The following is a 57,671-nucleotide window of genomic DNA, read 5'->3' on the forward strand; positions in this document are numbered from 1 at the left end:
ACTGACACAAGATCAAGACGCTGCTGACGCCGTCCAAGCCACAAATGAGCCAGCAGCCTCCCCCTTCGCGCAGATCGAAGACAGCGCCGAAGACACCAAGGAAACCGCCCAGGCAGCCCCTGCGCCGCTGGTCGAACCGAAGAAAGCGCCCAATCACAAAGAAGTGATTGTTGGCAAAGGTGACACCCTTTCGACCCTGTTTGCAAAGGTCGGTCTTCCACCCGCTTCAGTGCATGAGGTGCTGGCCAGCGACAAGCAGGCCAAGCAATTCAGCCAACTCAAGCATGGCCAGAAACTTGAATTCGAACTGGGCCCCGATGGCCAGCTGACCAACCTGCACAGCAAAGTCAGTGACCTCGAAAGCATCACCCTGACCAAGAATGACAAGGGTTATGTGTTCAACCGCATTACCGCCAAACCGACCGTGCGCTCTGCCTATGTTCATGGCGTGATCAACAGCTCGTTATCGCAGTCCGCTGCCCGCGCCGGCCTGTCCCACAGCCTGACCATGGACATGGCCAGCGTGTTTGGCTATGACGTCGACTTTGCCCAGGATATTCGCCAGGGTGACGAGTTCGACGTGATCTATGAGCAGAAAGTGGTCAACGGCAAGGCTGTCGGCAATGGTCCGATCCTCTCCGCACGCTTCACCAACCGCGGCAAGACTTACACCGCCGTGCGTTACACCAACAAACAAGGCAACAGCAGCTATTACACAGCTGATGGCAACAGCATGCGCAAGGCGTTCATCCGCACCCCGGTAGACTTCGCCCGCATCAGCTCGAAATTCTCCATGGGCCGCAAACACCCGATCCTGAACAAGATCCGCGCCCACAAAGGCGTTGATTACGCGGCACCACGCGGTACGCCGATCAAGGCAACCGGTGACGGCAAAGTACTTTTGGCCGGTCGTCGTGGCGGTTACGGCAATACAATCATCATCCAGCATGGCAACACCTACCGCACGCTGTATGGCCACATGCAGGGCTTCGCCAAAGGCGTGCAGACTGGCGGCAACGTCAAGCAAGGCCAGGTGATCGGTTACATTGGCACCACCGGCCTGTCCACTGGACCGCACCTGCACTATGAGTTCCAGGTCAATGGCGTGCATGTCGATCCACTGGGCCAGAAGCTACCGATGGCTGATCCGATTGCCAAAACCGAACGCGCACGCTTCCTGGCACAAAGTCAGCCGTTGATGGCGCGGATGGAACAAGAGAAGGCCACCATGCTGGCCTCGAGCAAGCGCTAAGCCATGGCGCTCTATATAGGTGTGATGTCCGGGACCAGCCTCGATGGCCTGGACATTGCGCTGATCGAGCAAGCCCCGGCGATCAAGCTGATCGCCACGCATTATATTCCCATGCCTGAATCCCTGCGCGCCGAGCTGCTTGGCTTGTGCTCCAGCGGTCCGGACGAGATTGCCCGCTCCTCCATCGCCCAGCAGAACTGGGTGAAACTGGCCGCGCAGGGCATCCACACGCTCCTAGACCAGCAGCAACTCAAGCCTCACGACATTCGGGCGATTGGTAGCCACGGCCAGACCATTCGCCACGAACCGGCACGCGGGTTCACCGTACAAATCGGCAACCCGGCCCTGCTGACCGAGCTGACCGGCATCACCGTGGTCAGCGATTTCCGCAGCCGCGACGTAGCCGCCGGCGGCCAGGGCGCGCCACTGGTTCCAGCCTTCCACGAAGCCTTGTTTGAAGCTCAGCCAGGTAACCGGGCAGTATTGAACGTCGGTGGTTTCAGCAACCTCAGCCTGATTGAGCCTGGCAAACCTGTCGCCGGTTTCGACTGTGGCCCGGGGAATGTGCTGCTGGATGCCTGGATTCACCAGCAACGCGGCGACAACTTCGATCGCGACGGCCAATGGGCGGCCAGCGGCAAGGCTGAGCAACCGTTGTTGAATGAGCTGCTCAGTGATCCATTCTTCGTGACCAAAGGCCCCAAGAGTACCGGCCGCGAAGTGTTCAACCTGCCTTGGCTGACGCAGCACCTGTCGCATTTGCCCACCTTCGCTGCCGAAGATGTACAGGCGAGCCTGCTCGAACTGACAGCTCTGACCATCACCGAGTCGCTGCAAAGCGCTCAGTCAGATACCCGGGAACTGTTGGTCTGCGGTGGCGGCGCCCACAACGCCATGCTGATGGCCCGTTTGGCGAGTTTGCTACCGAACACCAAGGTCAGCAGCACAGCGGCTTACGGTGTCGACCCGGACTGGGTTGAAGCCATGGCCTTTGCCTGGATGGCCCATTGCTGCCTTGAAGGCATCGCAGCCAACCGCCCAAGCGTCACGGGCGCCCGCGGTTTGCGCATACTCGGCGCCATCTACCCTGCTTGAATCCCGGACAGCAAAACGCCGCAGAGCCCTGAAGCCCTGCGGCGCTTTGTAATACGGTGACGTGCGATCAGATCGAGAACGAAGAACCGCAGCCACAGGTCGTGCTGGCGTTCGGATTCTTGATCACGAAACGCGAACCTTCCAGACCTTCCTGATAATCCACCTCGGCACCTGCCAAGTACTGGAAGCTCATTGGGTCGACGACCAGACTCACACCTTCGCGCTCGACGATGGTGTCGTCATCGGCCACTTCTTCATCGAAGGTAAAGCCGTACTGAAAACCTGAACAACCACCGCCCGTAACGAATACGCGCAGCTTCAAGCGATCATTCCCCTCTTCATCGACCAGGCTCTTCACCTTGTGCGCGGCACCATGGGTGAATTGCAAAGCCGTGGGGGTGAAGGATTCGACGCTCATGCTAACTATCTCCCGGCGTTACGCCGCCATAATGCGTGATGACGGGCATTATCCGCTTCTCCTAGAAAATTGGTCAACTATTGTTACGGTATATCAATAAACCCGATCGCCAGTCCGAAATGCAAAAAGGCCCGCTTAACGGGCCTTTTTGCTGGGCGGGATAAAACCCTACGGCAACATGCCCGCGTGGGACAGACCCAGACGTTCATCCAGCCCGAACAGGATGTTCAGGTTCTGCACAGCCTGGCCCGACGCGCCCTTGACCAGGTTATCGATCACCGACAACACCACCACCAGGTCACCGTCCTGCGGACGATGCACGGCGATACGGCAAACGTTGGCACCGCGCACGCTACGGGTTTCCGGGTGGCTGCCAGCCGGCATCACATCGACGAACGGTTCGTTGGCGTAGCGCTTTTCAAACAACGCCTGGAGATCCACCGAACGATCCACGACATTTGCGTACAGCGTCGAGTGAATGCCGCGAATCATCGGGATCAGGTGCGGAACGAAGGTCAGACCAACGTCCTTGCCCGATGCGCGACGCAGGCCCTGGCGAATTTCCGGCAGGTGACGGTGACCTTTGACGGCGTAGGCCTTCATGCTTTCCGACGTCTCTGAGTACAGCGAACCTACAGCCGCACCACGACCGGCACCGCTGACACCGGATTTGCAGTCAGCGATCAGACGGGAAGTATCCGCCAGACCTGCTTCGAGCAACGGCAGGAAACCCAGTTGCGTGGCGGTTGGGTAGCAACCCGGCACAGCGATCAGGCGCGCTTGCTTGATCTGCTCGCGATTGACTTCAGGCAAACCGTAAACCGCTTCTTCCAGCAACTCTGGCGCGCCGTGCGGCTGGCCGTACCACTTGGCCCATTCATCGGCGTCTTGCAGACGGAAGTCCGCCGACAGGTCGATGACCTTGGTCCCGGCTGCCAGCAGCTCACCGGCCAAAGCATGGGCAACACCGTGCGGCGTAGCAAAGAACACCACGTCGCAGGCGCCGAGGGTCTTGATGTCCGGAACGCTGAACGCCAGGCCGTCGTAGTGGCCTCGCAGGTTCGGGTACATATCAGCCACGGCCAGACCGGCCTCGGATCGGGAAGTGATCACAACCACTTCAGCTTGCGGATGCTGTGCCAACAAACGCAGCAGTTCGACACCGGTGTAACCCGTGCCGCCGACGATACCGACCTTGACCATAAACCTGCCCTCAACGAACCCACTGGAAAGCCGTCGATAATAGGGCCCGTATCGTCCTGCGACAACCGGCAAGGTGACGTGCGGAGCCTCAAGCCTCTACTATCCGGGCTACCGTGAACCTGGGAATAACTAAAAATGCTTTATCTGTGGCTCAAAGCGCTTCACATCGTCAGCATGGTCTGCTGGTTTGCCGGCCTGTTTTACCTGCCACGACTGTTCGTCTATCACGCGCAAAGCGAAGACACCGTCAGCAAGGAACGCTTCAGCGTCATGGAGCGCAAGCTGTATCGGGGCATCATGGGCCCGGCGATGATCGCCACCCTGGTCTTCGGCATCGCGCTGATAGCCCTGAACCCCAGCATCTTCAGCCAAGGCGCATGGATTCACGCCAAGCTGACGCTGGTGGTGATCCTGATCGGCTATCACCACATGTGTGGCGCACAGGTAAAACGTTTTGCCCGTGGCGAAAACACCCGCAGCCATGTCTTTTATCGCTGGTTCAATGAAGTGCCGGTTCTGATATTGCTGGCTATCGTAATTCTGGTCGTCGTTCGGCCGTTCTAAATCCAATAAGCCACCATTTACCGGGGTACTTCCAATGTCGCTGCCCGCTCTACTCGAACAACGCTTGCGTCTGCCCGTGGTGGCAGCGCCGATGTTCCTGATTTCCAATCCCCAGTTGGTGCTGGCCTGCTGCCGAAATGGCGTAGTGGGCAGCTTCCCCGCGCTGAACCAGCGCGAGAGCAGCGGCTTCAAGGCCTGGCTGGAAGAGATCGAAGCAGGCTTGGCGACACTGGAGAACCCGGCGCCTTACGCGGTGAACCTGATCGTTCACAACAGCAACCCGCGACTGCAAGCTGATCTGGAGATCTGCATCGAGCACAAAGTGCCGATCGTGATCACCAGCCTCGGCGCCGTGAAAGAGCTGGTGGACGCGGTGCACAGCTATGGCGGCCTGGTATTTCACGATGTGACGACTCGTCGCCACGCAGAAAAAGCCGCCGAGGCCGGCGTCGATGGCTTGATCGCCGTGGCCGCAGGCGCGGGTGGCCACGCCGGAACCTGGAGCCCGTTTTCGCTGATCGCCGAGATCCGTCAGTTCTTCGACAAGACCCTGCTGTTGGCGGGTTGCCTGAACCATGGTCACGAAATTCTTGCCGCGCAATTGCTCGGTGCGGATTTAGCCTACTTCGGTACGCGATTTATCGGCACCACTGAAAGCCATGCACCTGACGCCTACAAGCAGATGTTGCTGACTTCCAGAGCGGCGGACATCGTCCATACTCCAGCGGTGTCGGGGGTTCCGGCAAGCTTCATGCGCCAGAGCCTTGAAGCTGCCGGTTTCGACACGGCAGCCCTGCAAGGCAAGGGCGAAGTGAACTTCGGCTCCAAGCTCAAGCCTATAAGTGATGAAGCCAAAGCCTGGAAAACCGTGTGGTCTGCCGGTCAGGGCGTTGGGGAAATCGATGACTTGCCGAGTGTCGATGAATTGGTCGCACGGCTGGACGCGGAATACCGCAAGGCGCTGGAACTGGCGGCACAGCTGCCGAACCGCTGGCCGCGCTGAGCTGAAAATTTAGCCAGCCCCGCCCGGCTGGCTTTACACTCGACACCTGCACTATGTTCTAACTCAAATCCTCGCGACAAGGATGCCTCGCAATGAGCGACAACCGTTTCAAGATCGTTTTCGACGGCGCTCTGCTGCCAGGTGTTGATGTCACCACCGCCAAGCTCAATCTCGCCGAGCTATATAAAAGTGAGGTGGCTGCCGTCGAACGGCTGTTCACCGGCAAGACGGTCACGCTTAAACAAGGCTTGTCGCAAATTGACGCGCAAACCTACCTTCAAGCGTTGACGAAAACCGGCATCGACGCCCGGATCGAAAGCGAATCGTCCATAGAGCTGAATCTGGCCGACGCTCACGAACATGCTCCCGCCAGCAGCCAATCTGTATTCGCCGATCCAGCCTCCCCTTACGCACCGCCCCGAGCCGCTGTCGGCGAAAGCCTGCCGGTGTTTGCCACGCTCAAGCCGTTTAGCGTCGAAGGCCGCATCGGCCGCTTGCGCTATCTCGCCTGGGCGATGGCCCTGACGCTGGTCATGCTGGCCGTAGGTTCGGTAGCGGCCATACTGGCCATCGCGATCATCAGTGCCGATTCGACCGCAGGCTTGATTATTGGTGGTCTGGTCGCGGTCATCCTGTGCATTGTCATCGGGGTCGTCAGCATCCAGTTCAGTGTCCAGCGCCTGCACGACATCGGCTGGTCCGGCTGGCTCTGGCTGTTGAACCTTGTTCCGTTCCTGGGCAGCTTCTTCCCGTTCGTGATCATGGCCGTGCCGGGAACCAAGATCGCCAACCAATACGGCGCGCCACCTCCGCCAAACAGCACGGCAGTCAAGGTGCTGGCTTCGCTCTGGGTAGTGGTTATCGCAATCGTCTTCATCGGCGCACTGGCCGGGGGCATCACGGCCATCCAGCAAGAGTACGAAAGCGCTGCCGAAACCAGCTATGACAGCGGCTCGGTGACCACCGACGAAGTTGAAGCGGAACCGGCCGCCAAGGCCGAGCAAGCACCCAATTCCGCAGACGATGAAGCCGAACAAGCCCCGGCCCCTGTAGACTCTGCGAAAGAATGAACAGCGCTCCCCGCCCGTGACACCTGCGTCGCCGGCGCGGAGCTGTTGCGATGGAGAACTGCATGACCCGTTACGCTCTGATCACTGGCGCATCCAGCGGCATCGGCCTGGCGATGGCCGAAGCGCTGGCCCGCCGCGGCCGCAGCCTGATTCTGGTGGCCCGACAGCGTGATCAGCTGGAAAGCATTGCGATTGAACTGACTCAACGTTTCGGCGTTGAGGTGTTATTCCGCGCCTGTGATCTGGGCGAGCCGTTAAGGCTGTCCGGGTTTCTACTGGAACTGGAAGAAGGCGACCGTCAGATAGACTTGTTGGTCAACTGCGCCGGCATCGGCACGTGCGGCCCCTTCCTGGCCCAGGACTGGATGACCGAGCAAGACTTGATCGAGGTAAACATCCTGGCGCTCACTCGCTTGTGCCACGCCATCGGAAACAGCATGGCCTTGCAGGGCGGCGGGCAGATTTTGAACGTGGCCTCGGTGGCGGCGTTCCATCCAGGCCCCTGGATGAGCACTTATTACGCGAGCAAGGCTTATGTCCTGCACTTTTCCGAAGGCTTGCGCGTCGAGCTGAAGAAATGCGCAGTCAAGGTTTCAGTGCTCTGCCCTGGCCCGACCCGCACCGCATTCTTCCACACCGCGCAACTGGACACCGGGAAACTGGCGCAAAGCAAACTGCTCATGAGTCCCGAGGAAGTCGCGCTGTACACCGTGCGAGCCCTGGAAAAGAATCGCGCCATCATTATTCCCGGTCGAGTTAATCGCTGGTTTGCTTTCCTGCCGCGATTGAGCTCGCGATGGCTGACCCGGACCATCGCCGGCATGGTCAACAAGGCCTATTGCCCGCGCTGAATCCCCTTAAAGGTAAATGGCTGGGCTCAGGTCTACCCCATGGGTACACTCAGGCCAGCCCAAACAACGGAGAAACAGCTGTGGATACTCTGTTCACCAAGATCATCAACCGGGAAATTCCGGCGAAGATCATCTACGAGGACGACCAGGTACTGGCCTTCCACGACATCTCCCCGCAGGCCCCGGTGCATTTTCTGGTCATTCCCAAGAAACCGGTGCGTACCCTCAACGACTTGACCGAGGACGACAAGGCGCTAGCCGGGCATATTCTGTTCACTGCCCAACGCCTGGCGCTGGAACTGGGCTGCGAAGAAGGTTTCCGTGTGGTCATGAACTGCAATGAACAGGGTGGGCAGACCGTCTATCACATTCATATGCATGTACTGGGTCAGCGCCAGATGCACTGGCCGCCGGGTTGATCGATTAACCGCTCAAAAGATCGCAGCCTTCGGCAGCTCCTACGGAGATCGGCGTAGGAGTTGCCGAAGGCTGCGATCTTTTGATCTTGCTGCAATCCTTCAGAAATGACCCAGCGCAAACCTTCTCCGGCCGATTCGGTTAAACTGGCCGCGAGATTCTTCCCGGAGGTCAGCATGACTACCCAACGTCACTACTCGTCAATTGACCGTCTTCTGCTGCAAGCCGATGCCGCGATGCGTACCCTGCTGCCTTTCAGTGGCCAGCCGTACCGTCCGTCGCCAGCTATCGTGCAGCCGGAAGCGCAAATGAGCGATGAAGACACCCGGCACGTCGCCGGTCTGATGCGCATCAACCATACCGGCGAAGTCTGCGCCCAGGCGCTGTATCAGGGCCAGGCACTGACCGCCAAGCTGCCGAAAGTGCGCGCCGCCATGGAACATGCCGCCGAAGAAGAAATCGATCACCTGGTCTGGTGCGAACAACGCATTCATCAGTTGGGTAGTCACACCAGCATTCTGAACCCACTGTTTTATGGCATGTCGTTCGGGATTGGCGCCGTCGCCGGGTTGATCAGCGACAAGGTCAGCCTGGGATTTGTGGCCGCTACAGAGCATCAGGTGTGTAAACACTTGAACGAGCATCTTGAGCAACTGCCGGCCGAGGATGAAAAGTCTCGGGCGATTCTTGAGCAAATGCGTATTGATGAAGAACACCACGCCGAAAGCGCGCTGGAGGCTGGTGGCTTTCGATTCCCGGCGCCGGTGAAGTTCGGGATGAGCTTGCTGGCCAAGGTGATGACCAAGAGTACTTATCGGATCTGATAGCTCGGCTGCCTGATAGGACCTCTTCGCGAGCAAGCCCGCTCCCACATTTGGAATGCGTTCCCCCTGTGGGAGCGGGCTTGCTCGCGAAGGCCATCGCACGGTTTATCGAGCAGACCGCAATAAAAAAGGCGACTACCGCTAAGTAGTCGCCTTTTTTGTACCCGAAAATCTTAGCTCGGCATGTTGCGCGCGTAGAAGATTTCCAGCATTTCGTGTTTCACGCGATCGGTCACCTGGGCACGCTGCTCAGAGGACAGGCTGTTGGTCGCGTCGCCGAACAGGTAGTTATCCAGTTCGAAGTTCTTCAACAGCATTTTGGTGTGAAACAGGTTCTCCTGGTACACGTTCACGTCAGTCATCTGGTAACTGTCGCGGGTGTCTTCAGAGAGGTAATTCTGGATCGAGTTGATTTCGTGGTCGATGAAGTGCTTTTTGCCCTCAACGTCACGAGTGAACCCGCGCACGCGATAATCCACGGTCACGATGTCCGAATCGAACTGGTGAATCAGGAAGTTGAGTGCTTTAAGCGGTGAAATGACGCCACAAGTCGACACGTCAATGTCCACACGGAAGGTTGCAATACCGTCCACCGGATGGATTTCCGGGTAGGTGTGCACCGTGATGTGGCTCTTGTCGAGGTGGGCCAGGATAATCTCGGGCAACGGGCCCGGGGACTCTTCGATCTGGCTGTCGGTCGGGGTTACCGGCTCTTCAGAGATCAGAATCGTGACGCTGGCGCCCTGTGGATCATAGTCCTGACTGGCGATGTTCAGGATGTTGGCACCAATGATATCGACAACTTCTGTGAGGATCTGCGTCAGGCGCTTCGCGTTGTACTCTTCATTGATGTACTCGACGTAAGCTTGCTGGTCTTGCGGGGTTTCCGCGTAGCAGATGTCATAGATGTTGAAGCTCAAGGTCTTTGTCAGGTTATTGAACCCGTGGAGCTTGAGTTTGCTTTTCACCGTTAAAAACTCTCTATGTATTGCGGCCCAGGCCGCGTGATCAAGCATGCCCGTCAAATGCGAACAACGCACCTGCGTAGGACGGTTAACACCTCTTCGCGATGGCGATTTTGGTTGTCTGTTCGGGTGTGCGGCCTGTCGAGTGACGGGCCACGACCCTGAAAAAAGTGGCGCATTATGCAGACGTCAGCTATGGATCGCCAGAGTCTGCACCGCTTTTATGATAGTTGAATGTCGAATCAACCGAGTTCGATGATTTCGTAATCGTGGGTAATGACCACGCCAGCCGCGCCGAGCATGATAGAAGCCGAGCAATACTTCTCGGCAGACAGTTCGATGGCGCGTTTGACCTGGGCTTCTTTCAAGCCTCGGCCCTTGACCACAAAGTGCATATGGATCTTGGTAAAGACCTTCGGATCTTCAGTCGCGCGCTCGGCTTCAAGGAACGCTTCGCAGCTCTCGACGGCCTGGCGAGACTTCTTGAGGATGCTGACCACATCGAAATTGCTGCAGCCGCCGACACCCAGCAGAAGCATTTCCATTGGGCGTACACCCAGGTTACGGCCACCGGCTTCCGGGGGACCGTCCATGACCACGACATGACCGCTGCCGGATTCACCGAGGAACATGGCTTCGCCAGCCCATTGGATGCGTGCCTTCATCGCCAAGACTCCACTGTCTAAAAAAGGGTCGCCAGCTTAGCACAGGGGCCCGGAATGACAGCGTTTCGCCATCCTGGGACGCATGTACCAACAACGTAGGTAAATTCTCAAATCTTAAGGGAATGTGTCTGTTAAGCTGGCGCCAATTCACTGGCGCATAGCCAGCTATTAAGCGAATGAAAAAATCGCGGCTTTACCAGCTCCTACAAAAAAACCAAGACACCGTGCAGTCTTTTCGGGATACAACCATGGTTGCTATTACCCCCACACCCAAAATCAAGAACCTCGACAAGCTGCTGATGCATTGCCAACGCCGTCGCTATGCGGCCAAGAGCAATATCATCTGTGCCGGCGATCGTTCTGAAACACTGTTCTTCATCATCAAGGGCTCGGTCACAATCCTGATCGAGGACGACGACGGCCGCGAGATGATCATCTCCTATCTGAACGCCGGGGACTTCTTCGGCGAGCTCGGATTGTTCGAACAGGCCGGCCAGGAACAGGAACGCAGTGCCTGGGTACGGGCCAAGGTCGAATGTGAAGTCGCGGAAATCAGCTACGCGAAATTCCGCGAGTTGTCCCAACAAGATCCAGACATTCTTTACGTGCTCAGCGGACAAATCGCACAGCGCCTGCGCAATACCACGCGCAAAGTCGGCGACCTGGCCTTCTTTGATGTGACTGGTCGTGTCGCCCGCTGCCTGCTGGAACTGTGCAAGCAGCCGGATGCCATGACCCACCCGGACGGGATGCAGATCAAAGTAACCCGTCAGGAAATCGGGCGGATTGTCGGGTGTTCCCGAGAGATGGTCGGCCGCGTGCTCAAGGATCTTGAGGAACGCAACCTGGTGGATGTAAAAGGCAAGACCATGGTGGTCTTTGGCACGCGTTAAGCCTCGAACATCCCGGCCAGCATTTGGCGGTAGAGCGCGTCGAGGCGTTCCAGCGCATCCGGCGCGGTAAACTTTTCATGCAAGGCAATGTGGCTTTCGGCGCGAACCCGCTGCTCCAGGCCGCACGCCTCATTGAAGCGGTTGACCGCCGCGACCATCGAATCCCGTTCGTTATCCAGCAGCAACGCCCCGTGCACCAACCCTACCGGACGCTGGCCACCCTTGCTCTGGCGCCAGCGCTGGGCGGTGCCAACCATCTTGCGACCGTCGAGGTTGACATTGAAACGGCCATCGCAGAATGCGCCTTCGACTTCGCCCAGTGACGAAACTCCGCCCAACTCATCAAGCAACTGACAAATCGGATCGCAGAGTCGACGGTAGGCGGTTTCGATTCGGTTTTGGTCGCCTTCGCTGCGGGGTGCTGCGTAGACCAGTGCGATGTTGATCGTTGAGGCCGATTGCGGGACCGGTTCACCGCCCGTTTCGCGCAGCAGGACGGGCCAGCCGGCGGCGGCGGAGACTTCGCAGGCGGATTCGAATTGTGGCAGACGATTCAAGCGGCGCGGCATGACCAGTGCACGGTCATTGGGTTGCCAGAACAGCAGGCCGAATTCCGTGTCGCCAGTGCAGACTTGGGCAAGCAGGCCTTGCTCGGCGATGAGGCCGGCTTCGGTCGTTAGGGAGGTAATCAGGGTCATAAGGATTTCCGCAAGACCTTAAGTCTGTGGCGAGGCGTATAGCGCCTTCGCGAGCAAGCCCGCTCCCACATTTGAAATGCATTCCGATGTGGGAGCGGGCTTGCTCGCGAAGGGCGCGCCCCGGTTTGCCTGACTGTAATCAGTCGAGTGTAGAACCGCTCACCGCAGTACCACGCTCCGGGAAGAACAAACGCTGCAGCTCGGTGCCCGGGCTTTCGGCGCGCATAAACGCTTCGCCAACCAGGAACGCGTACACGTCGCTGATTTCCATCAGTTCGACATCAGCCCGGTTGAAAATACCGCTCTCGGTGATCACCAAACGGTCCCGCGGAATGCGCGGCAACAGGTCGAGGGTGTTTTCCAGGCTGACTTCAAAGGTGTGCAGGTTACGGTTGTTCACGCCTACCAGCGGCGTGTCGAGGGTTTTCAAAGCCCGCTCCAGCTCGTCGCCGTCGTGAACTTCGACCAGTACATCAAGGCCGACACTTTTGGCCACGGCCGCCAACTCGGCCATTTTCACGTCGTCCAGAGCGGAGACGATCAACAGCACGCAGTCCGCGCCCAAGGCACGGGCTTCAACGATCTGGTACGGATCGATCATGAAGTCCTTGCGGATCACCGGCAGTTTGCACGCGGCGCGGGCCTGCTGCAGATACGCATCGGCCCCCTGGAAGAAATCGATATCGGTGAGCACCGAGAGACACGTAGCGCCGCCCTTCTCGTAGCTCTTGGCGATGTCGGCGGGAACGAAGTTTTCGCGAATCACGCCTTTGCTCGGCGAGGCTTTCTTTATTTCAGCAATTACCGCCGGCTGCTTGAGCTTGGCCTGGGCGATCAGTGCCTTGGCAAACCCACGGGGTGCATCGGCTGCCTTGGCCAGGCTTTCCAGCTCGGCCAGGCCGACACGGGCGCTGCGCTCGGCAACTTCCTGGACTTTGCGGGCCAGAATGTTCTCCAGAACCGTCGGTACACTCATCCCTCATTCTCCACTCGAAATACCGCGGTAAACGCACCCAACTCCTCGAGTTTCTCCCGAGCGAGACCGGTGTGCAGCGCGTCGTGCGCCAGGGCAACGCCCTCTTTCAAACTTGTTGCGTGGTCAGCGGCATACAGCGCGGCACCGGCATTGAGCACAATCATCTCGGCGGCTTTTTGGCCGTTCTCGGTCTTGCGCTTGCCCAGGGCGTCGCGGATCAGTTCCAGCGAAGCCGCCGGGCTGTCGACCGACAGACCGTGCAGGCTCTGGCTCTTCATGCCCAAATCTTCCGGCTCGACCCAATACTCGGTGATCTGGTCGTTCTTCAGCTCCGCCACAAAGGTCGGCGCCGCGAGGCTGAATTCGTCCAGGCCATCTTTGGAGTGCACGACCAACACGTGCTTGCTGCCCAGACGTTGCAAAACTTCAGCCAATGGCCGGCACAACGCCTGGTTGAACACGCCCACCACCTGATGTTTCACGCCGGCCGGATTCGTAAGCGGGCCGAGCATGTTGAACAGAGTACGCAGGCCAAGATCCTTGCGCGGGGCGGCGGCATACTTCATGGCACTGTGGTGGGTCTGGGCAAACATGAAGCCGATGCCGACGTTATCGATGCAGCGCGCGACCTGGACCGGCGTCAGGTTCAGGTAGATCCCGGCCGCCTCCAGCAGATCGGCGCTGCCGCTCTTGCCCGAGACCGCACGATTACCGTGCTTGGCAACGGTGCAACCGGCCGCCGCGACCACAAAGGAAGACGCGGTCGAGACGTTGAAGATATTCGCACCGTCACCGCCAGTGCCGACCACATCGACCACGCCGTCGAGGGTCTTGAGTTCGACCTTGTCTGCCAGCTCGCGCATGACCGACACCGCGCCGACGATCTCATCGATGCTTTCGCTCTTCATGCGCATGGCCATCATGAACGCGCCGATCTGCGCGTCCGTGCATTGCCCGGTCATGATTTCGCGCATCACATCGCGCATTTCATCGGTGCTGAGGTCGAGGTGATCGACGATACGGCTCAGGGCTGTCTTGATATTCATGAAAAGTCCTTAGCGCGTGCCGCCGGTTTGTTTAAGAAAGTTGGCGAACAGCTCGTGGCCCTGCTCGGTGAGGATCGACTCAGGGTGGAATTGCACCCCCTCAATGTTCAGCGTCTTGTGGCGCAGGCCCATGATCTCGTCGACCGAGCCGTCTTCAAGCTGGGTCCAGGCGGTCAATTCGAGGCAATCGGGCAGAGTTTCGCGCTTAACAATCAACGAGTGGTAGCGCGTAACCGTCAGGGGATGATTCAGCCCTTCGAATACGCCCTTGTCCTCGTGGAATACCGGGCTAGTCTTACCGTGCATCACTTGACGGGCGCGCACCACATCACCGCCAAAGGCCTGGCCGATGGATTGGTGGCCGAGGCAAACACCGAGGATTGGCAGCTTGCCGGCGAAGTGTTTGATCGCTTCGATGGAGATGCCGGCCTCGGTCGGGGTGCAAGGACCGGGGGACACAACGATGCGCTCAGGGTTGAGGGCTTCGATTTGGGCAATGGTTAGTTCATCGTTGCGCACGACTTTGACCTGGGAGCCGAGCTCACCAAGGTACTGCACAACGTTGTAGGTAAAAGAGTCGTAGTTATCGATCATCAGCAACATGACGTGGGGAACCTCTTGAATTCACTGACTTTTAAGACAGCCTTCGAATGATTACCCGCAGTGTGCTGCGCTTTGTCAGGTGCTGGAGTGGCGCCAGCAAAGCGGCATTTCATACAGGTAAAGAAGGCGAAGCGGTACAGGTCCGGCAGGGCCGGCAAAAGAATTCAGGCGCGCCAACGCCAGCGGGCGTGTGCCTTGATGACTTGATCCAGGAGTTTGCTGATGATCAACACGGGAAAGGTCTCATTCATACGTCTTGGCACAGTAACTTAGCTGGGCAGAGCGTGCAATATGGCGCACGCCAAGGCTTGTAAAACAATCGAAGGGGTCGCGACGGATGGCAAAAGGCCGGGAGTTTTTGGTACTGTCGTTTCGTTCTCTACAATAATAAATAAAACGGACTTGCTCATGATCAAACAGACGTTGTTTGTACCGCTCGCCAGTTGCCTGCTCGCCTTGGCCTGCGCCCAGGCGAACGCGGCCCCGGCGCCTTACTCGAACTTTATCGTCTTCGGCGACAGCCTCAACGATGCCGGGACGTTTACCGACACCGGCGGCCCTGCCGGAGCCACCGAGCGTTTCACCAACCGCACCGGCCCCCTCTACCGTGATGGCACGGGCGAAGTCCGCTCGCTCAACGCCACGCAGATACTGGGCGGCAAACTGGGGTTCACACCGGACCAGACGGCGTCCTCGTCCTCGGCAGTACGCGCCAACGAAGGCCTGCCCGATGGCAATAACTGGGCGGTGGGCGGCTACCGCACCGACCAGATTCTCGATTCGATCACGAGTACCTCTGCCACCGGCGAACGTACCCGCGCGGGCTATCTGCCGTCGAATAACTTCCGCGCCGACCCGAATGCACTGTATTACCTCTCGGGCGGTGGTAATGACTTCCTTCAGGGGCGCGTGACCAGTCTTCCCCAGGCCAGCGCCGCCGCCGATCGCCTGGTCAGCAGCGTGCAAACCCTGCAACAGGCCGGCGCCCGCTACATCATGGTCTGGTTGCTGCCGGACATCGGCTTTACCCCGGCGTTCAACGGCTCGCCACTGCAAGCGTTCACTTCCCAGCTCAGCAGCCAGTTCAACACTGAGCTGGTGAGCCAACTGCAAACGGTCAATGCCAACATCATCCCGCTGAACATTCCGGTCCTGCTCAAAGAGACGTTTGCCAATCCGGCGCAATTCGGCCTGGCCACCGACCAGAACCTGAGCGCCACCTGCTTCAGCGGCGACGGCTGCACTGCGAATGCCCGATATGGCATCAACAGTGCGACCCCAGACCCGACCAAGCTGATCTACAACGACTCGGTTCACCCAACCGAAACCGGGCAGCGTCTGATTGCCGATTACGCCTACTCCCTGCTGTCGGCGCCATGGGAGCTGAGCCTGCTGCCGGAAATGGCCCAAGGCACCCTGCGCGCGCATCAGGATGAATTGCACAACCAATGGCTGGCCGACTGGGAGAACTGGCAAGGCGTTGGCCAATGGCGGGCGATTGTCTCTGCCGGCGGACAACATCAAGACTTCGACAGCCAGCGCAGCGGCGGCGCCAGTGCTGACGGCAATGGTTACAACCTCAACGTCGGTGGCAGCTACCGGCTCAACGAAGCGTGGCGAGTTGGCCTGGCGGCCGGTTTCTATAACCAGAAACTCGAAGCAGGCAGTAACGACTCGGACTACAAGCTGAACACTTATATGGGGACGGCGTTCGCCCAGTATCAGCAGAACCGCTGGTGGGGTGACGTAGCCATGACGGCCGGGCATCTGGACTACGACAGCCTCAAACGAAAATTCCAGTTGGGGGTCAACGAACGCGGGGAGAAAGGCGATACCGACGGTTATGTACTCGGTATCAGTGGCCGCCTGGGTTACGACATCGCGCCAGAAGCGAGCAGCCCGTGGCATTTGTCGCCGTTCGTGAGCGCCGACTTCTCCAAGGTAGAGGTCAACGGTTACTCGGAAAATGGCGCCGATTCCACCGCGCTGACGTTCGATGACCAGTCGCGCAACTCCCGGCGTCTTGGTCTGGGCATCCAAGGCAAGTACCAAGTAACCCCGCAGACACAGGTGTTTGGCGAACTGGCCCACGAGCGCGAATACAACGACGATGCTCAGGACGTGACCATGAACCTCAACAGCCTGCCGAACAACCAATACACCTTGGCCGGCTACACCCCGCAGACCAACCTGAACCGCCTGAACCTGGGCGTGAGCCACAACCTCACCAAGGAGCTGGCATTGCGCGCCAGCTACAACATTCGCAAGGATGATGACTTTACCCAGCAGGGCGTCAACCTAGGGGTCAGCCTGGACTTCTAAGGGCAAGCAAGATCAAAAGATCGCAGCCTTCGGCAGCTCCTACAGGTGTATGCCGAGCTAATGTAGGAGCTGGCGCAGCCTGCGATCTTTTGGCGATTTGAAATTACAGGTCATAAAAAACGCGGCGCCCTCACAGGCGCCGCGTTTTTTTATGCGGCTGAAGTCCCTGTGGGAACTCAGCTTTGCGGAGTTTGCTCAGCCAACGCCACGGCGCGGAACATCGCGCGGCGCTTGTTCAGTGTTTCTTCCCATTCCAGCGCCGGCACCGAGTCGGCAACGATGCCGCCACCGGCCTGCACGTGCAGCTCGCCGTCCTTGATCACTGCGGTGCGAATAGCAATCGCGGTATCCATGTTGCCGTTCCAGGCGAAGTAACCGACCGCTCCGCCGTAGACGCCACGCTTGACCGGTTCCAGTTCGTCGATGATTTCCATCGCACGGATCTTGGGTGCGCCAGACAAGGTGCCCGCCGGCAAAATCGCTCGCAGTGCGTCCATCGCCGTCAGCCCGGCCTTCAATTGGCCGGTGACGTTGGACACGATGTGCATCACGTTGGAATAACGCTCGATGACCATCTTCTCGGTGAGTTTTACCGATCCGATTTCCGAGACCCGACCGGTGTCGTTACGGCCCAGGTCGATCAGCATCAGGTGCTCGGCGATTTCCTTGTCGTCGGACAGCAGGTCTTTTTCCAGCGCCAGATCCGCCTCTTCGTTGGCCCCGCGTGGGCGGGTACCCGCGATTGGGCGCACGGTAATCAGGTTGTCTTCAACCCGCACCAGCACTTCCGGCGAACTGCCGACGACATGGAAGTCGCCGAAGTTGAAGAAGTACATATAAGGCGTCGGGTTGAAACAACGCAGCGCTCGGTACAAATCGATCGGTGCAGCCTTGAAGTCGATCGACATGCGCTGGGACGGCACGACCTGCATGCAGTCGCCGGCCAGGATGTATTCCTTGATGGTATCGACGGCTTTTTCGTAATCGTCCTGGGTGAAACTCGAACGGAACACCGGATCAGCGGATTGCTGCTTGCTGAAATCCAGGCCACGACGCGGGGTGATCGGCTGGCGGAGTTTTTCCAGCAGCTCCTCCAGACGCGCATGACCTTGTTCGAAGGCATCTTCTTGCGACGGATCAGCAAGGACAATCGCGTGCATCTTGCCGGCGAGGTTGTCGAACACCACCACCGCGTCGGAGACCATCAGCAGAATGTCCGGCACGCCCAGCGGATCAGGGTTCGGGCACTTGCCCAGACGCTTCTCCACATAGCGCACGCAGTCATAACCGAAGTAACCCACCAACCCGCCATTGAAGCGCGGCAGGCCAGGGATGGTCGGCACGTTGTAGCGAGCTTTGAATGCTTCGACGAAGGCCAATGGATCTTCGGCTTCGTGGCTTTCGATCTCGACGCCGTCGTGGGTCACGCTGATGTGATGATCGTGAACCCGCAACACGGTGCGGCACGGCAGGCCGATGATCGAGTAGCGACCCCACTTCTCCCCGCCCTGCACCGACTCCAGCAAGTAGGAGTTCGGCTCGTCGGCCAGTTTCAGGTAAATCGACAGCGGCGTGTCGAAGTCGGCCAGGGTTTCACAGGCCATCGGGATACGGTTGTAGCCGGCAGCGGCCAAACGCAGGAATTCTTCGCGGATCATGGGGTAGCCTCGTGGCTTGAGGGTCTAACAGTCAGGTATGCAAACGTGCCGGTACGCCGGCCAGGAACAAGTCAGGCGCGCCAACGCCAGCGGGCCAGGGCCTTGATGACTTTCATCCAGAGTTTGCGAGTGACCACCACGATGGCGTTTCCAGAAGGGGGTTGAACAGCGTCGGGCAACGTTATCTCAGCCGCCAGATCCAGGCAACCGGGAATTAGCTTGCGCAGATCGTCGATCACCAGCGCCGGCGACTCTTCGGCAATCGGCCGGCCATGATTGTAGCCATAACTCAGCGCCACACACTTGACCCCGGCCGCTTTCGCCGCCAGCACATCGCTACGCGAATCGCCGACAAACAACGATTGCGACGCCGGGATGTTGGCCATTTTCATCACGAAAAACAGCGCGGCCGGGTCGGGTTTCTTCTGCGCCAGGGTATCGCCGCCGATGATCCACTTGAAGTAGCGGCCGATCTTCATCTGATCCAGCAGCGGCGCGACAAAGCGCTCCGGCTTGTTGGTGATCAGCGCCATCTCGACGCCCTGCTTGTGCAGCCACTTCAGGGTGTCGCGCACGCCGGGATAGACCACGGTCAGTTCATGGCTCTCGCTGTAAGCCTCCATGAAAATCGCCAGCGCGCCTTCAGCCTCACCGTCATCGACCGTCGAATGGTCGATGCCACCGGCCAGCGCGCGGCGTACCAGCACCGGCGCACCGTTGCCGACCCACTCGCGCACCGACTCGAGGCCGGCGGGTTGGCGACCCATTTTGAGCAGCATGTTATCCACGGCAACCGCGAGGTCGGGGACCGAATCGATCAGCGTGCCATCCAGATCGAACATCACCAGCCGCGGCAGACGCCCCGGGAACAACTGCTCAAAGCCACTCATGAACGAGCCAGCGCCAGTTCGGCGCGCATTTTCTCGATCACTTCCTGGTAGTTCGGTGCATTGAAGATCGCCGAGCCCGCCACGAAGGTGTCGGCGCCAGCAGCAGCGATTTCGCGAATATTGTTCACGTTCACCCCGCCGTCGATTTCCAGGCGAATGTCACGGCCGGACGCATCGATCAGCGCACGGGCCTGACGCAGTTTGTCGAGGGTGCCGGGAATGAACTTCTGCCCGCCGAAGCCCGGGTTGACGCTCATCAGCAGGATCATGTCGACCTTGTCCATCACGTATTCGAGCACACTCAGCGGGGTCGCCGGGTTGAACACCAGGCCGGCCTTGCAACCGCCCTCACGGATCAGTTGCAACGAACGGTCAACGTGTTGCGTGGCTTCCGGGTGGAAGGTGATGTAGGTCGCGCCGGCCTCGATGAAGTCGCCAACGATGCGATCCACCGGGCTGACCATCAAGTGTGCGTCGATCGGCGCGGTCACGCCGTATTTGCGCAGTGCCGCGCAGACCATCGGGCCGATGGTCAGGTTAGGCACGTAGTGGTTGTCCATGACATCGAAGTGCACGAAGTCGGCGCCAGCGGCCAGGACGTTGTCCACTTCTTCGCCCAGGCGGGCGAAGTCGGCGGAGAGAATCGACGGAGCAATTACGAAGGGCTGCATGACGCACCTTATCTGAGCAGAATCACGATGGCGCGCATTGTATACCTCATGCTTTGACGCGCGCACTGTGACCGCGATGATTGGGCCTGCCTTCAGTCAGACATTAACGGCAGGCTCCAGGGGGCGTTCCCCATTGGTTTCCACGCCGCGTTGTCGCCTTAAAGCGGGCCAGGCTGCGTTGCAGGCCGCTGGAAATGGTTGCCCCTTTCCAAGGCCTGCAACGCAGCCTGGCCCGCTTTAAGGCACACCCCGAAGGGCCGGGCCTGCTGTTGTGCAGGGCCGCGTTGATCGAAGCTCATTTGGAATGACCAAACCACGCGTCTCCCGCCTTGCCCTGCACAACAGCAGACCCGGCGCGGCGCGGAAACTAATGGAAAACGCCCCCTAATACGCCGCCCGGTAGATCTTTTCGATGTCGACGGCGCTCAACTTGCGCGGATTGTTGCGCATCAGACGCTCGATTCCCGCCGCTTCCACGGCCATCGCCGGGATCGCATCCTCGGGCACGCCGAAGCTGCGCAGGCCCCGTGGGATCTCTACCGCCGCACACAATGCAGTCATCGCATCCACCGCTTTGTCCGCCGCATCGGTGGCGCTCAGGTGAGCAGTCTTGACCCCCATGGCTTCGGCAATATCCTGCATACGCTCGACGCAAGCCATTTTGTTCCAGGTCATGACATACGGCAGCAGCAAGGCATTACTGACGCCGTGGGCGATGTTGTAGCGCCCGCCCAGCGGATACGCCAACGCATGCACCGCACCGACCCCGGCATTGCCGAACGCCATGCCGGCCATCAGGCTGGCGGTGGCCATGTCTTCGCGGGCTTGCAGGTTGGCCGGGTTGGCGTAGGCCTTGGGCAGCGCCTGGGTAATCAGCTTTATGGCGCCAATCGCCAGGGCATCGGTGATCGCCGAGGCATTTAGCGACAGATAGGATTCGATGGCGTGCACCAGCGCATCGACGCCGCTGGCGGCGGTGACACTGCGCGGACAGGTCAGGGTCATTTGCGGGCTGACCAGCGCCACATCCGGCAATAGATAATCGCTGACGATGCCTTTCTTCAACTGCGCGACCTTGTCGGAAAGGATCGCCACGTTGGTGACTTCCGAACCGGTGCCGGCGGTGGTCGGGATGGCGATCAGCGGCGGGCCTTTGCGCGGTACCTGATCGACGCCGAACAGGTCTTCCAGCGCGCCGTGGTAACCGGCGTAGGCCGCCACGCTTTTGGCAATGTCGATGGCACTGCCGCCGCCCAGGCCGATCAGCCCGTCATGCCCACCTTCGCGGTAGACGCGCATGCAGTCTTCGACGATGCCGATTTCCGGGTCGGGCAGTACGCGGTCGAAAATCTCGTACGTGCGATCGCCCAGCTGCGCCAACGCCAGCTCTACCGTGCCGGATTTAACCAGGGCGGCGTCAGTGACGATCAGCGGGTTGTCGATGTCCAGGCGTGTCAATTCCGCCGCCAGTTGCTCGATGGCACCGGCGCCAGTGATCAGTTTGTGGGCAATTTTGAAAGAGGAAAGACTCATGTGCGCAGCCTCTTATCGTTGGGGGAGCTGGGCACAATAGTAGCTGGGGATTGGAGTTTGTCTGTTATTCAGGCAATGAATGACCAAGCATCGCGACTACCTCACAAAACCACTGCCGGAGCTGGGTAACCGCTGTGTAGGAGCTGTGTAGGAGCTGTCGAGTGAAACGAGGCTGCGATCTTTTGATGCTAAAGATCAAGTTCAAAAGATCGCAGCCTTCGGCAGCGCCTACGGGGGACTGCGTTATACCTGCGCGGTACGCAATTTCTCGCTACGCCCACGCAACCATTCCAGCGTCAGCAGCAGGATCACCGAGAAGGCGATCAGCAGCGTCGCAGCGGCAGCAATCGTCGGGCTGAGGTTTTCGCGAATGCCGCTGAACATCTGCCGTGGCAAGGTTGCTTGCTCGGGGCCGGCGAGGAACAGCGTCACCACCACTTCATCGAACGAGGTGGCGAAGGCGAACAACGCCCCGGAGATCACCCCCGGTGCAATCAACGGCAAGGTCACTCGACGGAATGCGGTCAGCGGCGAAGCACCGAGGCTCGCAGCGGCCCGCACCAGGTTGTGGTTGAAGCCCTGCAAGGTGGCCGACACCGTGATGATCACAAACGGCACGCCCAGCACCGCGTGTACCACGATCAGCGAGAAGAAGCTGTTACCCAGACCCAGCGGGGCAAAGAACAGATAGCTGGCCACACCAATGATCACCACCGGCACCACCATCGGCGAAATCACCAGCGCCATCACCAGCGCCTTGCCCGGAAGTCACCGCGGGTCAGGCCAATCGCCGCCAACGTACCGAAGACCATCGCCAGCACCGTGGCCGCCGGGGCGACGATGATGCTGTTCTTCAGCGAACGCATCCATTCCGCCGAGGCGAAGAAGTCCTGATACCAGTGCAGCGAGAAGCCCTGCAACGGGTACACCAGGAAACTGCCCGAGTTGAACGACAGCGGAATAATCACCAGCACCGGCAGGATCAGGAACAACAGGATCAGCCCGCAGAGCATGCGCAAGCTGTAGAACCACACCCGTTCAATGGGCGACATATAAGGACTCAGCATTTGGTTCTCCCCTTAGCTCAGGCGCAGGCGACTGGCGCCCACCAGCCAGTTGTAAATCAGATACAGCACCACGGTCGCCAACAGCAGCAGCCCACCGAGCGCGGTCGCCATGCCCCAGTTGATGCTGGTGTTGGTGTAGAAGGCGACGAAGTAACTGACCATCTGATCGTTCGGGCTGCCCAGCAAGGCCGGGGTGATGTAATAGCCGATGGCGAGGATGAACACCAACAGGCAACCGGCGCCGACACCGGCATAAGTCTGCGGGAAGTACACCCGCCAGAAACTGGCGAACGGGTGGCAACCGAGGGAAATCGCGGCTCGCATGTAGGTCGGCGAGATGCCTTTCATCACGCTGTAGATCGGCAGAATCATGAACGGCAGCAGGATGTGCACCATCGAGATGTAAACCCCGGTGCGGTTGAACACCAACTCCAGCGGCTTATCGATGATGCCCATGGCCATCAGGCCGCTATTGATCAGCCCGCCCGATTGCAGCAATACGATCCACGCAGCAACGCGCACCAGAATCGAGGTCCAGAACGGCAGCAGCACCAGAATCATCAGCAGGTTGCTTTGGCGCGACGGCAGGTTCGCCAACAGATACGCCAGCGGATAGGCCAGGAACAGGCAGATCACGGTAATGACCAGGCCCATCCAGAACGTGCGAGCGAAGATGTCGAGATAGATCGCCTGATCGGGGGTGGCCGGTGCCACTTCGCCGAGGTCGTCGATGCGGTGATCGACCGCCGCCAGCAAGTAGTACGGCGTGATGCTGCTGGTGTTGCGACGCACAGCCTGCCAATAGGCCGGATCACCCCAGCGTTCGTCGAGCGCTTCCAGTGCTTCTTTATAAGAGGCCGGTTCGCTGGCGAACGGCAAGGCGCGAGCGGTTTTGGTCAACAGGCTGCGGTAGCCAGCCAACTCCATGTTCAAGCGCTTGGACAGGTCGCCCAAAGTCTGATTCTTGCGAGCTTCAGCGAGGTCTTCGCTCGCAGCCTTGTAAACCGGTTCAGCGGGCAGGCCACGGCCATCCCAACTGGCGATAGCCGTCACCGTGCGCGGCATGCCGCCGACCACTTCCGGGTTACCGACGCTTTTGTAGAGCAGCGCCACGATCGGCACCAGGAACACCAGCAACAGAAACAGCACCAGCGGCGCAATCAAGGCCTGGGCCTTCCAGCGATTGATCCGCTCGGCGTGCTTGAGCCGCTGCTTCAAGGTGGGGTCAGTGCCCGCGTTCAGGGGAACGGCGATAGCCATGGCGTACTCCGGAAATCTTTGGATGGGCGGCATCACATAAGGTGATGCCGCATTGCATCGGTGTTTTTGAAACATGCGCCGTCCCTTGTAGGAGCTGGCGCAGCCTGCGATCTTTTCGCGGCTTCAGGACCGCTGAAGATCAAAAGATCGCAGCCTTCGGCAGCGCCTACTTGGCAGCCCAGGAATTGAAGCGCTGTTCCAGTTGCTCGCCGTTATCAGCCCAGAAGCTGACGTCGATCTGCACCTGGTTGGCGATGTTTTCCGGGGTGGTCGGCATGTCTTTCAACACGTCCTTGGCCAGCAACGGTACGGCCTGGATGTTGGCCGGGCCGTAGGCGATGTTTGACGAGTAGATCTTCTGCTGCTGCGGCATGACCGAGTAAGCGATGAATTTCTTCGCCGCTTCGGCACGGGTTTTATCCAGGCCTTTTGGAATGGCCCATGCGTCGAAGTCGTAGATGCCGCCGTTCCACACGACTTTCAGGTTGCTTTCTTTCTGTACCGCAGCGATCCGGCCGTTGTAAGCCGAGCTCATGACCACGTCACCGGACGCAAGGTATTGCGGCGGCTGTGCGCCGGCTTCCCACCACTGAATGCTTGGCTTGAGTTCATCGAGCTTCTTGAACGCGCGGTCCTGGCCATCTTTGCCGGCCAGCACTTTGTAGACGTCTTTCGGCGCTACGCCGTCGGCCATCAAAGCGAATTCCAGGGTGTACTTGGCGCCTTTACGCAGGCCGCGCTTGCCAGGAAATTTCTTGGTGTCCCAGAAATCCGCCCAACTGGTCGGCGCCGAGCTCAGCTTGTCGGCGTTGTAGGCCAACACCGTCGACCACACGAAGAAACCCACGCCGCACGGCTGGATAGCGCCTTTGACATAGTCTTCGGCCTTGCCGAACAACTTCGGATCAAGCTGCTCGAACATGTCTTCGTCGCAACCACGGGACAGTTCTGGCGACTCAACTTCTACCAGGTCCCAGGAAACGCTTTTGGTGTCGACCATGGCTTTGACCTTGGCCATTTCGCCGTTGTATTCGCCCGCGACGATCTTGCCGTTGCCGGCCGCTTCCCACGGTGCATAGAAGGCTTTGACCTGCGCGGCCTTGTTCGCCCCGCCAAAGGACACCACGGTCAGGTCCGGACCCGCGGCCATCGCGTGTGCCGCACCCATCATGCCCACGACCAGGGCGGTGAATTTCAGGGATCTCAACATTTATTGTTCTCTCCACGTGCAGGGTTGGTGTTGGTATTGCGGGGGGCGATCAGTTCGCCTCTAAAAGCGGGTCGAGCGCGCGAACGTGCTCGACCTGCCAGCCAAGCGGTACCACGTCGCCGACGGCGAGCGCAGGATCGAGCTCGGCAATCGGTTGTTTCACAAAGAAGTCGGTCTTGCCGCAAACTTCCAGGCGAACCCGGACGTGGTCGCCCAGATAGATGAATTCCGCCACCCGCCCTGAGAAGCGGTTGACGCAGGACTCGCTCGAACCATTGAGGCTCACGCGCTCCGGGCGAATTGACAGCGTGACGGGTTCGCCGGTCTTGCCGACGTTGACCGCCAGGGCTTCAACCTTTTCACCACGGCCGAGTTCGACAATGCAGCGGTCGCCGGTCTGGCTGTGCAAGCGGCCGTTGAGGCGGTTGTTCTCACCGATGAAATTGGCGACGAAGGTGTTTTTCGGTTCTTCGTAGAGTGTGCGCGGCGGGGCAATTTGCTGGATTTCACCCTGGTGGAACACCGCCACACGGTCGGACATGGTCAGGGCTTCACCCTGGTCGTGGGTCACGTAGACCACGGTCACGCCGAGGCGCTGGTGCAGGTGTTTTATTTCCATCTGCATGTGTTCGCGCAGCTGTTTGTCCAGCGCTCCGAGCGGTTCGTCCATCAGCACCAGTTGCGGCTCGAACACCAAGGCGCGGGCCAAGGCCACACGCTGTTGCTGACCACCGGACAGTTGCGCCGGGTAACGCTGGGCGAAGGCGTCGAGCTGGACCATGCTCAGGACTTTTTGACTTTGTCGCTGACGTCGCTCTTGTTCAAGCCGCGCACGGTCAGCGGGAATGCGAGGTTCTCGGACACCGTCATGTGGGGGAACAAGGCGTAGTTCTGGAACACCATGCCGATGTCGCGTTTGTGCGGCGGCACGTTGTTGATGGAGCGCCCGGCCAGCAGGATTTCACCGGCAGTCGGGGTTTCGAAACCGGCGAGCATCATCAGACTGGTGGTTTTTCCGGAGCCAGAGGGCCCGAGCAGCGTGAGGAATTCGCCTTTGCGAATGTCCAGGTTGAGGTCTTTGACGATCAGGTTCTCGCCGTCGTAGCTCTTCTGCACTCCACGAAAGCTGACCAGAATGTCATTGGCCCCTGCACTTGAATCGACCTGGCTCATACCCACACCTTTGTTGTTGATGACTGCTTGTGGGCTAAGCCTAGTGGACGCTGGGGACCACGCAAATCGGGGCGCAGGAGAGAATCGCCTCAGCCGGATGGAAGTTTGGGGGTAGGGATTGCCCTACACGGATGGCGGGATTCGATAGGGTAGCGGCGAGTTGCAAGCTGCAGGCCGCAAGAACAGGCAAAATCAGGTTTTCAGGATGTCGCAAATGGACATGCCAACGCGCGCCCCGTAGGAGCCGCCGAAGGCTGCGATCTTTTGGCGCCCTCAGGATCGCTGAAGACCAAGATCAAAAGATCGCAGCCTTCGGCAGCTCCTACGGGGGATTGCGTTCTTGTTTAGAGAAGTTTGTGTTCCATGGCGTACTTCACCAGTTCCGCCAGTGAGCTGATGTTGAGCTTCTGCATCAGCCGCGCCTTGTGGGTGCTGATGGTTTTGCTGCTCAGGGCCAGTTGCTGGGCGATGTCGTTGACGTTCGCGCCCTGGGCCAGACGCTCGAACACCGAAAACTCGCGTTCCGACAATAAGGAGTGCAACGGCCGTGAATCGGTCAGGCCCACTTCGAAAACCATCCGGTCTGCCAGGTCCGGGTCGATGTAGCGCCCGCCCGCCGCCACTTTGCGGATTGCCGTCAGCAGCAGTGCCGGATCGCTGTCCTTGGTTGCATAGCCGGCAGCGCCGACCTTCAACGCACGGGCAGCCATTTGCGCTTCATCGTGCATCGACAGCACCAGGATTGCCGGCGGATTGTTCAGCGCGCGAATCCGTGGAATCGCCTCCAGGCCATTGACCCCGGGCATGGAGATGTCCAGCAACACCACTTCGCAGGGCACATGGCGCAAGGTTTCGAGCAGTTGCTCGCCATTACTCGCCTCCCCCACCACCAGCAAGTCCTTGGCCAGGCCGATCAATTGCTTGATGCCTTCACGGACGATGGCGTGGTCTTCGGCTACCAGTACACGGATCACAAGCTTCTCCTCGTTTATTGCCTTCACGCCAAAAATCGCAGCCTTCGGCAGCTCCTACAGGGTATGCGTTCGGCGTAGGAGCTGCCGAAGGCTGCGATCTTTAACGGTCCAGCGGCACACGCACACTCAGGGTCGTGCCCTCCCCCGGTTCACTCTCAAGCGACAACTGCCCGCCCATGATCAACACCCGCTCGCGCATACCCACCACGCCAAAGGATGTTGGCCGACCTGTATCGGGAACAAACCCTACGCCATCATCGCTGACAGTCAGGCACAACTGGTCGCCTTCCAACGCCAATGTCAGTTCGACAGTATGCGCCTGGGCATGGCGCATGACATTGGTCAGTGCTTCCTGAAGAATCCGGAACAAGCCAATCGCCTTGGCATCGCTGAGTACCGGCAGATTTTCCGGCACCTGTACCAGGCACGGGATCTGCGTGCGCGCCTCGAAACGCCGGGCTTGCCATTCAATGGCCGAAGCGATGCCGGCGTCTAGAATCGGTGGCCGCAGCGCCGTGGCCACATCGCGGACCAATTGAAACAACTGAGCGATCAGCCGCTTCATGCTGTTCAAGCGTTCGTTCAGCCCCGGATCGAGCTGGGCGTAAGCCAGTTCGCACATGGAGGTTTCCAGTTTCAACACGGTCAACATCTGGCCCAGTTCGTCGTGAACTTCCCGAGCGATGCGGGCCTTTTCCTCTTCCCGCACGCTTTCCAGGTGCGCCGACAACTCGCGCAATTGCCCCGGGAGCTAGCCAGTTCCAGCTCGATGCGCTTGCTTTCGCTGATGTCCCAGACGATCCCGTCCCAGACATACGCCCCGCCCTCCAGCCGCCGGGTGATCGCTTTTATCTCAGCCCAGCGCTGTTCACCTGAGCGGGTAAGAATCCGCCCCTGCCACGACCAGTCACTGTCGGTGTCCAGCGCATGATCCTGAGTCCGGTGATAACTGGCCTTGTCGTCCGGGTGCACCAGGCTGCGCAGGCCTTTATCCCGATGGGCCAGGGTCGCCGGCGAGTAACCGACCAGGCTCTCGCTGCCTTCACTGATGTAGGCAAAATCGATTTGACCGGTCACCGGCGCCCGTTCCAGACGAAAGACCAATCCGGGAACGTTGGCGGCGATCCCTTGCAACCGCGCCTCGCTTTCCTGCAACGCGGCGAGCGCCCGACGGCGCTCGGTGACGTCATTGAGGTAGACCACCAGGTACTCGCCATCGCGAAAACGCAAGAAACTCAGCGAAACGTCCGCCGGCAAAATACTGCCGTCGGCCCTTACACAACTGGTTTCGAAACTTTGTGGGGCTTCCTCGCTGGCCCGCGCGCTTTTCCACAGGTTTAGCCAGCGGTCCATGTGCAGGCCGGGCTCAAACTCAATCAGCGGCCGGTCGATGATCCCGCCCGCCGGATAGCCAAGCATCGATTCGGCGGCGCGATTGGCGTAACGCACGTGGCTGTCCCAGTTGACCCACAGAATGCCGACCGTACTTTGATCAATCGAAAACTGGGTCAGCCGAAGGGCTTCTTCACTGGCTTCGCGCAAGGCGATGTCTTCCCGCGCCGCCAGCAGCCGTTGCTCGAGGTTGTGTTGCTGACGTCGCTGCCAAAACACGATGGCCATGCAGCTCAGCAGCAACACCGTCAGCAGCAGGCAAAGGTTTTGCCAGAACCCAGGGACTCGGATAAGCGCGGGTACTTGGGTTGCAGCCATTGGTTGTGAAGTTGTTCCAGGTCCTTGGCCGGAATCGCCCGCAGCGCGCTTTCGACGATACCGGCCAGCTCCGGCCAGTCCCGGCGCGTGGCCACCCGCAGCAGTTGCGGCAAGCCAATGTCGCCCACCACCACCAATCCGGAAAATTCGGGCTCGGCCGACAAGCGCCCCAGTTGCGCCTCATCAATCACCGCGTAAACGGCCTGCTGACTCAACAGCAACTGCAACGCCTGGCGCTCGATCGGTACGCCTTGCAGGTTCAGATGCGGATAATTGCCGCGCAGATAATCGGCCGTGGCGCTGGGCATGCGCACCGCGACGCGGGTCTGGCTGTCGAGTTTTTCCAGCTCCACCACACCGGTGCTCTTCTGGTCGCTGACGACCAGTTGCGGCACGCGCATGTAGGGGTCGGAAAACTGCCAGAGCCTTAATCCACCGGGGGTTTGGGTCAGCCCGGGGCGATATCGACTTCACCGTCGCGCACCGCTGCTTCCAGTTGCTCGACGTCAGGGAAGTTGCGCCAGCTAAGCTCGACCTTGAGCGACGTGGCCAGCCATTTCATCAATTCGACGTTAACCCCGGACAAACGCTGCAAGCGCCGATCGTACTGCGCATACGGCGCCTGCAGCACCAGCCCGACCCTCAATTCGTTGTGCTGCGCCAACCATTGCTGCTGGGCCGATGACAACTGGGCAACGTGCGCCGGGGGCGCGGGCGCCGCCCAACTCATCAAGGGAAACCACAAACAGCCGATAACCCACAGGCAGCGAAAACGCATCATTGAAGTCCCACACACTGACAAATACTGATCAACCCATTAGGCTGCCGGATTAACTTCTGGCCTGGAATATCCGATGCCCCCTGTCTACCGCCTGGCACTGCCAGCATTGTGCCTGTCGCTGATCCTGCCTTGCGCCTTTTCCGTCGAGGCCGCCGACCCTGCACCGGCCGCGGCGGGGAAACCCGCCGAAGCAAAACCGGTCGAGCGTCAGCCGCTGCTTGAGCGTAGTCAGGAAGAAGCGACGGCACTTGAGCGACAACTCCCCGCCCAGGAACAGCAACAACTTCAGGCCGGGGCCAACACCTTTCTCGCCTTGTGGAAACCGGCCAACACCGCCGAGCCCAAGGGTGCGGTGATTATCATCCCTGGCGCCGGTGAAACCGTTGACTGGCCGCAAGTCATCAGCCCTTTGCGTAACAAATTGCCGGACGCCGAGTGGAGCAGCCTGAGTATCACCTTGCCCGACCTGCAAAGCGATGCCATTGCGCCACGTATCGTCTCGGCAGCGCTCGCGCCCAAAACGGCTGAAGCCGCCAGCAAAGACGCAACCACCGCCCCGCCTATCGAGCAGGCCGCCGGTGGTGAAGCGGATGTCGCCGACAAAGCCATCGCTGAAACCACCGAGGAACAGGCCAAGGCAGACGCCGAGCGAATCTTCGCCCGCATTGACGCCGCGATTGCCTTTGCCGAACAGCAAAGCGCTCGCCGCGTCGTGGTGTTGGGGCATGGCACCGGGGCTTATTGGGCTGCTCGTTACCTGAGCGAGAAGCAAACGGCGCAAGTGGAAAGGTTGGTGATGATCGCCGCTCAGACGCCGCTGACGGGTAAACCCGCGCTGGCCGAGCTGACCCCGACCTTGAAGCTGCCGACCGCCGACCTCTTCTATATGGACAAGCCGCTGGATCGCAATGCGGCGCTGGAACGGTTGCAGGCGAGTAAACGCTTGAAGACTTCGGCGTTCAGCCAGGTCTCGCTCAAGGCGTTGCCGGGCAATGCCAAGGCAGAGCAAGAGCAGTTGTTTCGCCGGGTTCGAGGCTGGTTGAATCCGCAGCCGGTGGCGGACTGAGTAAAAGCAAAAGATCGCAGCCTTCGGCAGCTCCTACAGGTGTACGCATAGCCCTGTGCAGGAGCTGCCGAAGGCTGCGATCTTTTGACCTTACAGTCGGCTAGCGAAAATCCCGCCGCGCCTTGATCAACGTATAAGCGTTATGCAATTCGCGGGTCTTGTCCGTTGCCTCGCGCACCTGCAACGCCGTCGCCCCGGATCCGGCAATCTTGTCCGGATGATGACGACTGAGCAGACGCCGATAAGCCCGCTTGATCTGCGCCGGCTCACTGGTCGCCGAAACCCCCAGTAGCCGCAAAGCCTCCTGATAAGTCACAGCGCTGCTGAGCTGGCGTTTCTGCGGCTCATAGTCCTGGGCCAAGGCCAGTACTTGCTGCGGCGTCCAGCCCAGCCATTTGCCCCACTGCGCAAGCAACTCTCGCTCACGGGTACCCGCACGACCATCGGCCCAAACCATCCGCCAACAGGCGCGCAAAACGCCTTCAGCGGCATGGGGCTGGGCACTCAAGCGGCGCAAATAACCCCGCAACCGGTCATGCCCCGATTTACCGCGATTGAACGCAGCAATCGCACGGCGTTGCGCCGATTCAGTCATGTCCAGTGAGCGCATCTCCTGACGCGCCTGCTGGATGTGACCATCGACCACGCGCCCGTCAATCTTGGCCAACCGGCCGAGCAACACAAACAACAGTTCATCGTTGCGCAACACCGGCCGACCGCCGAGTTTTTCCCGCAAATGCCCCCAGCTCTGCAAGTGCATGCGCCGGTCCAGCGCCTGTCCCAACAAGGCACCGAGCATGGCCCCCGGAATGCTGGCTATGGCAAAGCCCGCTCCGGCTCCGATCAGAGTCCCTGGCCACAACATGTCAGCGGCTCGCTTCTATCAAGGTTTCGACTTCGGCCAGGCGTTCGTACGTACCGACATCTACCCAATGCCCGTTCAAACGCTCACCCGAGACTTTTCCGGCGGCCATGGCCTTGCGAAACAGCGGCGCCAGCTTGAATGCGCCGCAGGTGCAGCCCTCGAAGAGGTCCGGGTGCAGCACCGCGATGCCGCTGTAGGTCAGCGTCTTGGTATCCGGCTGGCCATCGCGAACCTGGCCGTCGACCAGCAGGAAGTCCCCGGCCGGGTGATGGGCCGGGTTATCCGCCAGCACCAGGTGGGCCAGCCCGACAATGGGTTGGCGCAGCGCGTTGAAGTCATAATCGGTCCAGATATCACCGTTCACCACGACAAACGCTTCATCACCCAGCAACGGCAAGGCGCGGAAAATCCCGCCGCCGGTCTCCAGCGGCTCACCTTCCGGCGAGTACTGAATGCTGAGGCCATAGCGCGAACCATCACCCAGGTAGTCTTCGATCTGCTGACCGAGCCAGGCGTGGTTGATCACGATCTCGGTAAACCCGGCAGCCGCCAGGGCGCGCAGGTGATACTCGATCAACGGCACGCCGCCGGCACGCACCAGCGGTTTTGGCGTGGTCAGGGTCAGCGGGCGCATGCGTTCGCCTTTACCCGCAGCCAGAATCATTGCCTTCATGCAGTGGCTCCGGAACGCAAACTGGCCAGCAACACATCCAACTCCACCAACTCAGGGCGGCGAGCAATCACGGCGTCTATATAAGCAAAGAAGCGTGGCACGTCGGCGAGGTAGCGCGGCTTGCCGTCGCGGTGGCAGATGCGGGCGAAGATGCCGATCACTTTCAGGTGACGTTGCACGCCCATCAGGTCGCTGGCACGCCGGAACTCTTCAAAGTCAGGCTGGACCGGGATGCCCAGCGCGCCGGCCTGTTGCCAGTAATCTTGCTGCCAGGCGAGCACGCGCTCTTCGGGCCAACTGAGGAACGCGTCCTTGAACAGGCAGGTTATGTCGTAGGTGACCGGGCCGTAAACCGCGTCCTGAAAGTCCAGCACGCCGGGATTCGGCACGCTGAGCATCAGGTTGCGCGGCATGAAGTCGCGGTGCACCAACACTTTTGGCTGGGCCAGGGCACTGTCAATCAGCAGATCGCTGACTTGCTGCCAGAGCATTTGCTGCGCGGCGTCAAACTCGATGCCCAGCTCTTGTTTCACGTACCACTCGGGGAACAGTTCCAACTCGCGACGCAGCAACGCCACGTCATAACTTGGCAGCGGCGCCACCATCGGCAACTGCTGATAAGCCAGCAACGCCTGCAGGGCATCCTTGAACAAATCGTCGGCGTTTTCGCTGTCGATCACGTCCAGATAAGTCTTGTTGCCCAGGTCATTGAGCAAAAGAAAACCGCGGTCGAGGTCCTCGGCATAAATTTTCGGCACATTTATTCCGGATTTCGCCAGCAGAAAAGCAATATCCACGAAGGGTTTGCAGTTTTCCTGGGGGGCGGAGCGTCCATCACGACGAAACTTCTGCCCTCGCCTTCCCAGCGGAAATAGCGCCGGAAACTCGCGTCGCTACTGGCCGCAGTCAACGTGGCCGGGGGCACGGCGCCCCAACCTTGCGCTGCGAAGAGGGTCGCCAGTTGTTCATCAAGCCAAACTTTCAGGTGTTGCAAGCGTACATCTTGGTCAGGCATTACAAGGGTCTCCGACGGCGCTAGCCGTCAAGCGGGTCATGCTTTATTATCCAGCATCTTTTTCAGACCATCGAGAGGCGTGCGGCCCACACCGCGGGCAGATGGCACGCAGGAAGCCCGGACTAATAAGATGGCATTGAAATCCCCCGCGTTTCGTAAAAAATTTCCGTTGTTGGTTACCGGCAGTTTGCTGGCCCTGCAACCCCTAGCCACTTCCTACGTGGTCGCCGCGGAACAGTATGACTGCTCAGTCTCTGCTTCGGGTGCCTGGAACTGTGCGCCAAAGTCGCCGGCAGCAGCATTGCCGCCGCGACCCGTCCATGACGGCAGCGCAGTCACCGCCACTGGCGAAGCCCCGGCTGATGCCCGTTCCGGCAGCGTCGACCAAGACACCGGCACCAAGCCGGTGCTGGTGACCGAAGCCAAAGGCCGTGGCCTGAAGTCCCGTAGCGCAGACTACAGTCACCTCGACTGGGTTCCGCGTGAGAACCTCACTGCTGCGCAGTTGGCCGAAACCGGTCCTTACTGCTCTGGTTCCTATATCGAACCCATTCGTCCTGGCATGAATGACAAGACGAATAAAAGTGACGCACCGACCTTTATCGGCGCCAAGGCTTCGCGCTATAACACCGAAAGTCAGGTCGGCACGCTGGCCGGTGACGTGGTGTTGCGTCAGGGCAGCATGCAGGCCGAAGCCGACGAAGCCAGCCTGTACCAGGCCGAGAGCCGTGGCGAACTGAGCGGCAACGTGCGCGTTCGTGACAACGGCGCACTGATCGTGGGCGACCACGCCGAAGTTCAACTCGACACCGGTGAAGCCAAGGTCGATAACGCTGAATACGTGATGCACAAATCCCGTATCCGCGGTAACGCGCTGTACGCCAAACGTGCCGAAAACGCGATCATCCGCCTCAAGGATGGTACGTACACCACGTGCGAACCGAACAGCAACGCCTGGCAGCTCAAGGGCAATAACATCACCTTGAACCCGGCGACCGGTTTCGGTACCGCGACCAACGTGACGCTGCGGGTCAAGGACATTCCTGTCCTGTACACGCCATACATCTACTTCCCGATCGACAACCGTCGCCAATCCGGTTTCCTGCCGCCGACCATCGGCACCGGCACCGACACTGGCTTCATGCTGGTCACGCCGTACTACTTCAACCTGGCACCGAACTACGATGCCACGTTGTACCCGCGCTACATGAGCAAGCGCGGCATGTTGGTGGAAGGCGAGTTCCGTTACCTGACCAAGTCCAGCGAAGGTCAGTTCGGCGCCGCGTACCTCAACGACGACGATACCGAGCGCAGCAAGCAGTCCGATTACGAAAAAACCCGCTACATGTACAACTGGCAGCACAAGGGTGGCCTCGACTCACGCGTGTTCACGCAAGTCGACTACACCAAGATCAGCGATCCGTATTACTTCCAGGATCTGCAGACTGACCAGATTGGCGTGAAAAGCGCGGATTACGTGAATCAGCAGGGTTCCGTTACCTACCGTGGCGATAGCTACACTGCACGCTTGAATGCTCAGGCTTATCAGCTGGCGACCGTTTCGAACATCACGCCGTACGATCGTTTGCCGCAGATCACCTTCGACGGTGCGCTGCCTTATCACCCGGAAGGTCTGAACTTCTCGTATAACACTGAACTCGTGCGGTTCGACCGTGATCTGCAAAACGGCAACTTCTCCGATGAAAACGGGAACATTACCCCCCGCCTGGATAACAACGTTCAAGGGCTGGCTCGCGCCACCGGCGATCGTCTAAACCTGGCACCCGCCGTTAGCCTGCCGCTGAACTGGACTTATGGTTTCCTGAAGCCAACGCTCAAATACCAGTACACGCAGTACGACCTGGATCTGGACGGCACTGGCAAGTCCCAGATCGCGGCCCAGACCGCGGATCAGAACAAGCTCAACGGCACTTACGATCGCAACCAGAACCGCGGGGTGCCAATTGCAAGCATCGACAGCGGCCTGTACTTCGATCGTAATACCCAGTGGTTCGGCAAGAACTATCGCCAGACCCTCGAACCGCGTCTTTACTATCTCTATGTACCAGAGGTAAATCAGGAAGACATCCCGGTATTCGACACCAGCGAATACACGTTCAACTACGCGTCGCTGTTCCGTGACAACCGCTTCTCCGGCTCCGACCGCGTCGGTGACGAGAACAAATTGTCCCTGGGCGTGACCAACCGCTGGATTGAAGACAACGGTTTCGAACGCCAACGTGTCAGCGTCGGTCAAGCCGTCTACTTCAAGGACCGCGAAGTACAGCTGCCGGGTATCGACCCGAAAACCCGTCAGGACGCGCACTCCAACGTTTCGCCTTATGCGCTGGAATACGAATATCGCTGGAACCGCGATTGGCGCACCACGGCCGATTACAACTGGGACCCGGACAGCCGCAGCCCGCGCTCGGGCAGCGCGATGTTCCACTACCAGCCTGAAGACAACCCGAACAAGATCATCAACGCCGGTTATCGCTATCGCAATGACCAGGTCCGTTACGACCAGACCACCGGTAAATGGACAGTGGGCGGCGGTGACTACGGTACCCCGGGCACGCCTGGCTACGTGAAGGACTACTACAAGATCAAACAGCACGACTTCTCGGTGATGTGGCCGATCGTGCCGCATTGGAACGCCATCAGCCGCTGGCAGTACGACTACAACCGCAACCGTACCCTGGAAGCCTTCGGTGGTTTCGAGTACGACAACTGCTGCTGGAAACTGCGCCTGATCAACCGTTACTGGGTTTCCTATGACGAGTTCAGTCAGGAAGCTCCGCAAAACGAAAAAGGCGACCATGGCGTCTTCCTCCAAATTGTTCTGAAGGGACTCGGCGGCCTGACTGGCGCCAAAGTAGAGAGTTTCCTCGACAAAGGCATTCAAGGTTATCGTGAACGTGAAGACCAAGCTTTCTGATTGTCTGCGCCCGCTGATGCTGGGCGCGCTGTTCCTGGGTACCGCGGCTAACGCCGCGGTGCAGTCCATCGACAAAGTGGTGGCCATCGTCGACAACGACGTGGTCATGCAGAGCCAACTGGACCAACGGGTCCACGAAGTTCAGCAAACCATTGCCAAACGCGGCGCTGCGGTACCGCCGGCCAGCGTGCTGGACCAGCAGGTACTGGAGCGCCTGATCGTCGAAAACCTGCAATTGCAGATCGGCGACCGTTCCGGCATCCGCATTACCGATGAAGAGCTGAACCAGGCCGTCGGCACCATCGCCCAGCGCAATAACATGTCGCTCGAGCAATTCCGCGCCGCTCTGGCTCACGACGGTCTGTCTTATGACGACGCGCGTGACCAGATTCGTCGCGAGATGATTATCAGCCGTGTGCGTCAGCGTCGTGTGGCCGAACGCATCCAGGTGTCCGAGCAGGAAGTGAAGAACTTCCTCGCCTCCGACCTGGGCAAAATGCAGCTGTCCGAAGAGTTCCACCTGGCCAACATCCTGATTCCTACGCCGGAAAGCGCCAACTCCGACGCCATTCAGAATGCTGCCAAACAAGCGGACGCGGTTTACCAGCAACTCAAGCAAGGCGCTGACTTCGGTCAGTTGGCAATCGCCAAATCCGCCAGCGAAACCGCACTCGAAGGCGGCGACATGGGCTGGCGTAAAGCCGCTCAATTGCCACCCCCGTTCGATCGCATGCTGAGCACCATGGCCATCGGCGACGTGACCCAGCCAATGCGTACTCCCGGCGGCTTCATTATGTTGAAGATTCTCGAGAAACGTGGCGGCGAGACTCAGATGCGCGACGAAGTGCATGTGCGTCACATCCTGGTCAAACCGAGCCCGATTCGCGACGAAGAAAAAACCAAGGCGCTGGTTCAGTCGCTCTACACCCGTATCGAAGCGGGCGAAGACTTTGCCGAACTGGCGAAAAGCTACTCGGAAGATCCGGGTTCCGCCCTCAACGGCGGCGACATGAACTGGATCGACCCGAATGCCGTGGTCCCTGAATTCCGCGAAGTGATGGCCAAGTCCCCGCAAGGTCAGCTGTCCAAGCCGTTCAAGACTCAATATGGCTGGCACATTCTGGAAGTCCTTGGCCGTCGCGCCACAGACAGCACCGCCCAGGCCCGCGAGCAACAAGCGATGACCGTACTGCGTAACCGCAAATACGACGAAGAGCTGCAAACCTGGCTGCGTCAGATCCGTGACGAAGCGTACGTAGAGATCAAACTCCCTGGTGCAGACCAGGCAGCACAGTGAAACCCAAGCGTTTCGCGCTGACCCCCGGCGAGCCGGCCGGCATAGGTCCTGACCTGTGCCTGCTGCTCGCCTCGCAAGCCCAGCCACACCCCCTGATTGCCATTACCAACCGCGACCTGCTCATCGAGCGGGCCGCGCAACTGGGCGTGGTCGTCGACCTGCTGCCGGTCACACCGGATAACTGGCCGGACGTTCCTGCTCCGGCCAACAGCTTGTATGTCTGGGATACACCGCTCAACACCAAGGTCACCGCCGGGCAACTGGACAAAGCCAATGCCGCTTTCGTTCTGCAAACCCTGACGCGCGCGGGCCAAGGCTGCCTGGACGGGCATTTCGCCGGGATGATCACCGCGCCAGTGCACAAGGGCGTGATCAATGACTCCGGGATCGCCTTTTCCGGGCATACGGAATTTCTCGCCGACCTGACCCATACCGCACAAGTGGTGATGATGCTCGCTACACGCGGATTGCGCGTGGCGCTGGTCACCACTCACCTGCCGCTTCGCGAGATTGCCGATGCAATCACCCCGGAGCGCCTGGAGCGGGTTACGCGGATTCTGTACACCGACCTGCAAAAAATTCGGCATCGCCCAGCCACGCATCCTGGTGTGCGGGCTCAACCCCCACGCCGGTGAAGGCGGACACCTGGGCCATGAAGAAATCGACATCATCGAACCCACATTAGAGCGCCTGCGCGGCGAGGGTATGGACCTTCGCGGTCCCCTGCCCGCCGACACTCTGTTTACCCCCAAATATCTGGAGCACTGCGACGCAGTGCTGGCGATGTACCACGACCAGGGCCTGCCGGTGCTGAAGTACAAAGGCTTCGGCGCGGCAGTCAACGTGACCCTCGGCTTGCCGATCATTCGCACATCGGTGGACCACGGCACTGCCCTGGACCTGGCCGGCAGCGGAAAAATCGACACCGGCAGCCTGCAAGTCGCCCTGGAAACCGCCTATCAGATGGCCGAGACCCGTTTATGACCGAGCACTACCAACACAAGGCGCGCAAACGCTTTGGCCAGAACTTCCTGCACGATGCCGGCGTTATCGATCGCATCCTGCGCGCCATCCGCGCCAAGCCTGAAGACCGCCTGCTGGAAATCGGCCCGGGCCAGGGTGCACTGACACAAGGCCTGCTCAACAGCGGCGCACAGTTGGACGTGGTGGAGCTGGACAAGGACCTGATCCCGATCCTCAACCAGCAATTCGCCGGCATGAGCAATTTCAACCTGCACCAGGGCGACGCGCTGAAGTTCGACTTCAACAGCCTGAACGCGGCGCCGAATAGCCTGCGTGTAGTCGGCAACCTGCCGTACAACATCTCCACGCCGCTGATTTTCCACCTGCTGAACAACGCCGGCATCATTCGCGACATGCACTTCATGCTGCAAAAGGAAGTGGTCGAGCGTCTGGCAGCAGGCCCTGGCGGTGGTGATTGGGGTCGCCTGTCGATCATGGTTCAGTATCACTGCCGGGTTGAACATCTGTTCAACGTTGGTCCGGGAGCGTTCAATCCGCCGCCGAAAGTCGATTCGGCCATCGTACGCCTGGTGCCTCACGCGGTACTGCCGCACCCGGCGAAGGATCACAAGCTGCTGGAGCGCGTCGTGCGCGAAGCCTTCAACCAGCGCCGCAAGACCTTGCGCAACACCCTCAAGTTGCTGCTGAGCAACGACGAGATCGAAGCGGCCGGTGTCGATGGCAGCCTGCGTCCCGAGCAACTCGACCTGGCCGCCTTCGTGCGCCTGGCCGACAAACTCAGCGAACAAGTCCTGCAGGCGCCCGTCGCCGACTGACAGGCGATGAGAGTTATCGGGTAGGACGCCAGACGCGATGTCTGGTTTACTACCCGATACTTGGCCTAGACTGAATCCCATCAGCTACGCCCCGCGTCCCGCTTCGTTTTTAAGGCCTCTTGCATGTCCGATCCTCGTTATCAGGTCAACGTCAGCGTCGTCACTCGCTATCTGGCAGAACAATCGCAACCCGAGCACGAACGCTTTGCCTTCGCCTACACCATCACCGTGCAGAACAATGGCGAGCTCGCCGCCAAGCTGCTCTCGCGGCACTGGGTCATTACCGATGGCGACGGGCATGTCGAAGAGGTGCGCGGTGCAGGCGTTGTCGGCCAGCAGCCGTTGATCGGTCCGGGCAACAGCCACACTTACAGCAGCGGCACCGTCATGACCTCCAAGGTCGGCACCATGCAAGGCACCTACCAGATGCTCGCCGACGACGGCAAGCACTTCGATGCCGTGATCGCGCCGTTCCGCCTCGCGGTGCCCGGAGCCCTGCACTGATGGCAACGTACGCCGTCGGCGACCTGCAAGGCTGCCTCGAACCGCTGCAATGCCTGCTCAAGCAAGTCGCCTTCGACCCTGCCAGGGACCGTCTGTGGTTGGTGGGTGACCTGGTCAACCGCGGCCCGCAGTCGCTGGAAACCTTGCGCTTCCTCTTTAGCATTCGCGAATCGCTGGTATGCGTACTCGGCAACCATGATCTGCACTTGCTGGCCGCCGGGCATAACATCGAACGCCTGAAGAAAAATGACACCCTGCGCGAGATCCTCGAAGCGCCTGACCGTGCCGAGTTGCTTGAGTGGCTGCGCCAGCAAAAACTCATGCACTACGACGAACAGCGCCACATCGCCTTGGTCCATGCCGGCATACCGCCGCAATGGTCATTGCGCAAAGCCTTGAAGTGCGCTGGCGAAGTCGAGGCCGCCCTGCGTGACGACAACCTCTTCGCCCCTTATCTGGATGGCATGTACGGAAACGAGCCGACCAAATGGAACAGTGACCTCACCGGCGTTGATCGTCTGCGAGTGATCACCAACTATTTCACCCGCATGCGCTTCTGCACCAGCGAAGGCAAGCTCGACCTCAAGGGCAAGGAAGGCGCCGACACCGCGCCGCCGGGTTACGCCCCGTGGTTCAAGTACAAGGAGCGCAAGACCAAAGGCCTGAAGATCATCTTTGGTCATTGGGCAGCCCTTGAAGGCAAGTGTGACGAGCCGGGCATCTTTGCCCTCGACACCGGCTGCGTCTGGGGTGGTGCCCTGACCTTGATGAACGTCGATACCCTGGAGCGCCTGAGCTGCAAATGCGACGAGCAGGGTCACACCAAACCACCAGTCGCCTCCCCTATTCCCGAACAAACGTCAGCCAGCGCCCAGCGCTAGACTGCGCTTTCAGCCGAGCCACAGGAGCCCGCCATGAGCGAATTCAAACGTATCCCCCAGAACAGGCCCAAGCCCTGCGCGAACAAGGCGCAGTGGTGGTCGATGTCCGCGATCCGGCAACGTTTGCCGCGCTGCATATCAGTGGTTCGAAGCATCTGGACAACGTTTCCATCTCGGATTTCATCCGCGCCGCCGACCTTGATGCACCGACCGTGGTGGTCTGCTATCACGGCAACTCCAGTCAGAGCGCAGCGGCGTACCTGATCAGCCAGGGCTTCTCCGACGTCTACAGCATGGATGGCGGTTTCGAGTTGTGGCGCACGACTTATCCCGCGGAAACCGCACAAGGTACCGCCGAATAATTTTTTTGTAACGCGCAAGCCCCGGCCCCCGCGGGCTCGCGCAGTGGCAGACGAACGGTCTGCCACAACTAATTACGTATCTCGCCTTTACCTCCCGAATTCCCAACTATCCTTAAGCGCAGGCCATCCAAAACAGGGGAGAGCCGGTACACCGGCGCGCGGGTCATCGGGAGTAGCTTTCGGGGCAGTCAGCTGCGAAAGAGTTCTGGGGGGTAAACAGCAACTGCCTGTTCGGTTGCTGCCAGCATCGACTGAATGATCCGGCGTCGGCTCCACGTATCGAGCGAGGTGACGTCATGAGTATCTTTAGCCACTTCCAACAACGCTTCGAGTCCACACGCCAGGAAGAACTCTCGCTGCAAGAGTATCTTGAGCTGTGCAAAAAGGAACGCAGCGCCTACGCTTCCGCCGCCGAGCGTCTGCTGCTGGCCATCGGTGAACCGGAGCTGCTCGACACCTCGGCCAACTCGAGACTGTCGCGAATCTTTTCCAACAAGGTGATTCGCCGCTATCCGGCCTTTGAAGACTTCCACGGGATGGAAGAATGCATTGACCAGATCGTGTCGTATTTCCGCCATGCCGCTCAGGGTCTCGAGGAGAAAAAACAAATCCTCTACCTGCTCGGCCCCGTCGGTGGCGGTAAATCGTCCCTGGCCGAAAAGCTCAAACAGCTGATCGAGAAAGTGCCCTTCTACGCCATCAAGGGCTCACCGGTATTCGAGTCGCCCCTGGGTCTGTTCAACGCCACTGAAGATGGCGCGATCCTCGAGGAAGACTTCGGCATCCCGCGCCGCTACCTCAACACCATCATGTCGCCATGGGCCACCAAGCGCCTGGCCGAATTTGGCGGCGACATCAGCCAGTTCCGCGTGGTGAAACTCTACCCCTCGATCCTCAACCAGATCGCCGTGGCCAAAACCGAGCCGGGTGATGAGAACAACCAGGACATCTCGGCACTCGTGGGTAAGGTCGATATCCGCAAACTGGAAGAATTCCCACAGAACGACGCCGACGCTTACAGCTACTCGGGCGCACTGTGCCGGGCCAACCAAGGCCTGATGGAATTCGTCGAAATGTTCAAGGCACCGATCAAGGTGCTGCACCCATTGCTGACGGCGACCCAGGAAGGCAACTACAACAGCACCGAGGGCCTGGGCGCGATTCCGTTCACCGGGATCCTGCTGGCTCACTCCAACGAATCGGAGTGGCACACCTTCCGCAACAACAAGAACAACGAAGCGTTCATCGACCGGATCTACATCGTCAAAGTCCCGTACTGCCTACGGGTCAGCGACGAAGTGAAGATCTACGACAAGCTACTGTTCAACAGTTCGCTGGCCAAGGCCCATTGCGCACCCGACACCCTGAAAATGCTCGCCCAGTTCACCGTGCTCTCGCGCCTCAAGGAGCCGGAAAACTCGAACATCTACTCCAAGATGCGCGTGTATGACGGCGAGAACCTCAAGGACACCGATCCGAAGGCCAAGTCGATCCAGGAATACCGCGACAACGCTGGCGTCGATGAAGGCATGAACGGCCTGTCGACCCGGTTCGCGTTCAAGATCCTGTCGAAGGTCTTCAACTTCGATCCGCACGAAATCGCCGCCAACCCGGTGCATTTGCTCTACGTGCTGGAACAGCAGATCGAACAGGAACAATTCCAGGCCGAAACCCGCGAGCGTTATCTGCGCTTCCTGAAAGAGTACCTGGCACCACGCTACATCGAGTTCATCGGCAAGGAGATCCAGACCGCCTACCTCGAGTCTTACAGCGAGTACGGGCAGAACATCTTCGATCGCTACGTGCTGTACGCCGACTTCTGGATCCAGGACCAGGAATACCGCGACCCGGAAACCGGCGAAATCCTCAATCGTGTAGCGCTCAACGAAGAACTGGAAAAAATCGAAAAACCGGCCGGTATCAGCAATCCGAAGGATTTCCGCAACGAAATCGTCAACTTCGTACTGCGTGCCCGGGCCAACAACAACGGCAAGAACCCGACCTGGCTCAGCTACGAAAAACTGCGGGTGGTCATCGAGAAGAAAATGTTCTCCAACACCGAGGACCTGCTGCCGGTCATCAGCTTCAATGCCAAGGCCAGCAAAGAGGACCAGCAAAAGCACAACGACTTCGTCACAAGGATGGTCGAGCGCGGCTACACCGACAAACAGGTACGACTGCTGTCCGAGTGGTACCTGCGGGTCAGAAAATCACAGTAACCCGCTGCCGGTAAGACCGGTTGTCGTCAGCCAGAGGCCTGTGTGCGCATTTTCTGTTACACAGACCTCTGGAAGGTGTTCGAAAGTCGGTAGCGAGGTTCAGGCAGCATCCAAAAGCGCTTGGGGGAGCGTGATCATCCCTTGGCACCGGTCCGATGCTGCATAACCGCTCGCCCCTTTCAGGACAGCTTCTAAGGAGCAGTCATGAGCTATGTGATCGACCGACGTCTCAATGGCAAGAACAAGAGCACGGTGAACCGCCAGCGGTTCCTGCGGCGCTACCGTGATCACATCAAAAAGGCCGTCGAAGAGGCGGTCAGCCGGCGTTCCATTACCGATATGGAACATGGCGAACAGATCAGCATTCCCGGTCGCGACATCGACGAACCGGTGCTTCACCATGGTCGAGGCGGCAAGCAGACCGTCGTACACCCCGGCAACAAGGAATTCACCAGCGGCGAGCACATTGCCCGACCACCCGGAGGTGGCGGTGGCAGAGGCCCCGGCAAGGCCGGTAATTCGGGTGAAGGGATGGATGAGTTCGTCTTCCAGATCACCCAGGAGGAATTCCTCGAATTCATGTTCGAGGACCTCGAGCTGCCGAACCTGGTCAAGCGCAACCTGACCGGGACCGACACCTTCAAGACGGTTCGTGCAGGCATCAGTAACGAGGGCAACCCGTCGCGGATCAACATTATCCGCACCCTGCGCTCGGCCCATGCCCGGCGTATCGCCCTGTCCGGCAGCAGCCGGGCAAAACTGCGCGAAGCCAAAGAGGAGTTGCTGCGACTCAAACGGGAAGAACCGGACAACTTTGGCGACATCCAGGAAATCGAAGCCGAAATCGAGAAACTCAGCGCGCGCATTCACCGGGTGCCGTTCCTCGATACTTTCGACCTCAAGTACAACTTGCTCATCAAGCAGCCGAACCCCAGCTCCAAAGCGGTAATGTTCTGCCTGATGGACGTCTCCGGCTCGATGACCCAAGCGACCAAGGACATCGCCAAGCGCTTCTTCATCCTGCTGTACCTGTTTCTCAAGCGTAACTACGACAAGATCGACGTTGTGTTCATCCGCCACCACACCAGTGCGCGGGAAGTGGATGAAGAAGAGTTTTTCTATTCCCGGGAAACCGGCGGCACGATCGTCTCCAGTGCCTTGAAACTGATGCAGGAGATCATGGCTGAGCGTTATCCGAGCAACGAGTGGAACATCTATGCCGCCCAGGCTTCCGACGGCGACAACTGGAATGATGACTCACCCATCTGCCGCGACATCCTGATCAACCAGATCATGCCGTTTGTGCAGTACTACACTTATGTTGAGATAACCCCTCGCGAACACCAGGCCCTGTGGTTCGAGTACGAACGCATCGCCGAAGCCTTCTCTGACACTTTTGCCCAACAGCAACTGGTCTCGGCCGGGGATATCTATCCGGTCTTCCGTGAACTCTTCCAGCGCAGGTTAGTGACATGACCGCCAAAGAGCAGAAGCGCCAACCCATTTCCACCGGCTCCGAATGGACGTTCGAGCTGATCCAGGCCTACGACAAAGAAATCAGTCGCCTGGCAGCTCGTTATGCCCTGGATACTTATCCCAACCAGATCGAAGTGATCACCGCCGAGCAAATGATGGACGCCTACGCCTCCGTTGGCATGCCGCTGGGTTATCACCATTGGTCCTACGGCAAACACTTCCTCAGTACCGAGAAATCCTACAGCCGCGGCCAGATGGGGCTGGCCTACGAGATCGTGATCAACTCCGACCCATGCATTGCCTATCTGATGGAAGAAAACACCATCTGCATGCAGGCGCTGGTGGTGGCTCACGCCTGCTATGGCCATAACAGTTTCTTCAAGGGTAATTACCTGTTCCGCACCTGGACTGACGCCAGCTCGATCATCGATTACCTGGTGTTCGCCAAGCAGTACATCATGCAATGCGAGGAGCGCCACGGCATCGACGCGGTGGAAGATCTGCTCGATTCCTGCCACGCCTTGATGAACTACGGGGTCGACCGCTACAAACGTCCGTATCCGATTTCCGCCGAAGAAGAACGGCGTCGGCAGAAGGATCGTGAAGAGCACCTGCAGAAACAGATCAACGACTTGTGGCGCACCATTCCAAAAGGTGCCGACAAGTACAGTGACAAGGACAACGCACGCTTCCCCGCCGAACCTCAGGAAAACATCCTGTACTTCATCGAAAAACACGCGCCGCTGCTGGAACCCTGGCAGCGTGAAATCGTGCGGATCGTGCGCAAGATCGCCCAGTATTTTTATCCACAGCGCCAGACCCAGGTGATGAACGAAGGCTGGGCAACGTTCTGGCACTACACCTTGATGAACGACCTTTACGACGAAGGCCTGGTCACCGACGGCTTCATGATGGAGTTCCTGACGTCCCATACCAGCGTGGTAATGCAGCCAGGTTTTGATAGCCCCTACTACAGCGGCATCAACCCCTATGCCCTGGGCTTTGCCATGTACCGGGACATCCGGCGCATGTGTGAACACCCGACCGAAGAAGACTACCGCTGGTTCCCGGACGTCGCCGGCACCGACTGGCTGCCGAGCATCAAGTTCGCCATGAGCAGCTTCAAGGATGAGAGTTTCATCCTGCAGTACCTGTCACCCCAGGTGATCCGCGACCTGAAGCTGTTCAGCATTCTCGATGACGACCAGAAGGACGATCTGCTGGTCCCGGCCATTCACGATGAACCCGGCTACCGGACCATTCGCGAAACCCTGGCGGCCCAATACAACCTGGGCAATCGCGAGCCCAACATCCAGATCTACAGCATCGACCGACGCGGCGACCGCTCCCTGACCCTGCGCCACCAGCAACATGACCGCAAACCGCTGGGCGAGTCCACCGACGAAGTGCTCAAGCACCTGCATCGACTCTGGGGCTTCGATATCCACCTGGAAACCCTGCAAGGCGACCAAGTGATGAAAGTCCATCATGTTCCACCCCGAAGCGAGCACAGCGAGGGGGATTACGGTCGGCTTGACCTGGCTGTCATTCATCTTTGATACGGTTTGTGCCTCCGCGAGTTCGACGCAACGGTTATTCTGTCGAGCTAACGGAGGTTTTTTATGCAGATTTATAAAGTCGGCGGTGCAGTTCGCGATCGCCTGCTGGGCAAGCCTGTCACCGATATCGACTGGGTCGTGGTAGGTGCCACTACCGAAGAAATGCTCGCCAAGGGCTTTCGCCCGGTAGGCGCGGACTTCCCGGTGTTTCTTCACCCAAAAACCGGTGAGGAATACGCTCTCGCCCGGACCGAACGCAAAAGCGGGCGCGGTTACGGCGGCTTCACCTTTCACGCCAGCCCCGAAGTCACCCTCGAAGAAGACTTGATTCGTCGCGACCTGACGATCAACGCCATGGCCGAAGACGACCAGCAAAACCTGACCGATCCTTACCATGGCCAACGGGACCTTGAGGCTCGCCTACTTCGCCACGTTTCCCCCGCGTTTGCCGAAGATCCACTCCGAGTACTGCGCGTTGCCCGCTTTGCGGCGCGCTATGCCGGACTCGGTTTCAGCGTCGCAGCCGAGACCCTGGAACTGATGCGCCAACTCAGCGATTCAGGTGAACTTGAAGCATTGACCGCAGAACGCAGCTGGAAAGAAATCTCCCGCGCCTTGATGGAAGATCAGCCACAGGTGTTTATCGAGGTGCTGCGCGCGTGCGATGCGCTAAAAGTGCTGATGCCGGAAGTCGACGCTTTGTTTGGCGTACCGCAACCGGAAGCCCATCACCCGGAGATCGATACAGGCGTGCACACCTTGAGCGTGCTGGAGCAATCGGCGCTGCACAAACAGCCGCTGACAGTGCGCTGGGCCTGCCTGCTGCATGACCTGGGCAAAGGGCTGACGCCCGAGGCAGATTGGCCGCGCCATATTGCCCACGAGCACACGGGCCTGAAGCTGATCAAAGCGGTCAACGAACGCTTCAAGGCACCGAAAGACTGCCAGGAATTGGCGTTACTGGTGGGTCAGTATCACACCCACGGGCATCGAGCCCTGGAGCTCAAGCCGTCGACCTTGCTCGAGTTGCTGCAGAGTTTCGACGTATACCGTCGGCCGCAGCGGTTTGAGGAGTTTATTGCAGCGTGCGAGATGGATGCCCGCGGGCGTAAAGGCCTGGAGCAGAGAACTTATCCACAGGCGGATTATTTGCGCGGGGCGGCGAATGCGGCTCGGGGCGTGGCAGTGCAGCCGTTGCTGGAGAAGGGATTCAAGGGGCCGGAGTTGGGTGAGGCGATAAAGCTTGAGCGGCTTAAGGCGCTGAAAGCCTACAAAGAACAAGCGTAAGCAAGATCAAAAGATCGCAGCCTTCGGCAGCTCCTACGGATGTACATCAATCCCCTGCCGGAGCTGCCGAAGGCTGCGTCTTTTGCTTCATAGCAAATTCGAAGGGGTCAACGGCTCACCGCGCCACTCAAACGCCACCGGCGCCAACACCTGATCAATCTGCGCTTCGCCCCACAAGGTCGCAAAGCTTTTGCCTACACCCGGATGCACCCGGCCTGGCGCTATCAGCGACAATGGCCACAGCACGAAGGCATTTTTCAGAATTTCTGCCCGAGGCAGGATCAAGCCATCGAAGTTACCCACCAGATCGCCGAACAACAACACGTCGATATCCAGCGGCAGCCCCTTGCGATCCGGCGCATAGCGACCGTTGTCCGCCTCGATGAATTTCAGTCGGCGATCCAGCTCCATCAACGGCAGGTCGGTGTACGCCGACACCACGAAGTTGAAGAACGGCCCACTCTTGATCCCCACCGGCTGGCTTTCGAAGACCGCCGAACAGCGGATATCCACCAGAAAACCCGCGAGGGCTTCCAGGCCAGCCTGCAAATGGGTTTCGCGCTCGATATTGCTACCGAGCCCGAGGTACACCTGAGTCAGCGACATCCGCGCTCGATCTCCACGCCCACACCACCAGTGGCCGCCGGCACAGCGCCCGGCTTGGTCAGCTTGAGACGCATCCAGGTGATTTTGAATTCGCTCATCAGCACTTCAACCAGACGCTCGGCGAAGGTTTCGACCAATTGGAACTGCGCTTGCTCGGCAAACGCCTGGATTCGCGACGAAACGCTCGCGTAGTCGAGCGCCAGGGTCAGGTCGTCACCGGCCGCCGCCGGGCGGTTGTCCCAGGCGAAGCTCAGATCAAGTCGCAGACATTGTCGGATGCCGCGCTCCCAGTCGTAGGCACCAATGACAGTGTCGACTTCCAGGCCCTCGATAAACACTCTGTCCAAGCACTTTTCTCCGCTGCACGACAAGGGCGCAATGCGCCGTTAGAATCAAGGCGTCCTCGCCCGGAATAGTTAGCATGTTTTGGTTATTGGCGACCTTCGCCTACCTGCTCGGCTCTCTGTCCTTCGCCATTTTGCTCAGCCGCCTGACCGGCAACCCCGATCCGCGAATGGGTGGCTCGGGCAATGCCGGTGCCACCAACATGTTGCGCCTGGTCGGCAAGAAACTCGCCGTCCTGACGTTACTCGGCGACCTGTGCAAAGGCTTGCTGCCTGTGCTGATCGCCGGTGTTGCCGGCCTTTCGCTGCAAGATCAAGCCTGGATCGGTGTTTGTGCCGTCATCGGCCACCTGTTCCCGCTGTACTTCCGCTTTCGCGGCGGCAAGGGTGTCGCCACCGCGGCCGGCATGTTGCTGGGCCTCTACCCGCCTGCAGCCTTGCTGGCGCTCTGTGCCTGGCTGCTGACGTTCTACCTGACCCGCACCAGCTCACTGGCGGCGCTGATCGCCACACCGCTGACCCTGCCATTGCTCGCCTGGCAAGAGCCGGCGGCCCTGCTGCCCATGAGCGCACTCACAGGCCTGATCGTCTGGCGCCATCGCGGCAATCTACGCGACCTGTTTGCCGGGCGCGAACGGCATTTTTAAATACCGGACGTGAACCCCGCTCATCACAACGCCGACAATTGCTCCATCGGCCAGCGCGCCTGCACGCTGATCGCCAGGCTTTCGTGCTGACCGGCCTGCAAACGCTGGCAGCCGGCAAACGCAATCATCGCGCCGTTATCGGTGCAAAACTCGGGGCGGGCGTAAAACACGTCGCCCTTCATGTCGCCGAGCATTTTCTCCAGTGAAGTACGCAGCGCCTTGTTCGCACTGACGCCCCCAGCGATCACCAGGCGCTTCATGCCCGCCGCTTTCAGGGCCCGCTTGCACTTGATGGTCAAAGTCTCCACCACGGCCTGCTGGAACGCCAGCGAGATGTCGCAACGGGCTTGCTCGCTGTCGTCCCCGGCGCTGACGCATTGCTGCCAGGTGTTCAGGGCAGAGGTTTTCAAGCCACTGAAGCTGAATGCCAGACCCGGGCGATCACACATCGGACGCGGGAAAGTGAAACGTCCTGCAACCCCCTGCTCCGCCAGACGGGCGATTTCCGGGCCACCCGGATAATTCAGGCCCATCATCTTCGCGGTCTTGTCGAACGCTTCACCGGCGGCATCGTCGAGGGTCTCGCCCAACAACGTGTATTGGCCTATTCCGTCGACCTGAACCAGTTGCGTATGACCACCCGACACCAACAAAGCGACGAACGGGAATTCGGGCGGTTGAGGCTCCAGCATCGGCGCCAGCAAATGACCTTCCATGTGGTGCACGCCCAGGGCCGGAATCCCCCAGGCAAAGGCCAGCGCCTGGGCACAGGAAGCCCCCACCAACAGCGCGCCGACCAGGCCAGGGCCCGCGGTATAAGCGATCGCATCGATCTCGGTCGGCACACAGCCAGCTTCAGCCAACACCTGACGGATCAAGGGCAGCATGCGTTTGACGTGATCACGCGAGGCCAGCTCCGGCACCACCCCGCCATAGGCGCGATGCAGGTCGATCTGGCTAAACAGCGCGTCGGCCAGCAGGCCGCGCTCACTGTCATATAATGCGACACCAGTTTCGTCGCAGGAGGTTTCTAATCCCAGTACTAGCATGGGTTTGCGCCTTGTTTAGGCTGAATTCGAAGGCGCGCATAATAGTCGCCATGGGATGCCCCGACTAGCGGTTTTCGATCAGAGGCTTTGCATTCCGGTCGATGAGGAGTTAACATCCGCAACCCTTAAAAACCGACGTCTTCAAGTGCTCTTTTGCCGCGAGGATGTTGACCCCGGTAATGAATGAAGGTAGCTCTGGATGCCAGCCGTCAAAGTAAAAGAGAACGAACCCTTCGACGTAGCTCTGCGTCGTTTCAAGCGCTCCTGCGAAAAAGCCGGTGTACTGGCTGAAGTTCGTAGCCGCGAATTCTACGAGAAGCCAACTTCTGAGCGTAAGCGTAAAGCAGCAGCCGCTGTTAAGCGTCACGCCAAGAAAGTACAGCGCGAACAGCGCCGCGCCGTTCGTCTGTACTAATACACAGACGTTCGTAGCAAGCTTCTGCCAAGCCCGGCCCTCAGCCGGGCTAATGGCATTTGCGGGAATCGCTTGATGTTTCACCGTCAAAGCCGCCGACGCGACCGAGACAAACCTGCTTCACAGCGTCAGACCTGGCTCTTTTGCCAGCGGTGCACGTCTTTTCTGACGAGCCTTTCAAGGCTACTGACGAGCACACCCACTGATTCCTCTTACGACGATCAGCCCAAGGCACCTGCTTGCGTGCCCGTTTATGAGCTATCCAAGGCCTTCGACTGGCCGCAGCGGATTCAGCGCAACACTTTCATATAGTCGAATACTGATCGGTACTAACGTCAGTGGATTTTCGGCAGATACACTTCCCGACAGCGATTACGCAGACGACACTGGTCGAGCCGCATATCTTGCGCGCCTCAAGCAATGACCCGCGTTCGCCAGCCCTTCGTTTTGGGTCCATTTCAGCGCAGATGACGAGACCGCCATGGCCGGGCTAATTCCCCAGAGCTTCATTGACGACCTTCTGAACCGCACCGACATCGTCGATGTGGTCAGCTCGCGCCTGCAAATGAAAAAGGCCGGCAAGAACTACACCGCCTGCTGCCCGTTCCACAAAGAGAAAACCCCTCCTTCAGCGTCAGCCCCGACAAGCAGTTCTATTACTGCTTTGGCTGCGGCGCTGGCGGTAACGCCCTCGGCTTCATGATGGACCACGACAACCTGGACTTCATCCAGGCTGTCGAAGAACTGGCCAAAGCCGCCGGCATGGAAATACCCCGCGAAGAAAGCGGCCGACCGCACAAGCCGCGGCAGCCGACTGATTCGCCGCTGTACCCGCTGCTCACCGCCGCCGCCGACTTTTACCGGCAAGCGCTGAAAAGCCACCCATCGCGCAAAGCCGCCGTGGATTATTTGAAAGGTCGCGGCCTGACCGGCGAAATCGCCCGGACTTCGGCCTCGGCTTCGCCCCGCCCGGCTGGGACAATCTGTTCAAGCACTTGAGCAGCGACACCCTGCAACAGAAAGCCATGGTCGATGCCGGCCTGCTGATCGAGAACGCCGAGAGCGGCAAACGCTATGACCGCTTCCGCGATCGCGTGATGTTCCCGATCCGCGACAGTCGCGGGCGCATCATCGCTTTCGGCGGCCGAGTACTGGGTGACGACAAACCGAAATACCTGAACTCACCGGAAACCCCGGTATTCCATAAAGGCCAGGAGCTTTACGGCCTCTATGAAGCGCGCAAGAACAACCGCAACCTCGACGAAATCATCGTCGTTGAAGGCTACATGGACGTCATCGCCCTCGCCCAGCAAGGTTTGCGCAACGCCGTCGCGACCCTGGGCACCGCCACCAGCGAAGAGCACCTGAAGCGACTGTTTCGCGTCGTACCCAACGTACTGTTCTGTTTCGACGGTGACCAGGCCGGCCGCAAAGCCGCCTGGCGAGCACTGGAAGCAGCGCTGCCATGCCTGCAGGACGGGCGACGGGCACGCTTCCTGTTTCTGCCCGAAGGTGAAGACCCCGATACGCTGGTCCGCTCCGAGGGCACCGACGCCTTCCGCGCGCGAATCAATCAACACGCTCAACCGCTGGCCGATTATTTCTTTCAGCAGTTGACTGAGGAATCGGACCCGCGCTCGCTCGAAGGCAAGGCCCACATGGCCACCCTCGCTGCGCCGCTGATCGAAAAAGTCCCGGGCGCCAACCTGCGCATCCTGATGCGCCAGCGACTGACCGAAATCACCGGCCTGACTGGCGAAGCCATGAGTCAGCTGGTGCACCGCGCCCCTCAGGAAGCGCCACCAGCCTACGATCCGGGCATCGATTACGATGCCATGCCGGATTACAGCGACTACCATCAGCCGCAGGCACAAGAGCTGCACGTGCCGCAGCAGGAATGGACACCGAAAAAACCCGGTGCTGGCGGCAAGAAGTGGGACAAGAAACCCTGGGACAAGAACGGCAAGCGTGGCGGCGATCGCGATCAACAAAGTGCCCCGCGCACCCCGATTGCCGTCGAAGCCCCAACACTGATTGCATTACGCACGCTGATTCATCATCCGCAACTGGCTGGCAAGGTAGAAACCGCTAACCACTTCGCCAATGAAAGCAACACGTATGCACAACTGCTGGTGGCCCTCATCGAGGCCTTGCAGAAAAATCCTAAGCTAAACTCTATCCAGCTAATGGCCCGCTGGCATGGCACCGATCAAGGGCGCCTGCTCAAAGCATTAGCGGAAAAGGAGTGGCTAATTGACGGCGATAACCTTGAACGACAGTTTTTAGACACCATTACTAGGTTATCAGCGGGTCAACACACAGATACTTTGGAAGCACTGATCAAAAAAGCAAGGCAACCGGGATTGACCCCAGAGGAAGCAAATCAGATCGCAAATCAGATGCGCGACCTATTAAAACGCAATGTGGCTGTATCAAACCCGACCTCAACTGGCGCGTGAGGTCATAGCTCAGGTATAATCCTCGGCTTGTTTTTTGCCCGCCAAGACCTTCAGTGGATAGGGTGTTATGTCCGGAAAAGCGCAACAGCAGTCTCGTATCAAAGAGTTGATCACACTTGGTCGTGAGCAGGGTTACCTGACTTACGCGGAGGTCAACGACCACCTGCCGGAGGATATTTCAGATCCGGAACAGGTGGAAGACATCATCCGCATGATCAATGACATGGGGATCAACGTATTCGAGGTTGCGCCAGATAAGGATTCCCTTATGCTGGCCGACGCCGATACTGACGAAGCCGCGGCCGAAGAGGCAGCAGCAGCGTTGGCAGCGGTCGAGACCGACATTGGTCGCACCACCGACCCAGTGCGCATGTACATGCGCGAAATGGGTACGGTAGAGCTCCTCACACGTGAAGGCGAAATTGAAATCGCCAAGCGTATTGAAGAGGGCATCCGCGAAGTGATGGGCGCAATTGCGCACTTCCCTGGCACGGTTGACCACATTCTGTCCGAATACACTCGCGTCACCACCGAAGGTGGCCGCCTGTCCGACGTCCTGAGCGGTTATATCGACCCGGACGACGGCATTGCGCCGCCTGCTGCAGAAGTGCCGCCGCCTGTCGATCCGAAAGCCGTGAAAGCGGATGACGATACCGACGACGACGAAGCTGAAGCCAGCACCGACGACGAAGAAGAAACCGAAAGCGGTCCGGATCCGGTCATCGCAGCACAGCGTTTTGGCGCTGTCTCCGATCAGATGGAAATCACCCGCAAGGCGCTGAAGAAGCACGGTCGTGGCAACAAAGCGACGATTGCCGAACTGGTGCTGCTGGCTGAGCTGTTCATGCCGATCAAACTGGTGCCGAAGCAATTCGAAGGCCTGGTCGAGCGTGTTCGCAGTGCCCTGGATCGTCTGCGTCAGCAAGAGCGCGCGATCATGCAGCTCTGCGTTCGTGATGCGCGCATGCCGCGTGCCGATTTCCTGCGCCAGTTCCCGGGTAATGAAGTCGACGAAAGCTGGTCCGACGGCCTCGCCAAGGGCAAAGGCAAATACGCCGAAGCCATTGGTCGCCTGCAACCGGACATCCTTCGTTGCCAGCAAAAGCTGATCGCGCTGCAAACCGAAACCGGTTTGACGATTGCCGAGATCAAGGACATCAACCGTCGCATGTCGATCGGTGAGGCCAAGGCCCGCCGCGCGAAGAAAGAGATGGTTGAAGCGAACTTGCGTCTGGTGATCTCCATCGCCAAGAAGTACACCAACCGTGGCCTGCAATTCCTCGATCTGATCCAGGAAGGCAACATCGGTTTGATGAAAGCGGTAGACAAGTTCGAATACCGCCGCGGCTACAAATTCTCGACTTATGCCACCTGGTGGATCCGTCAGGCGATCACTCGCTCGATCGCCGACCAGGCCCGCACCATCCGTATTCCGGTGCACATGATCGAGACGATCAACAAGCTCAACCGTATTTCCCGGCAGATGTTGCAGGAAATGGGTCGCGAACCGACCCCGGAAGAGCTGGGCGAACGCATGGAAATGCCTGAGGACAAGATCCGTAAGGTATTGAAGATCGCTAAAGAGCCGATCTCCATGGAAACCCCGATCGGTGATGACGAAGACTCTCACCTGGGTGACTTCATCGAAGACTCGACCATGCAGTCGCCAATCGATGTGGCTACCGTTGAGAGCCTTAAAGAAGCGACTCGCGAAGTTCTCTCCGGCCTCACTGCCCGTGAAGCCAAGGTTCTGCGCATGCGCTTCGGTATCGACATGAATACCGACCACACCCTCGAGGAGGTTGGTAAGCAGTTCGACGTGACCCGTGAACGGATTCGTCAGATCGAAGCCAAGGCGCTGCGCAAGCTGCGCCACCCGACGAGAAGCGAGCATTTGCGCTCCTTCCTCGACGAGTGATCACAGAACCCCGGCCCAGGCCGGGGGTTTTGCTTTATACAGATTAAATCCCCGCACTGCCCCCGCCGAATTGCCCGTCTACACTCGAAACATTCCCCCCGAGCCATAACGAGACCGTTATGCCCAGACTGCCGACCGTGCTTTTTTGCTGTCGCTGATGACCTGGACCGCAACGGCTGGCGCGCTGACTCTAACCGACGAAGAACGTAGCTGGCTGGCGGCTCACCCGGACCTGCGTCTGGGCGTGGACGCGTCCTGGCCACCGTTTGAGTTCCGCGACGAACAGAACCGTTATCAGGGTCTGGCAGCGGACTACATCAACGTGATCCGCCAACGCCTGGACATCAAGCTCACGCCCATCGAACCCGTCAGTTGGACGGTCGTCCTGGAGCAGGTCAAAGCGGGCAAGCTGGACCTGCTGCCGGGCATCATGTCGACACCCGAACGCCAGACTTACCTGGCGTTCACCCGCCCCTACCTGGACTTTCCGATTGTGATCCTCGCCCATGTCGGCGGCGCCCAGCCGCGCAAAATCGAGGACCTGTATGGCCTGAAAATCGCTGTGGTGGAAAACTACGCGCCCCATGAGCTGCTACGCACCCACCATCCGGACCTGAACCTGGTGCCGATGCCCAACGTCAGTTCAGCGTTGCAGGCGCTAGCGACCGATGAAGTGGACGCCGTGGTCGGCGATCTGGCCTCCAGTGTCTGGAGCCTGCGTCAGCTCAAACTCGACGGGCTTTATGTCAGCGGCGAGACGCCCTATCGCTATCAGTTGGCAATGGCAGTGCCGCCGAAGAACAAAATGCTCGTCGGCATTATCGATAAAGTTCTGGCGGACATGAGCCCGAGCGAAGTCAGCGCCATCCAGGAGCATTGGGTCGGTAACGTGCTCGATCATCGGACCTTCTGGTCGGACCTGCTTGTGTACGGCCTGCCAGGTTTGCTGTTACTGATCATCGTGCTGGCGGTGGTCATCCGGATCAACCGTCGATTGAGCTCGGAAATAGCCCGACGGATTGACCTGGAACAGGAACTGCGCAGCAGCGAATACCACTATCGCGGGCTGGTAGAGAGTCTGTCGGCCATTGCCTGGGAAGCGCGGATCAGCGATTTCACCTACAGCTACGTGTCGCCCCACGCTGAAGACTTGCTGGGCTATCCCCTGCCCCATTGGCTGATCCCGGGTTCTGGCGCAACATCATCCACCCGGCGGATCTGACCCGCGCGCAAAACTTCTGCGATCACGAAGTGCTGGCCGGTCGCGATCACAGCGTCGATTACCGGGTGATCACTGCCGATGGTCGCTGCTTGTGGGTGCGCGACATTGTCAGCCTGATCGAACACGGCCACGAACCGGTGCTGCGCGGGCTGATGATCGACATCAGCGAAGCCAAGCGCACCGAAGAGGCGCTGCGCCTCTCGGAACAGAAATTCGCCTCGGTGTTCGAGCAATGCCCGGACATTCTGGTGATCGCACGGCTTTCCGATGGTTGCCTGCTGGAGGTCAACGAGGCGTTCGAAGAGCAGATCGGCCTTAAAGCCGTAGACGTCATCGGCCAAACCGCCACCGAGCTGAACATCTGGGGCATTCCGGGCGTGGGGCCGGGACTGTTACAGCGGTTGCAGGCCGGCAGTATCCGCAACCTGGAGATGCCCTTTCGCCGCAATAATGGCCAGGTGTTCACCGGCCTGATTTCCGCCGAACCCTTCGATCTAGATACAACACCTGCGCTGGTGGTGGTGGTGCGGGACATCAGCCAGCTCAAGGAAACCCAGCAACAGCTGCAAACCTCCGAAGAGAAGTTCGCCAAAGCCTTCCATGCCTCCCCTGATGGCTTGCTGCTGTCTCGCCAGAGCGACGGCCTGCTGCTGGAGGTCAACGAAGGGTTCAGCCGTATTACCGGCTTCAACAGCGCGATGTCGTTGGATCGCTCGGCGCTGGACCTGGGTATTTGGGTCAATCTGAACGAACGCAAACAGATGCTCGACCTACTGAACCGGGATGGCTTCGTCCGGGATTTCACCTGCCACATCCGCCGCAACGACGGGCAGATCCGCCTCTGCGAGGTGTCCAGCCGCCCGCTGCCGATCGGCGATGAAGACTGCATGCTGACCATCGCCCGGGACATCACCGAACGGCACCTGATGCAGGAAAAACTGCAACAGGCCGCCACCGTGTTCGAAAGCACCGCCGAAGGCGTACTGATCACCGACACCCAACAGCATATCAGTGCGGTTAACCGCGCGTTTACCGAAATCACCGGCTACAGCGAGAGCGAAGCACTGGGCCACACCCCTCGCCTGCTCGCCTCGGGCCTGCATGACAGCGCGTTCTATGCGGCCATGTGGCATCAGTTGACCGATGAAGGTCATTGGCAAGGCGAGATTTCCAACCGACGCAAGAATGGCGAGCTCTACCCGAGCTGGCTGACCATCAGCGCCGTGCGCAACCGCGACAAGTTCATTACTCACTTTGTCGCGGTGTTCGCCGACATCT

Annotated in this window: 45 protein-coding genes and 8 pseudogenes (2 of these 53 only partly in view); 28 read left to right on the top strand and 25 right to left on the bottom strand. The window is 59.4% G+C overall.

Annotation, left to right across the window (positions count from 1 at the left end; genetic code table 11):
- Both JFV26_RS03140 and JFV26_RS03145 read left to right on the top strand, forming a co-directional pair.
- Nucleotides 1-1,252: the 3' portion of a peptidoglycan DD-metalloendopeptidase family protein gene (locus tag JFV26_RS03140; protein WP_201189641.1), read on the top strand. It extends 167 nt beyond the left edge of the window; 1,252 of the gene's 1,419 nt are visible here — the last part of the coding sequence; its start codon lies off the left edge, out of view; the stop codon is at nt 1,250-1,252.
- A gap of 3 nt (nt 1,253-1,255) precedes the next feature.
- Nucleotides 1,256-2,347 (top strand): anhydro-N-acetylmuramic acid kinase, encoded by a 1,092-nt coding sequence (locus tag JFV26_RS03145; protein ID WP_201189643.1) that lies wholly within the window; start codon nt 1,256-1,258, stop codon nt 2,345-2,347.
- Between the two features lie 67 nt (nt 2,348-2,414).
- Here JFV26_RS03145 and erpA read toward each other — a convergent pair whose 3' ends face one another.
- Both erpA and argC read right to left on the bottom strand, forming a co-directional pair.
- Nucleotides 2,415-2,765: an iron-sulfur cluster insertion protein ErpA gene (gene erpA, locus JFV26_RS03150; protein ID WP_007947969.1), complete on the bottom strand. Its 351-nt coding sequence runs from the start codon at nt 2,763-2,765 to the stop codon at nt 2,415-2,417.
- Between the two features lie 168 nt (nt 2,766-2,933).
- Nucleotides 2,934-3,968: an N-acetyl-gamma-glutamyl-phosphate reductase gene (gene argC, locus JFV26_RS03155; protein WP_201189644.1), complete on the bottom strand. Its 1,035-nt coding sequence runs from the start codon at nt 3,966-3,968 to the stop codon at nt 2,934-2,936.
- A 135-nt stretch (nt 3,969-4,103) separates the two neighbouring features.
- On the opposite strand from argC, the gene hemJ reads away from it, so the two are divergent.
- The 6 genes from hemJ to coq7 all read left to right on the top strand — a co-directional run bounded on the left by hemJ (nt 4,104) and on the right by coq7 (nt 8,697).
- A complete protein-coding gene (gene hemJ / locus JFV26_RS03160) occupies nt 4,104-4,532 on the top strand; it encodes a protoporphyrinogen oxidase HemJ (RefSeq protein WP_201189646.1) in 429 nt (142 codons plus the stop codon).
- Nucleotides 4,533-4,566: 34 nt separating this feature from the next.
- Complete coding sequence (locus JFV26_RS03165; RefSeq protein ID WP_201189647.1) at nt 4,567-5,535, top strand: NAD(P)H-dependent flavin oxidoreductase; 969 nt, start codon at nt 4,567-4,569, stop codon at nt 5,533-5,535.
- 92 nt (nt 5,536-5,627) lie between these two features.
- Nucleotides 5,628-6,605, top strand: a complete 978-nt coding sequence (locus JFV26_RS03170; protein WP_201189649.1) for a DUF805 domain-containing protein — start codon at nt 5,628-5,630, stop codon at nt 6,603-6,605.
- A 62-nt stretch (nt 6,606-6,667) separates the two neighbouring features.
- On the top strand, nt 6,668-7,456 hold the full coding sequence (locus JFV26_RS03175) for an SDR family NAD(P)-dependent oxidoreductase (protein ID WP_201189651.1): 789 nt from the start codon (nt 6,668-6,670) through the stop codon (nt 7,454-7,456).
- Nucleotides 7,457-7,536: 80 nt separating this feature from the next.
- Nucleotides 7,537-7,875: an HIT domain-containing protein gene (locus JFV26_RS03180; protein WP_201189653.1), complete on the top strand. Its 339-nt coding sequence runs from the start codon at nt 7,537-7,539 to the stop codon at nt 7,873-7,875.
- A 174-nt stretch (nt 7,876-8,049) separates the two neighbouring features.
- Nucleotides 8,050-8,697 carry a 2-polyprenyl-3-methyl-6-methoxy-1,4-benzoquinone monooxygenase gene (gene coq7 / locus JFV26_RS03185; protein ID WP_201189654.1) on the top strand — a complete coding sequence of 216 codons (648 nt, stop codon included), beginning with the start codon at nt 8,050-8,052 and terminating at the stop codon, nt 8,695-8,697.
- Between the two features lie 173 nt (nt 8,698-8,870).
- Here the strand turns inward: coq7 and speD are convergent, their stop codons facing one another.
- Nucleotides 8,871-9,665, bottom strand: a complete 795-nt coding sequence (speD, locus tag JFV26_RS03190) for an adenosylmethionine decarboxylase (RefSeq protein WP_201189656.1) — start codon at nt 9,663-9,665, stop codon at nt 8,871-8,873.
- Between the two features lie 239 nt (nt 9,666-9,904).
- Entirely contained in the window at nt 9,905-10,327 is a 423-nt protein-coding gene (locus JFV26_RS03195; protein ID WP_169356635.1) for an OsmC family protein, read from the bottom strand.
- Nucleotides 10,328-10,575: 248 nt separating this feature from the next.
- On the opposite strand from JFV26_RS03195, the gene crp reads away from it, so the two are divergent.
- On the top strand, nt 10,576-11,220 hold the full coding sequence (gene crp / locus JFV26_RS03200) for a cAMP-activated global transcriptional regulator CRP (protein ID WP_201189666.1): 645 nt from the start codon (nt 10,576-10,578) through the stop codon (nt 11,218-11,220).
- Here the strand turns inward: crp and JFV26_RS03205 are convergent.
- The 4 genes from JFV26_RS03205 to JFV26_RS03220 all read right to left on the bottom strand — a co-directional run bounded on the left by JFV26_RS03205 (nt 11,217) and on the right by JFV26_RS03220 (nt 14,543).
- Nucleotides 11,217-11,918 (bottom strand): lipoate--protein ligase family protein, encoded by a 702-nt coding sequence (locus JFV26_RS03205; RefSeq protein ID WP_201189668.1) that lies wholly within the window; start codon nt 11,916-11,918, stop codon nt 11,217-11,219. The genes crp and JFV26_RS03205 overlap by 4 nt on opposite strands.
- A 139-nt stretch (nt 11,919-12,057) precedes the next feature.
- On the bottom strand, nt 12,058-12,894 hold the full coding sequence (trpC, locus tag JFV26_RS03210; RefSeq protein ID WP_201189670.1) for an indole-3-glycerol phosphate synthase TrpC: 837 nt from the start codon (nt 12,892-12,894) through the stop codon (nt 12,058-12,060).
- The gene (trpD, locus tag JFV26_RS03215) at nt 12,891-13,940 is read right to left on the bottom strand and encodes an anthranilate phosphoribosyltransferase (RefSeq protein ID WP_201189671.1); all 1,050 of its coding nucleotides are present in this window, start codon (nt 13,938-13,940) and stop codon (nt 12,891-12,893) included. The genes trpC and trpD overlap by 4 nt, the downstream gene beginning before the upstream one ends.
- A gap of 9 nt (nt 13,941-13,949) precedes the next feature.
- A complete protein-coding gene (locus JFV26_RS03220) occupies nt 13,950-14,543 on the bottom strand; it encodes an aminodeoxychorismate/anthranilate synthase component II (RefSeq protein ID WP_201189673.1) in 594 nt (197 codons plus the stop codon).
- A 408-nt stretch (nt 14,544-14,951) separates the two neighbouring features.
- Between JFV26_RS03220 and estP the strand changes: the two genes are divergently transcribed.
- Entirely contained in the window at nt 14,952-16,865 is a 1,914-nt protein-coding gene (gene estP, locus JFV26_RS03225; protein ID WP_201189680.1) for an esterase EstP, read from the top strand.
- A gap of 176 nt (nt 16,866-17,041) precedes the next feature.
- Here estP and trpE read toward each other — a convergent pair whose 3' ends face one another.
- The 11 genes and pseudogenes from trpE to JFV26_RS03275 all read right to left on the bottom strand — a co-directional run bounded on the left by trpE (nt 17,042) and on the right by JFV26_RS03275 (nt 29,792).
- Nucleotides 17,042-18,523, bottom strand: a complete 1,482-nt coding sequence (trpE, locus tag JFV26_RS03230) for an anthranilate synthase component I (RefSeq protein ID WP_201189682.1) — start codon at nt 18,521-18,523, stop codon at nt 17,042-17,044.
- A gap of 71 nt (nt 18,524-18,594) precedes the next feature.
- Nucleotides 18,595-19,413, bottom strand: a complete 819-nt coding sequence (locus tag JFV26_RS03235) for a phosphoglycolate phosphatase (RefSeq protein WP_201189684.1) — start codon at nt 19,411-19,413, stop codon at nt 18,595-18,597.
- On the bottom strand, nt 19,410-20,084 hold the full coding sequence (rpe, locus tag JFV26_RS03240; protein ID WP_201189686.1) for a ribulose-phosphate 3-epimerase: 675 nt from the start codon (nt 20,082-20,084) through the stop codon (nt 19,410-19,412). Before rpe ends, JFV26_RS03235 begins: the two co-directional genes overlap by 4 nt.
- A gap of 384 nt (nt 20,085-20,468) precedes the next feature.
- Nucleotides 20,469-21,617 (bottom strand): iron-containing alcohol dehydrogenase, encoded by a 1,149-nt coding sequence (locus JFV26_RS03245; protein ID WP_201189688.1) that lies wholly within the window; start codon nt 21,615-21,617, stop codon nt 20,469-20,471.
- Nucleotides 21,618-21,860: 243 nt separating this feature from the next.
- Nucleotides 21,861-22,684 (bottom strand): annotated as a pseudogene (locus JFV26_RS03250) (ABC transporter permease).
- Nucleotides 22,685-22,696: 12 nt separating this feature from the next.
- Entirely contained in the window at nt 22,697-23,944 is a 1,248-nt protein-coding gene (locus JFV26_RS03255; RefSeq protein WP_201189690.1) for an ABC transporter permease, read from the bottom strand.
- A 166-nt stretch (nt 23,945-24,110) separates the two neighbouring features.
- Nucleotides 24,111-25,154, bottom strand: coding sequence for an ABC transporter substrate-binding protein (locus JFV26_RS03260; protein ID WP_201189692.1), 1,044 nt, complete (start codon nt 25,152-25,154; stop codon nt 24,111-24,113).
- A 49-nt stretch (nt 25,155-25,203) separates the two neighbouring features.
- Nucleotides 25,204-25,824, bottom strand: coding sequence for an ABC transporter ATP-binding protein (locus JFV26_RS34380; protein WP_446739898.1), 621 nt, complete (start codon nt 25,822-25,824; stop codon nt 25,204-25,206).
- A gap of 45 nt (nt 25,825-25,869) precedes the next feature.
- Nucleotides 25,870-26,327 (bottom strand): annotated as a pseudogene (locus JFV26_RS33285) (ABC transporter ATP-binding protein); the annotation flags it as partial.
- A gap of 344 nt (nt 26,328-26,671) precedes the next feature.
- Nucleotides 26,672-27,301 carry a response regulator gene (locus JFV26_RS03270; RefSeq protein ID WP_201189693.1) on the bottom strand — a complete coding sequence of 210 codons (630 nt, stop codon included), beginning with the start codon at nt 27,299-27,301 and terminating at the stop codon, nt 26,672-26,674.
- A 100-nt stretch (nt 27,302-27,401) separates the two neighbouring features.
- Nucleotides 27,402-29,792 (bottom strand): annotated as a pseudogene (locus JFV26_RS03275) (PAS domain-containing sensor histidine kinase).
- Nucleotides 29,793-29,865: 73 nt separating this feature from the next.
- Between JFV26_RS03275 and JFV26_RS03280 the strand changes: the two are divergent.
- The gene (locus tag JFV26_RS03280) at nt 29,866-30,858 is read left to right on the top strand and encodes an alpha/beta hydrolase family protein (protein WP_201189695.1); all 993 of its coding nucleotides are present in this window, start codon (nt 29,866-29,868) and stop codon (nt 30,856-30,858) included.
- Nucleotides 30,859-30,958: 100 nt separating this feature from the next.
- On the opposite strand, the gene JFV26_RS03285 is transcribed toward JFV26_RS03280, so the two are convergent.
- The 3 genes and pseudogenes from JFV26_RS03285 to JFV26_RS03295 form a co-directional block, all read right to left on the bottom strand.
- On the bottom strand, nt 30,959-31,723 hold the full coding sequence (locus JFV26_RS03285; protein ID WP_201189697.1) for a TerB family tellurite resistance protein: 765 nt from the start codon (nt 31,721-31,723) through the stop codon (nt 30,959-30,961).
- Between the two features lies 1 nt (nt 31,724).
- The gene (gene murU, locus JFV26_RS03290; protein ID WP_201189699.1) at nt 31,725-32,396 is read right to left on the bottom strand and encodes an N-acetylmuramate alpha-1-phosphate uridylyltransferase MurU; all 672 of its coding nucleotides are present in this window, start codon (nt 32,394-32,396) and stop codon (nt 31,725-31,727) included.
- A pseudogene (locus JFV26_RS03295) lies at nt 32,393-33,411 on the bottom strand (aminoglycoside phosphotransferase family protein). The gene murU and the pseudogene JFV26_RS03295 overlap by 4 nt, the downstream one beginning before the upstream one ends.
- Before the next feature lie 130 nt (nt 33,412-33,541).
- Here JFV26_RS03295 and JFV26_RS03300 point away from each other — a divergent pair.
- From JFV26_RS03300 to JFV26_RS03350, 11 genes and pseudogenes are all read left to right on the top strand, one after another.
- A complete protein-coding gene (locus tag JFV26_RS03300; protein WP_201189701.1) occupies nt 33,542-36,349 on the top strand; it encodes an LPS-assembly protein LptD in 2,808 nt (935 codons plus the stop codon).
- The gene (surA, locus tag JFV26_RS03305) at nt 36,324-37,646 is read left to right on the top strand and encodes a peptidylprolyl isomerase SurA (RefSeq protein ID WP_201189703.1); all 1,323 of its coding nucleotides are present in this window, start codon (nt 36,324-36,326) and stop codon (nt 37,644-37,646) included. Before JFV26_RS03300 ends, surA begins: the two co-directional genes overlap by 26 nt.
- A pseudogene (gene pdxA / locus JFV26_RS03310) lies at nt 37,643-38,630 on the top strand (4-hydroxythreonine-4-phosphate dehydrogenase PdxA). The gene surA and the pseudogene pdxA overlap by 4 nt, the downstream one beginning before the upstream one ends.
- Entirely contained in the window at nt 38,627-39,445 is an 819-nt protein-coding gene (rsmA, locus tag JFV26_RS03315) for a 16S rRNA (adenine(1518)-N(6)/adenine(1519)-N(6))-dimethyltransferase RsmA (RefSeq protein WP_201189705.1), read from the top strand. The pseudogene pdxA and the gene rsmA overlap by 4 nt, the downstream one beginning before the upstream one ends.
- A gap of 123 nt (nt 39,446-39,568) precedes the next feature.
- Entirely contained in the window at nt 39,569-39,949 is a 381-nt protein-coding gene (gene apaG, locus JFV26_RS03320; RefSeq protein WP_201189707.1) for a Co2+/Mg2+ efflux protein ApaG, read from the top strand.
- Complete coding sequence (locus tag JFV26_RS03325; RefSeq protein ID WP_201189709.1) at nt 39,949-40,830, top strand: symmetrical bis(5'-nucleosyl)-tetraphosphatase; 882 nt, start codon at nt 39,949-39,951, stop codon at nt 40,828-40,830. Before apaG ends, JFV26_RS03325 begins: the two co-directional genes overlap by 1 nt.
- 33 nt (nt 40,831-40,863) lie before the next feature.
- Nucleotides 40,864-41,192, top strand: a pseudogene (glpE, locus tag JFV26_RS03330) (thiosulfate sulfurtransferase GlpE).
- A gap of 296 nt (nt 41,193-41,488) precedes the next feature.
- Nucleotides 41,489-43,411: a PrkA family serine protein kinase gene (locus JFV26_RS03335; RefSeq protein ID WP_201189713.1), complete on the top strand. Its 1,923-nt coding sequence runs from the start codon at nt 41,489-41,491 to the stop codon at nt 43,409-43,411.
- Between the two features lie 204 nt (nt 43,412-43,615).
- Nucleotides 43,616-44,887: a YeaH/YhbH family protein gene (locus JFV26_RS03340; protein WP_201189715.1), complete on the top strand. Its 1,272-nt coding sequence runs from the start codon at nt 43,616-43,618 to the stop codon at nt 44,885-44,887.
- Nucleotides 44,884-46,446 carry a SpoVR family protein gene (locus JFV26_RS03345; protein WP_201189718.1) on the top strand — a complete coding sequence of 521 codons (1,563 nt, stop codon included), beginning with the start codon at nt 44,884-44,886 and terminating at the stop codon, nt 46,444-46,446. Before JFV26_RS03340 ends, JFV26_RS03345 begins: the two co-directional genes overlap by 4 nt.
- Before the next feature lie 63 nt (nt 46,447-46,509).
- Nucleotides 46,510-47,733 (top strand): multifunctional CCA addition/repair protein, encoded by a 1,224-nt coding sequence (locus JFV26_RS03350; protein WP_201189720.1) that lies wholly within the window; start codon nt 46,510-46,512, stop codon nt 47,731-47,733.
- 87 nt (nt 47,734-47,820) lie between these two features.
- Here JFV26_RS03350 and folK read toward each other — a convergent pair whose 3' ends face one another.
- Nucleotides 47,821-48,339 (bottom strand): 2-amino-4-hydroxy-6-hydroxymethyldihydropteridine diphosphokinase, encoded by a 519-nt coding sequence (gene folK / locus JFV26_RS03355; protein ID WP_201189722.1) that lies wholly within the window; start codon nt 48,337-48,339, stop codon nt 47,821-47,823.
- Nucleotides 48,330-48,686: a dihydroneopterin aldolase gene (gene folB / locus JFV26_RS03360; RefSeq protein WP_008051601.1), complete on the bottom strand. Its 357-nt coding sequence runs from the start codon at nt 48,684-48,686 to the stop codon at nt 48,330-48,332. Before folB ends, folK begins: the two co-directional genes overlap by 10 nt.
- 74 nt (nt 48,687-48,760) lie before the next feature.
- Between folB and plsY the strand changes: the two genes are divergently transcribed.
- Nucleotides 48,761-49,330, top strand: a complete 570-nt coding sequence (gene plsY / locus JFV26_RS03365; protein ID WP_201189724.1) for a glycerol-3-phosphate 1-O-acyltransferase PlsY — start codon at nt 48,761-48,763, stop codon at nt 49,328-49,330.
- Between the two features lie 23 nt (nt 49,331-49,353).
- Here plsY and tsaD read toward each other — a convergent pair whose 3' ends face one another.
- Nucleotides 49,354-50,379 carry a tRNA (adenosine(37)-N6)-threonylcarbamoyltransferase complex transferase subunit TsaD gene (gene tsaD, locus JFV26_RS03370; RefSeq protein ID WP_149659578.1) on the bottom strand — a complete coding sequence of 342 codons (1,026 nt, stop codon included), beginning with the start codon at nt 50,377-50,379 and terminating at the stop codon, nt 49,354-49,356.
- 199 nt (nt 50,380-50,578) lie between these two features.
- Here tsaD and rpsU point away from each other — a divergent pair, with 199 nt between their 5' ends.
- From rpsU to JFV26_RS03390, 5 genes and pseudogenes are all read left to right on the top strand, one after another.
- A complete protein-coding gene (gene rpsU / locus JFV26_RS03375; RefSeq protein WP_002551877.1) occupies nt 50,579-50,794 on the top strand; it encodes a 30S ribosomal protein S21 in 216 nt (71 codons plus the stop codon).
- A 481-nt stretch (nt 50,795-51,275) separates the two neighbouring features.
- A pseudogene (locus JFV26_RS33290) lies at nt 51,276-51,793 on the top strand (CHC2 zinc finger domain-containing protein).
- Complete coding sequence (locus JFV26_RS03380) at nt 51,790-53,253, top strand: DNA primase (RefSeq protein WP_342215422.1); 1,464 nt, start codon at nt 51,790-51,792, stop codon at nt 53,251-53,253. The pseudogene JFV26_RS33290 and the gene JFV26_RS03380 overlap by 4 nt, the downstream one beginning before the upstream one ends.
- A 67-nt stretch (nt 53,254-53,320) precedes the next feature.
- Nucleotides 53,321-55,171, top strand: coding sequence for an RNA polymerase sigma factor RpoD (rpoD, locus tag JFV26_RS03385; RefSeq protein WP_201189726.1), 1,851 nt, complete (start codon nt 53,321-53,323; stop codon nt 55,169-55,171).
- Between the two features lie 119 nt (nt 55,172-55,290).
- Nucleotides 55,291-57,671, top strand: a pseudogene (locus JFV26_RS03390) (bifunctional diguanylate cyclase/phosphodiesterase) (it continues 1,364 nt past the right edge of the window).

This window comes from Pseudomonas sp. TH31, from assembly GCF_016650815.1.
GTDB lineage: Bacteria > Pseudomonadota > Gammaproteobacteria > Pseudomonadales > Pseudomonadaceae > Aquipseudomonas.

Coding starts and splice junctions, on each gene's coding strand:
- JFV26_RS03340 (WP_201189715.1), top strand. CDS start 43,616: ATGAGCTATGTGATCGACCGACGTCTCAATGGCAAGAACAAGAGCACG.
- JFV26_RS03195 (WP_169356635.1), bottom strand. CDS start 10,327: ATGAAGGCACGCATCCAATGGGCTGGCGAAGCCATGTTCCTCGGTGAA.
- JFV26_RS03325 (WP_201189709.1), top strand. CDS start 39,949: ATGGCAACGTACGCCGTCGGCGACCTGCAAGGCTGCCTCGAACCGCTG.
- JFV26_RS03165 (WP_201189647.1), top strand. CDS start 4,567: ATGTCGCTGCCCGCTCTACTCGAACAACGCTTGCGTCTGCCCGTGGTG.
- erpA (WP_007947969.1), bottom strand. CDS start 2,765: ATGAGCGTCGAATCCTTCACCCCCACGGCTTTGCAATTCACCCATGGT.
- murU (WP_201189699.1), bottom strand. CDS start 32,396: ATGAAGGCAATGATTCTGGCTGCGGGTAAAGGCGAACGCATGCGCCCG.
- tsaD (WP_149659578.1), bottom strand. CDS start 50,379: ATGCTAGTACTGGGATTAGAAACCTCCTGCGACGAAACTGGTGTCGCA.
- JFV26_RS03345 (WP_201189718.1), top strand. CDS start 44,884: ATGACCGCCAAAGAGCAGAAGCGCCAACCCATTTCCACCGGCTCCGAA.
- plsY (WP_201189724.1), top strand. CDS start 48,761: ATGTTTTGGTTATTGGCGACCTTCGCCTACCTGCTCGGCTCTCTGTCC.
- JFV26_RS03335 (WP_201189713.1), top strand. CDS start 41,489: ATGAGTATCTTTAGCCACTTCCAACAACGCTTCGAGTCCACACGCCAG.
- JFV26_RS03245 (WP_201189688.1), bottom strand. CDS start 21,617: ATGAGTCTTTCCTCTTTCAAAATTGCCCACAAACTGATCACTGGCGCC.
- JFV26_RS03220 (WP_201189673.1), bottom strand. CDS start 14,543: ATGTTGCTGATGATCGATAACTACGACTCTTTTACCTACAACGTTGTG.
- JFV26_RS03260 (WP_201189692.1), bottom strand. CDS start 25,154: ATGTTGAGATCCCTGAAATTCACCGCCCTGGTCGTGGGCATGATGGGT.
- JFV26_RS03170 (WP_201189649.1), top strand. CDS start 5,628: ATGAGCGACAACCGTTTCAAGATCGTTTTCGACGGCGCTCTGCTGCCA.
- JFV26_RS03280 (WP_201189695.1), top strand. CDS start 29,866: ATGCCCCCTGTCTACCGCCTGGCACTGCCAGCATTGTGCCTGTCGCTG.
- coq7 (WP_201189654.1), top strand. CDS start 8,050: ATGACTACCCAACGTCACTACTCGTCAATTGACCGTCTTCTGCTGCAA.
- rpsU (WP_002551877.1), top strand. CDS start 50,579: ATGCCAGCCGTCAAAGTAAAAGAGAACGAACCCTTCGACGTAGCTCTG.
- trpE (WP_201189682.1), bottom strand. CDS start 18,523: ATGATCCGCGAAGAATTCCTGCGTTTGGCCGCTGCCGGCTACAACCGT.
- JFV26_RS03350 (WP_201189720.1), top strand. CDS start 46,510: ATGCAGATTTATAAAGTCGGCGGTGCAGTTCGCGATCGCCTGCTGGGC.
- JFV26_RS03175 (WP_201189651.1), top strand. CDS start 6,668: ATGACCCGTTACGCTCTGATCACTGGCGCATCCAGCGGCATCGGCCTG.
- JFV26_RS03255 (WP_201189690.1), bottom strand. CDS start 23,944: ATGGCTATCGCCGTTCCCCTGAACGCGGGCACTGACCCCACCTTGAAG.
- trpC (WP_201189670.1), bottom strand. CDS start 12,894: ATGAGTGTACCGACGGTTCTGGAGAACATTCTGGCCCGCAAAGTCCAG.
- JFV26_RS03300 (WP_201189701.1), top strand. CDS start 33,542: ATGGCATTGAAATCCCCCGCGTTTCGTAAAAAATTTCCGTTGTTGGTT.
- folK (WP_201189722.1), bottom strand. CDS start 48,339: ATGTCGCTGACTCAGGTGTACCTCGGGCTCGGTAGCAATATCGAGCGC.
- crp (WP_201189666.1), top strand. CDS start 10,576: ATGGTTGCTATTACCCCCACACCCAAAATCAAGAACCTCGACAAGCTG.
- JFV26_RS34380 (WP_446739898.1), bottom strand. CDS start 25,824: ATGGACGAACCGCTCGGAGCGCTGGACAAACAGCTGCGCGAACACATG.
- JFV26_RS03235 (WP_201189684.1), bottom strand. CDS start 19,413: ATGAGTGGCTTTGAGCAGTTGTTCCCGGGGCGTCTGCCGCGGCTGGTG.
- hemJ (WP_201189646.1), top strand. CDS start 4,104: ATGCTTTATCTGTGGCTCAAAGCGCTTCACATCGTCAGCATGGTCTGC.
- estP (WP_201189680.1), top strand. CDS start 14,952: ATGATCAAACAGACGTTGTTTGTACCGCTCGCCAGTTGCCTGCTCGCC.
- trpD (WP_201189671.1), bottom strand. CDS start 13,940: ATGAATATCAAGACAGCCCTGAGCCGTATCGTCGATCACCTCGACCTC.
- rpe (WP_201189686.1), bottom strand. CDS start 20,084: ATGCAGCCCTTCGTAATTGCTCCGTCGATTCTCTCCGCCGACTTCGCC.
- argC (WP_201189644.1), bottom strand. CDS start 3,968: ATGGTCAAGGTCGGTATCGTCGGCGGCACGGGTTACACCGGTGTCGAA.
- JFV26_RS03205 (WP_201189668.1), bottom strand. CDS start 11,918: ATGACCCTGATTACCTCCCTAACGACCGAAGCCGGCCTCATCGCCGAG.
- rsmA (WP_201189705.1), top strand. CDS start 38,627: ATGACCGAGCACTACCAACACAAGGCGCGCAAACGCTTTGGCCAGAAC.
- JFV26_RS03145 (WP_201189643.1), top strand. CDS start 1,256: ATGGCGCTCTATATAGGTGTGATGTCCGGGACCAGCCTCGATGGCCTG.
- rpoD (WP_201189726.1), top strand. CDS start 53,321: ATGTCCGGAAAAGCGCAACAGCAGTCTCGTATCAAAGAGTTGATCACA.
- apaG (WP_201189707.1), top strand. CDS start 39,569: ATGTCCGATCCTCGTTATCAGGTCAACGTCAGCGTCGTCACTCGCTAT.
- JFV26_RS03285 (WP_201189697.1), bottom strand. CDS start 31,723: ATGTTGTGGCCAGGGACTCTGATCGGAGCCGGAGCGGGCTTTGCCATA.